Annotated in this window: 48 protein-coding genes and 1 pseudogene (2 of these 49 cut by a window edge); 21 read left to right on the top strand and 28 right to left on the bottom strand. The window is 69.0% G+C overall.

Going from position 1 to position 57,671, the window contains the following annotated elements:
* A protein-coding gene (locus tag WMF14_RS40895) for a formylglycine-generating enzyme family protein (RefSeq protein WP_437795521.1) crosses the window boundary here: on the top strand, positions 1-210 show its 3' portion. Its footprint begins 639 nt before the window's first position; the window shows 210 of its 849 coding nt (coding positions 640-849); its start codon lies beyond the left edge, outside the window; its stop codon occupies positions 208-210.
* A 620-nt stretch (positions 211-830) separates the two neighbouring features.
* Positions 831-6,233, top strand: coding sequence for a hypothetical protein (locus WMF14_RS40890; RefSeq protein WP_437795518.1), 5,403 nt, complete (start codon positions 831-833; stop codon positions 6,231-6,233).
* Positions 6,234-6,544: 311 nt separating this feature from the next.
* Here the strand turns inward: WMF14_RS40890 and WMF14_RS40885 are convergent, their stop codons facing one another.
* The 10 genes from WMF14_RS40885 to WMF14_RS40840 form a co-directional block, all read right to left on the bottom strand.
* Positions 6,545-8,167, bottom strand: a complete 1,623-nt coding sequence (locus WMF14_RS40885) for a tyrosine-type recombinase/integrase (protein ID WP_437795515.1) — start codon at positions 8,165-8,167, stop codon at positions 6,545-6,547.
* Between the two features lie 200 nt (positions 8,168-8,367).
* A complete protein-coding gene (locus WMF14_RS40880; RefSeq protein ID WP_437795512.1) occupies positions 8,368-8,889 on the bottom strand; it encodes a hypothetical protein in 522 nt (173 codons plus the stop codon).
* A 617-nt stretch (positions 8,890-9,506) separates the two neighbouring features.
* Positions 9,507-10,145, bottom strand: coding sequence for a hypothetical protein (locus tag WMF14_RS40875; RefSeq protein WP_437795509.1), 639 nt, complete (start codon positions 10,143-10,145; stop codon positions 9,507-9,509).
* A 23-nt stretch (positions 10,146-10,168) separates the two neighbouring features.
* Entirely contained in the window at positions 10,169-11,239 is a 1,071-nt protein-coding gene (locus WMF14_RS40870) for a hypothetical protein (RefSeq protein ID WP_437795507.1), read from the bottom strand.
* A 30-nt stretch (positions 11,240-11,269) separates the two neighbouring features.
* A complete protein-coding gene (locus WMF14_RS40865; protein WP_437795504.1) occupies positions 11,270-11,971 on the bottom strand; it encodes a hypothetical protein in 702 nt (233 codons plus the stop codon).
* 353 nt (positions 11,972-12,324) lie between these two features.
* The gene (locus tag WMF14_RS40860) at positions 12,325-14,529 is read right to left on the bottom strand and encodes a hypothetical protein (RefSeq protein WP_437795501.1); all 2,205 of its coding nucleotides are present in this window, start codon (positions 14,527-14,529) and stop codon (positions 12,325-12,327) included.
* Positions 14,526-15,965 carry a hypothetical protein gene (locus WMF14_RS40855; protein WP_437795498.1) on the bottom strand — a complete coding sequence of 480 codons (1,440 nt, stop codon included), beginning with the start codon at positions 15,963-15,965 and terminating at the stop codon, positions 14,526-14,528. The genes WMF14_RS40860 and WMF14_RS40855 overlap by 4 nt, the downstream gene beginning before the upstream one ends.
* 429 nt (positions 15,966-16,394) lie before the next feature.
* Positions 16,395-17,936: a hypothetical protein gene (locus WMF14_RS40850; RefSeq protein WP_437795495.1), complete on the bottom strand. Its 1,542-nt coding sequence runs from the start codon at positions 17,934-17,936 to the stop codon at positions 16,395-16,397.
* Between the two features lie 38 nt (positions 17,937-17,974).
* Positions 17,975-19,600 carry a hypothetical protein gene (locus WMF14_RS40845; protein WP_437804393.1) on the bottom strand — a complete coding sequence of 542 codons (1,626 nt, stop codon included), beginning with the start codon at positions 19,598-19,600 and terminating at the stop codon, positions 17,975-17,977.
* Between the two features lie 20 nt (positions 19,601-19,620).
* A complete protein-coding gene (locus WMF14_RS40840) occupies positions 19,621-20,622 on the bottom strand; it encodes a hypothetical protein (protein WP_437804391.1) in 1,002 nt (333 codons plus the stop codon).
* A 346-nt stretch (positions 20,623-20,968) separates the two neighbouring features.
* Here WMF14_RS40840 and WMF14_RS40835 point away from each other — a divergent pair, with 346 nt between their 5' ends.
* The 3 genes from WMF14_RS40835 to WMF14_RS40825 all read left to right on the top strand — a co-directional run bounded on the left by WMF14_RS40835 (position 20,969) and on the right by WMF14_RS40825 (position 23,894).
* On the top strand, positions 20,969-22,099 hold the full coding sequence (locus WMF14_RS40835) for an RNA polymerase sigma factor (RefSeq protein WP_437795492.1): 1,131 nt from the start codon (positions 20,969-20,971) through the stop codon (positions 22,097-22,099).
* 120 nt (positions 22,100-22,219) lie between these two features.
* Positions 22,220-23,116 carry a helix-turn-helix transcriptional regulator gene (locus WMF14_RS40830; RefSeq protein ID WP_437795489.1) on the top strand — a complete coding sequence of 299 codons (897 nt, stop codon included), beginning with the start codon at positions 22,220-22,222 and terminating at the stop codon, positions 23,114-23,116.
* A gap of 193 nt (positions 23,117-23,309) precedes the next feature.
* Positions 23,310-23,894, top strand: a complete 585-nt coding sequence (locus WMF14_RS40825) for a sigma-70 family RNA polymerase sigma factor (RefSeq protein WP_437795486.1) — start codon at positions 23,310-23,312, stop codon at positions 23,892-23,894.
* A 234-nt stretch (positions 23,895-24,128) separates the two neighbouring features.
* Here the strand turns inward: WMF14_RS40825 and WMF14_RS40820 are convergent, their stop codons facing one another.
* On the bottom strand, positions 24,129-24,884 hold the full coding sequence (locus tag WMF14_RS40820) for a sigma 54-interacting transcriptional regulator (protein WP_437804389.1): 756 nt from the start codon (positions 24,882-24,884) through the stop codon (positions 24,129-24,131).
* A gap of 402 nt (positions 24,885-25,286) precedes the next feature.
* On the opposite strand from WMF14_RS40820, the gene WMF14_RS40815 reads away from it, so the two are divergent.
* The 7 genes from WMF14_RS40815 to WMF14_RS40785 all read left to right on the top strand — a co-directional run bounded on the left by WMF14_RS40815 (position 25,287) and on the right by WMF14_RS40785 (position 34,117).
* Positions 25,287-26,078, top strand: coding sequence for a hypothetical protein (locus tag WMF14_RS40815; protein ID WP_437795483.1), 792 nt, complete (start codon positions 25,287-25,289; stop codon positions 26,076-26,078).
* The gene (locus WMF14_RS40810; RefSeq protein ID WP_437795480.1) at positions 26,075-26,728 is read left to right on the top strand and encodes a hypothetical protein; all 654 of its coding nucleotides are present in this window, start codon (positions 26,075-26,077) and stop codon (positions 26,726-26,728) included. The genes WMF14_RS40815 and WMF14_RS40810 overlap by 4 nt, the downstream gene beginning before the upstream one ends.
* A complete protein-coding gene (locus WMF14_RS40805) occupies positions 26,725-30,120 on the top strand; it encodes a UvrD-helicase domain-containing protein (RefSeq protein ID WP_437795478.1) in 3,396 nt (1,131 codons plus the stop codon). Before WMF14_RS40810 ends, WMF14_RS40805 begins: the two co-directional genes overlap by 4 nt.
* A 695-nt stretch (positions 30,121-30,815) precedes the next feature.
* Positions 30,816-31,169, top strand: coding sequence for a DUF3892 domain-containing protein (locus WMF14_RS40800; protein ID WP_437795475.1), 354 nt, complete (start codon positions 30,816-30,818; stop codon positions 31,167-31,169).
* Positions 31,170-31,188: 19 nt separating this feature from the next.
* Positions 31,189-31,419: a DUF2188 domain-containing protein gene (locus WMF14_RS40795; protein WP_437795472.1), complete on the top strand. Its 231-nt coding sequence runs from the start codon at positions 31,189-31,191 to the stop codon at positions 31,417-31,419.
* A 664-nt stretch (positions 31,420-32,083) separates the two neighbouring features.
* A complete protein-coding gene (locus WMF14_RS40790; RefSeq protein WP_437795469.1) occupies positions 32,084-32,662 on the top strand; it encodes a Pycsar system effector family protein in 579 nt (192 codons plus the stop codon).
* A 141-nt stretch (positions 32,663-32,803) separates the two neighbouring features.
* Complete coding sequence (locus tag WMF14_RS40785) at positions 32,804-34,117, top strand: nucleotide-binding domain-containing protein (protein WP_437795467.1); 1,314 nt, start codon at positions 32,804-32,806, stop codon at positions 34,115-34,117.
* A 1,271-nt stretch (positions 34,118-35,388) separates the two neighbouring features.
* Here WMF14_RS40785 and WMF14_RS40780 read toward each other — a convergent pair.
* The gene (locus WMF14_RS40780; protein WP_437795464.1) at positions 35,389-35,730 is read right to left on the bottom strand and encodes a hypothetical protein; all 342 of its coding nucleotides are present in this window, start codon (positions 35,728-35,730) and stop codon (positions 35,389-35,391) included.
* A 261-nt stretch (positions 35,731-35,991) separates the two neighbouring features.
* Here WMF14_RS40780 and WMF14_RS40775 point away from each other — a divergent pair, with 261 nt between their 5' ends.
* The gene (locus tag WMF14_RS40775; protein WP_437795461.1) at positions 35,992-37,326 is read left to right on the top strand and encodes a DUF4041 domain-containing protein; all 1,335 of its coding nucleotides are present in this window, start codon (positions 35,992-35,994) and stop codon (positions 37,324-37,326) included.
* Positions 37,327-37,578: 252 nt separating this feature from the next.
* Here WMF14_RS40775 and WMF14_RS40770 read toward each other — a convergent pair whose 3' ends face one another.
* A complete protein-coding gene (locus tag WMF14_RS40770) occupies positions 37,579-37,728 on the bottom strand; it encodes a hypothetical protein (RefSeq protein ID WP_437795458.1) in 150 nt (49 codons plus the stop codon).
* Positions 37,729-38,114: 386 nt separating this feature from the next.
* On the opposite strand from WMF14_RS40770, the gene WMF14_RS40765 reads away from it, so the two are divergent.
* Positions 38,115-38,471 (top strand): ArsR/SmtB family transcription factor, encoded by a 357-nt coding sequence (locus WMF14_RS40765; RefSeq protein WP_272102523.1) that lies wholly within the window; start codon positions 38,115-38,117, stop codon positions 38,469-38,471.
* Positions 38,458-38,982 carry an SRPBCC family protein gene (locus WMF14_RS40760; RefSeq protein ID WP_437795455.1) on the top strand — a complete coding sequence of 175 codons (525 nt, stop codon included), beginning with the start codon at positions 38,458-38,460 and terminating at the stop codon, positions 38,980-38,982. Before WMF14_RS40765 ends, WMF14_RS40760 begins: the two co-directional genes overlap by 14 nt.
* A gap of 362 nt (positions 38,983-39,344) precedes the next feature.
* Here the strand turns inward: WMF14_RS40760 and WMF14_RS40755 are convergent, their stop codons facing one another.
* The 4 genes from WMF14_RS40755 to WMF14_RS40740 form a co-directional block, all read right to left on the bottom strand.
* The gene (locus tag WMF14_RS40755; RefSeq protein WP_437795452.1) at positions 39,345-39,482 is read right to left on the bottom strand and encodes a hypothetical protein; all 138 of its coding nucleotides are present in this window, start codon (positions 39,480-39,482) and stop codon (positions 39,345-39,347) included.
* A 256-nt stretch (positions 39,483-39,738) separates the two neighbouring features.
* A complete protein-coding gene (locus WMF14_RS40750; RefSeq protein ID WP_437795449.1) occupies positions 39,739-41,241 on the bottom strand; it encodes an FAD-dependent monooxygenase in 1,503 nt (500 codons plus the stop codon).
* Positions 41,242-41,433: 192 nt separating this feature from the next.
* Positions 41,434-43,344 (bottom strand): aldo/keto reductase, encoded by a 1,911-nt coding sequence (locus tag WMF14_RS40745; protein WP_437795447.1) that lies wholly within the window; start codon positions 43,342-43,344, stop codon positions 41,434-41,436.
* A gap of 265 nt (positions 43,345-43,609) precedes the next feature.
* Positions 43,610-45,316 carry an FAD-dependent monooxygenase gene (locus tag WMF14_RS40740; protein WP_437795445.1) on the bottom strand — a complete coding sequence of 569 codons (1,707 nt, stop codon included), beginning with the start codon at positions 45,314-45,316 and terminating at the stop codon, positions 43,610-43,612.
* Between the two features lie 63 nt (positions 45,317-45,379).
* On the opposite strand from WMF14_RS40740, the gene WMF14_RS40735 reads away from it, so the two are divergent.
* A complete protein-coding gene (locus tag WMF14_RS40735) occupies positions 45,380-46,087 on the top strand; it encodes a TetR/AcrR family transcriptional regulator (protein WP_437795443.1) in 708 nt (235 codons plus the stop codon).
* A 271-nt stretch (positions 46,088-46,358) separates the two neighbouring features.
* Here the strand turns inward: WMF14_RS40735 and WMF14_RS40730 are convergent, their stop codons facing one another.
* The 4 genes from WMF14_RS40730 to WMF14_RS40715 all read right to left on the bottom strand — a co-directional run bounded on the left by WMF14_RS40730 (position 46,359) and on the right by WMF14_RS40715 (position 48,612).
* Positions 46,359-46,754, bottom strand: a complete 396-nt coding sequence (locus tag WMF14_RS40730; protein WP_437795440.1) for a hypothetical protein — start codon at positions 46,752-46,754, stop codon at positions 46,359-46,361.
* A 222-nt stretch (positions 46,755-46,976) separates the two neighbouring features.
* Complete coding sequence (locus WMF14_RS40725) at positions 46,977-47,363, bottom strand: VOC family protein (RefSeq protein ID WP_272102530.1); 387 nt, start codon at positions 47,361-47,363, stop codon at positions 46,977-46,979.
* A 104-nt stretch (positions 47,364-47,467) separates the two neighbouring features.
* Positions 47,468-48,079, bottom strand: coding sequence for a GyrI-like domain-containing protein (locus tag WMF14_RS40720; protein ID WP_437795436.1), 612 nt, complete (start codon positions 48,077-48,079; stop codon positions 47,468-47,470).
* A gap of 116 nt (positions 48,080-48,195) precedes the next feature.
* Positions 48,196-48,612 carry a hypothetical protein gene (locus WMF14_RS40715; protein WP_437795433.1) on the bottom strand — a complete coding sequence of 139 codons (417 nt, stop codon included), beginning with the start codon at positions 48,610-48,612 and terminating at the stop codon, positions 48,196-48,198.
* A 412-nt stretch (positions 48,613-49,024) separates the two neighbouring features.
* Here WMF14_RS40715 and WMF14_RS40710 point away from each other — a divergent pair, with 412 nt between their 5' ends.
* Both WMF14_RS40710 and WMF14_RS40705 read left to right on the top strand, forming a co-directional pair.
* Entirely contained in the window at positions 49,025-49,360 is a 336-nt protein-coding gene (locus WMF14_RS40710; RefSeq protein WP_437795430.1) for a cupin domain-containing protein, read from the top strand.
* A gap of 30 nt (positions 49,361-49,390) precedes the next feature.
* Positions 49,391-49,534, top strand: a complete 144-nt coding sequence (locus WMF14_RS40705; RefSeq protein ID WP_437795428.1) for a hypothetical protein — start codon at positions 49,391-49,393, stop codon at positions 49,532-49,534.
* A gap of 23 nt (positions 49,535-49,557) precedes the next feature.
* Here WMF14_RS40705 and WMF14_RS40700 read toward each other — a convergent pair whose 3' ends face one another.
* From WMF14_RS40700 to WMF14_RS40690, 3 genes are all read right to left on the bottom strand, one after another.
* On the bottom strand, positions 49,558-49,971 hold the full coding sequence (locus WMF14_RS40700; RefSeq protein ID WP_437795425.1) for an expansin EXLX1 family cellulose-binding protein: 414 nt from the start codon (positions 49,969-49,971) through the stop codon (positions 49,558-49,560).
* A 64-nt stretch (positions 49,972-50,035) separates the two neighbouring features.
* A complete protein-coding gene (locus WMF14_RS40695; RefSeq protein ID WP_437795423.1) occupies positions 50,036-50,503 on the bottom strand; it encodes a hypothetical protein in 468 nt (155 codons plus the stop codon).
* A gap of 447 nt (positions 50,504-50,950) precedes the next feature.
* On the bottom strand, positions 50,951-51,427 hold the full coding sequence (locus WMF14_RS40690) for a DUF4260 family protein (RefSeq protein WP_437795420.1): 477 nt from the start codon (positions 51,425-51,427) through the stop codon (positions 50,951-50,953).
* A gap of 178 nt (positions 51,428-51,605) precedes the next feature.
* Here WMF14_RS40690 and WMF14_RS40685 point away from each other — a divergent pair, with 178 nt between their 5' ends.
* Positions 51,606-52,589 carry a LysR family transcriptional regulator gene (locus tag WMF14_RS40685; protein ID WP_437795418.1) on the top strand — a complete coding sequence of 328 codons (984 nt, stop codon included), beginning with the start codon at positions 51,606-51,608 and terminating at the stop codon, positions 52,587-52,589.
* Positions 52,590-53,587: 998 nt separating this feature from the next.
* Complete coding sequence (locus tag WMF14_RS40680) at positions 53,588-53,989, top strand: DUF6968 family protein (RefSeq protein WP_437325358.1); 402 nt, start codon at positions 53,588-53,590, stop codon at positions 53,987-53,989.
* A 297-nt stretch (positions 53,990-54,286) separates the two neighbouring features.
* Here the strand turns inward: WMF14_RS40680 and WMF14_RS40675 are convergent, their stop codons facing one another.
* The 3 genes from WMF14_RS40675 to WMF14_RS40665 form a co-directional block, all read right to left on the bottom strand.
* Positions 54,287-54,760, bottom strand: coding sequence for a hypothetical protein (locus WMF14_RS40675; protein ID WP_437795415.1), 474 nt, complete (start codon positions 54,758-54,760; stop codon positions 54,287-54,289).
* A 162-nt stretch (positions 54,761-54,922) separates the two neighbouring features.
* Entirely contained in the window at positions 54,923-55,261 is a 339-nt protein-coding gene (gene yidD / locus WMF14_RS40670) for a membrane protein insertion efficiency factor YidD (RefSeq protein WP_437795412.1), read from the bottom strand.
* A complete protein-coding gene (locus WMF14_RS40665; protein WP_437325355.1) occupies positions 55,237-55,509 on the bottom strand; it encodes a heavy metal-binding domain-containing protein in 273 nt (90 codons plus the stop codon). Before WMF14_RS40665 ends, yidD begins: the two co-directional genes overlap by 25 nt.
* A gap of 421 nt (positions 55,510-55,930) precedes the next feature.
* Between WMF14_RS40665 and WMF14_RS40660 the strand changes: the two are divergent.
* Positions 55,931-56,126, top strand: a pseudogene (locus WMF14_RS40660) (aldo/keto reductase); the annotation flags it as partial.
* 650 nt (positions 56,127-56,776) lie between these two features.
* Here WMF14_RS40660 and WMF14_RS40655 read toward each other — a convergent pair.
* Positions 56,777-57,671 carry the 3' portion of a TauD/TfdA dioxygenase family protein gene (locus WMF14_RS40655; RefSeq protein WP_437795408.1) on the bottom strand. 56 nt of this gene lie beyond the right edge of the window, so the window shows 895 of its 951 coding nt (coding positions 57-951); its start codon lies beyond the right edge, outside the window — the gene reads right to left on this strand; the stop codon is at positions 56,777-56,779.

Genomic DNA, 57,671 nt, shown 5'->3' with positions numbered 1-57,671 from the left:
AGCCTGTTCGAGTGGGTCCTCGACTACCATGCCGATCTGACGGAGACGTGCAACAACTGCGCGGCGCTGACCGACGGAGGCTACGGGAGGGGCTCCCGCGGAGGGGCGTTCTCTCATACCGAGGAGACGCTCAGCCCGACATACCGTATTGGCGAGCTGCCGGAGAGGACGCTGTCTTTCTACGGGTTCCGCTGCGCGCGCGGTGAGTAGAGGTGCGACGACGCTACGCGGTCGAGCGCACGGGCCTGCCGCCGGTGCCCACACGCGCGAGAGCGGCAGAGCGCGGTCGCCGAGAACGTGTTGGCCGATGTCTCAGAGAGGCGGCCCATCGAGATTATCCCCTCCGCGCAGCGCCTGCCGCCGCACCGTTGATGCCGATGGTCGAGGAATATTCGGAGTTTTCTCCTTGAGCTGTTTCTCGATTTTTGTGCTGCACATTGTTTCACACGTCGAAATGGGTGTTCCGTTCCTCGATCCGCCGAGAGATCTTCTCCCTGAACGGATGCGTGTCATCGAATGCGGGGGAGGGAGATCTCTTCCGGTGGCTGGATGACGCAGAGGCCTGTGGTGTCGTCGACTCGATTGCTTTCAGGAACCATTTCCGGTGCTCCGGGGCTGTCGGACCGGTCGACCGGGAGCGTTTCCGGTGTTCCGGAGACGGTCGGACCGGTCGCCCGGGAGTGTCTCCGGGGCCCCGCGGGCGGTCGGACCGGTTCCCGGGAACGCAGGCCCCCCTCGCCGATCGCGCGCTTGCGCTCGAACCCGGAAATCGGGTAGCCCGGTAGCTCACGGCGCGGGGCGTAAGTGGGCATGGTGCAAGGGTAATCGTCGTGGATCTCGACGCCTTCCCCGGGGCCGCCGCCCGCCATGCGCTGCTCGCCGCTGCGCTCGTGCTCGCCCTCGGAGTCGCCCACGGCGTTCTGGGCGCACGCGAAGCGGCCGCCGCAGAGCCGCTCGCCTGGGTGGCGCCTGCCAGCGTCCGCGTCGTGGCGTGGAGTAACGGACCGCAGCAGGGCGCCCCCGCTCCGGACGAGGACCGCGCCGCGCCCGCCGCGGTCGACCCCACCGGGCCTGTCGCGCTCGCCGCGGGGCAGGTGCTCCTCGTGCCCGTGGATCCAGGCGACCGGCTGGAGCTGCGCGGCGACGTCGCAGGGATCGGCCTCGGCTCCGGCGTCGGGAGCGCGCCCGACGTGATCACCTGGATGCCGCTGCCTCCCCTCAGGGCCGGCGCGCGCGACGTCGCGGTGCCGACGTGGTCGAGCGCGCGCTTCGTCGTCGTGCGCGCGGCCGCCGCACGCGGCGCCGGGAGCACGCCGGTCGCCGTGCGGGTCGCCGCACGGGAGCGCGCGCCGCTGGCCTGGTATCGCCTCGACGAGGACGTTGCCGCATGGCTCGGCGGCCGCGCGCCCGCGCCGGCCACCGCGCCGGGCGAGGCGGGCGCGCTGCTCCGCTGGGTCGACGCCGCACGCGCGGCGCTCGCCGCCCCGGCCGCGGCGGGCGCGCCCTCCGCGCGCCTCGACCCGGCCGCGGCCGCATGGCTCACCGCGCGCTATCTCGAGGAGTCGCTTCTCCTCCGGCCGCTCGTTGAGCCGTACTTCGCGGCGCGCGACGTCGAGCCGCGCGGAGGCCGCGAACGCCCCGATCTCCCGGCCGTCGAGCGCGCCACGCCGTGGCGCTCGCTCGGCGCCGGGGCGCGGATCGAGCTCCGCGCGCCCGGCGCGGACGTGCTGCGCATCGCCCTCCGGGCGCGCGCCTACGGGACCACGCGCGTCGTGGTGCGCGCCGGCGGCGCCGTCGTCCGGGAGCTCGTCGTTCGGACCGGGTCGCGGCTCGCGGACGCCGTGCGCTGGAGCGAGCCGCGGTGGATCCGGGTGCCGCTGCCGGTCGATGCGCGCGCGGCTACGGTCGACGTCGTCGAGGGGGAGGTCGCCGTCGCCGCCAGCGGCTACCAGCAACGCGCCGGCGTAGCCGAGCTCCTCGCGCCGCAGCGCGACCGCGCCGCCCTGCTCGATCGCGCGGCGCGGCGCGATCAGGCCGGCGACGGCGATCGCGCGCCGGTCCACGCGGAGGCGCCGCGGCTCCTCGCCGCCGCAGACCGCGCCGCCGCGCCGGACGCCGCGAAGGCCGCGCTCGACCTCGCCGCGCGGCCGGCCGTGCCGCCGCCGCTCCGGGCGCTCGTCCTCGCGGAGTCGGTGCGGTGGGCGCCCTCCTCCGGCGCGGCGTTCGCGCGCGCGGCGCAAGCCTACACGGCGGCGCAGGCCTCTGCCGCGGCGCGAGGCGATGCGGCGGCGCAGGGCCGCGCGGCGGCGGGCGCCACGTCGCTTCAGCGCGCCATCCTCGCGCGGCTCGCCGCGGCGCACGCGGAACCGGGCGCCGCGGATGCGCCCTGGTCCGGGCCCGCTGGGCCCGGGGTAGGGGCGCCGCGCGATCGCGGCGGAGGCCGCGCGCACCCGGACGACATCGCGGCCGTGTCCGCGCTGGGCGCGGCGATGTCGCCGCCGCGCGACGGCCGCCGGCCAGCGGGGGCGCCGCTCGCGGAGCGCTATGCGCTCGGCCATGGCGACGTCGAGAGCGCGGCGCCGCTCGCGCGCACCGCGTGGGCGCGCGAGGCCCCGTGGGACGCGCTCGACATCCCCGATGGCGTGGCCGCGTGGAGCTCGATCGCGCAGCCGCGAGACGCGCTGCCGCCCGCGGGAGGCGGCACGTCGGCACGCGCTGCCAGGGACGGCTTCTGCGAGGTGGACGCGCAGTCCGGGCTTCGCTGGACGGTCCTCGACGCCGAGCGGGCGCAGATCGACGTCGAGGCGCCGCCGGGGGCCCATGCGCGGGTGCTCCTGCGGAGCGCCTCGAACCAGGTGGTCCCCGAGTCGTCGGTGCTCATCGACGGCACGCCGGCCGCGGTGCATGGCGGCGCCGGGCTCACGTCGGTCGTCGCCGTGGCGCCCGGGGCGCGCACCTTCCAGCGGCCCGCGGGCGCTCCGCCGGCGCTCGCGCGCATCCCGCGCAGCGGGCGCGCTCCGTGCGCGTCGCTGCGCGAGATCGTGCAGTGGGCCTGGGTCGACGGCGCAGCGACCTTCGCGCTCCCCGACCCGGAGCGCGCCACGGTGGCCCGCGTCGTCATCGCGCCGCCCGCCGTGATGGGCGAGGCGGCGCTGGCGTCCGGAGCGCATGGCGCCGCTGCGTCGGCGCCCGGAGCGCAGGGCGCCGCAGCACCGGCGCCTGGAGCCGGTGCGTCGGTGCCCGGAGCGCATGGCGCCGCAGCGATGGCGCCTGGAGCGCAAGGCCCATCGCCCCCGGCGGACGGCCCCGCGCGCGTGCTCCGCGTGCGCGCAGGCGCCGCCGTCCACGAGGCCTGGGTGCGCGCCGGCGCCACGGGCTCGATCGAGGTCCCGGTCCCCGCCGGCGCGCGCGAGCTGCGCGTCGAGACCGACGCGCCGGCGCTCCTCCGCGCCTCAGTGCGCCTGCACCCCGCCGGGCCCGGCGCGCCGCGCGCCGTCACGCCGGTGCGCCCGCCGGACGGCGCGCCCGTCGACGGCACGCTCGAGCAGATCCGGGGCGCCACGCGCGCCCTCCGCGCCGCGCCCTCGCCTGCCCACGCAGCGCTCCACGCGCAGCGGGCCGCGGCGCTCGACGCCCTCGGCTTCCCGGCGCTCGCCGCGCTCGACCGCCCCGCCGAGGAGGATCCCTGGGGCGCGGCGCACCTGCCCGGCGCGTCGACCGCGGGCGCGCCGCCGAGCACGGTCTTCTCCCTGCCGCCGGGCAGCCCGGTGGCGGTCCCGCTCGGCCTGCCCGCGCGCGTGCCGCCGCTCCCGCTGCCCGACGACCGGGCGCCCCTCGCGGCCGCGCGCGGCGCGCGCGCCAACGGCGATCCGCGGCGCGGCGTCGCGCTGCTCGCGGGCCCGGCAGGCGACAGCTCGGGCGCGGACGCGCTGCTGCTCGGCCTCCTCGCCGAGCGCTCCAGCGAGGTGCAGCTGGCCGCCGACGCCTTCACCCGGATCGGGCTCGCCCACCGGTCCGCCGCGGCGCTCTCCCGGGCCGCGAACCTGGCGACCGACGTGGCTTCCGCCGCCCCGGCGCCCGATCGACGGCTCACGCTGCGCGCCCTCGTGCTCGCCGAGCTCGCCGTGCAGGAGGCCGCCCGCGAGGCCTCCGCAGGTCAGCAGAGCGCCGCGCCTGCGGCCTCGGGGAACGCCGCGCAGGGCCTGGCCGTCGCTCCTCCCGCCGGCGCCACGCCGGGCGCGCCGTCGCCGCCTGTCCAGCTCCCGCCGGCCGCCCTCGCGCGGCTGGCCCCGGTGACCGGCTGGGCCGTGCCGCCGCGCGCCGACGCCACGGCCGGCACGGCGACGCTCGAGATCCGGGCCAGGGCCGATCGCGATCTGCCGCTCCGCGTGCGGGTGCGGCGCGCGCTCGTCGACGCGCCGGAGGCGTCGCTCCTCATCACCGACGGCGCGCGCGCCGAGTTCCGGCTCGACCGCGCCGCGCCGGGCGCGATCGTTCTCGACGGCGTCTGCCGGGCGCTCGATCGCGAGGAGACCCCCTGCGCGTTCTCGATCGCGCTCGACGGCGAGCCTGTCGCGTGCTCCGCGGCGCCCGCGCCGACGGCGGACCGCTGCGTCGTGCAGGTGCCGCGGGGCAGCCACCGCATCGAGGCGCGGCCTCCGGCGGACCGGAGCGTCCTCGGCTGGATCCGCGCGACCGCGGCCGGCGCGGCGCAGCCCTTCTCGGGCCGCGTCCTGTCGACCTGGAACGACATCGACCCCGCGCGCCCGCTGGAGCTCGCGTTCGTCGGCCCGACCGTTGTGCGCATCCGCGCCCGCGCCGCCTACGAGTGCGCGTCGCCCCGCGCGCGCGCCGCGCCCGCGGACGGCGGGGATCCGGCCTGCCATCCCGAGGTCGCCGCGGCCACGCCCTCCGGCCAGCTGCGCTTCTCGGTGGCGCCGCTCGACGGTGCCGGCGGCGAGGCCGGCGGCGGCGCGGTGGAGGAGGGCTCCCTCGCGCTCGACGCCTCCGAGGACCGCGCCGCGCGCCGCCTGGGCGTCACGCGCGAGCCGTTCTTCTGGCTCGGCGGCGAGGTCGAGTCGCGCGTCGCCGTCCTCCCCGAGGGCCCGCACGTGCTGCGCGTCGCCTCGCCCGGCGGCAGGGCGCTGCTCCGCGTCGAGCTCGCCGTCGCCCGCGGCGCGCCCCGCCCCCGCGTGCCGCCGCCCGCTCCGCCGCCCACGCCCGCGCCGCTCGCGCCCGCGGACGAGCTGCTCCGCCCGGCGCCCCCGGTGGGGGAGGACCCGGACCCGGGGCCGCTCTCCGTCGGCGGCTACGCGCGCCTCGTCGACAGTGAGCTCACCGAGGAGGACTTCCGTCTTCCGGTCCGCTTCCTCGAGCTCGGCCTCGACGTGCACCGCGAGCTGATCGAGCGGCGCGCCTGGATCGCGGCCGCGGGGTTCGGCCGCCTGCGCGACGGGCCGGAGAGCTTCGGCGCGGAGGCGCGCTTCGACCTGAGCTCGAGCGGCTGGGTTCCCGGCGGTTCGCTGAGCGGCCGCGTGGTGTTCCAGCCGGACGCCAGCGACGCCATGGGCGCCAGGGCGAGCGCGACCGCGTTCTGGTCCATCCCGCTCGGCGAGCTCACGCTCTCGCCGTGGGCGGGCTTCACGTGGCTCGCGGTCGACGAGTCGCTGCGGGGCTTCACCGGCGCCGACAAGGACGTCTACACGTCCTACGGCGCCAAGCACGACACGCAGGCCTCGCTCGGGGCGCGCCTGCGGTACCGGCCGTTCGTCGACGCGCTCGTCACGGCGGGCACGTCGCTGCGCCTGAGCCCGGTGCCGTCGGCGCTCGACCGCATCGACGCGACGCTCGACCTCGACCTGCTCCCCGGCCGGGGGCTGTGGCCGTGGATCCAGCTCGGCTGGCTCGCGAGCTACCGGCCGGTGAACGAGGCGCGCGACGAGGCCTTCCTGCGCGACGCGTTCACCGCGGGGCTCACGTTCTGGAGCTGGCTCGCGCGCGGGCACCGCGTCTCGCTCGGCGCGGAAGGGACGTTCCTGTTCGACGTCCCGAGCCCAGCCGAGACCTCGCCGCGCGTCTCGGGGTTGGCCTTCCTCCGCTACGACTACACAGCCCGCCGCGGTCTCCGCGACTTCCCGCCGGCGTCGACGCCATTCCGCGAGCGGCAGGAGGAGGGGAGCGGGCGCATCGAGCGGGAGCGGCCGGCCGTCGAGCCCTCGTGGGAAGAGCCGTGAAGTTGGCTGCCCGGTTGGCTCCGGCGCGCGCCGCGGAGGAGCCGAGCCAGCAAGCGCCGAGCGCGAGAGCCTGGGCGTGTCCGCACGGGCACCAGCGCAAGGCGCGCCTGGGGCGCCGCCCTCACCACAGGCCGATGTCTGTCTGGAGGATACCGCCGATGCCGTTTCCGTCGCCCGGGGCGCGCGCCCTCTCGCCGGACGACGCGTGCGCCGCGCCGGTGTTCCCATCGGACTCGGACTCTTGATCGGAACACGACTCCGCATCGACCCAGCTCGCAAGGTCAACGGGCTCCCAGCGCTGGTTCCGCCTGTCAGGAATCCCGCCAGGATTCCTGAGACGACGCGGCGGAGGCGGACGAAATATCAATAATTTCAGCATGTTCTGTCTGATTCGCGGTCGGGTCGCTCGCCGGCGTGGCCCAACGCGGGCCCAACGGGCCGCCTGCAGCCACCGGGGCGCCCGCTGCGGGCTGGCCAGAGTGTTCAACGACCGCGCCCGGCGCTCGGTGGTGCAGCGCGCGGACAAGGGACGCGCCGTTGCTCGGCGACGGCGAGCCCGCCTCCGGTCCCGCAGACATGGGATCACTTCCTCCTAAACGGCCGCCCCCGCCGTTCAGCTCGGGGATCGCTTCGTCCAGAGGAGCGAAGTCCCCCAAGCCGAGCTCAGCGACCTTGCGCGCCGCGCGCTTGTAGTGGTGAATCTGACGGCTCGACTTATGCCCGGTCCGATCAGAGATCCACGTCTCCGTGCGGCCGTTCGCGAGCTTGATTGTAATGAAAGTCGCACGGGTATCATGCAAGCGTATATTCAGCCGCGACTGCGTGGTCTCGAACAACTCGGGTCGATCGATGCCAGCACGGCGCAGGTGATTTCGAAAGTTGTGTGCCCCACTGCGCCCCGGCAGCGGCCCGCTCGGCCCAATGAAGACACGCTCCTTCGGGGGACATACAGCGAAATAGGTCCGAAGCGCGCGCACGACGTCGGGTGAGAGTGCCCAGGCGCGTGGGTCATCTGTCTTGTTCTCGTCGAGCACCACGGCGCCGCGCTCGAGATCGAGGTCGGACGGCTCCAGCCTTCCGGCCTCGTCTGCACGCATTCCCTCGCGAATCAGGAAGCCATAATAGATCCGATAGGACAGCGGAATATCCACCGCCGCCATGAGGCGCCTATCCTCGTCGGGATAGAGGGAGCCTTTGGCCTTGTTGTCCTCCGCCTTGGGGATCCATCCACGCGGCAGCGGATTGCTGGCGATGATGCGCGCCGGATAGGTCGCGAGCGCGAGTATCCGATGAATGACCTTTGCGACTCCTTGGCGCGAGGAGTCCTCAAGATGTCCCGGCAGCATGGAGATCGCGCGATCCGCATGATCGAGCGTCAAACGAGAGAGAGGAACGGGCCCGAGTACCCCTAGAACATGATTGAGCTTATGCCGGTATTGCTCCGGATGGCGAAGCGCTTTCACATGCAGTGGGTATTGCTCGGCGAGCCTTCCAGAAACAACCAACTCGGCGAACTCAGCGAAGGTTGTTTCCCCGGACGCGCGAGCACGGGCTTCGCCCCTGCAGAGCTGCTCGATGGCAAGCCGGACGTCGCGGAGCGCGCTGCCCTCGCGCGCAGCAGCCCGTTCCAGCAGCGGCAAGCCGAGGACGATCTGGCCGGCTGCGAGCAGGCGCCCGGCGAGCTCGGACAGCACCTCCAAGCGCGCGTTGGCTTCCTGCTCGGTACGGCACGTCGGCAAGCTGAACGTGGGTCGACCGGCCTCGCCGAGGCTGAGGCGCGCGGTCCACGTCTTGCCGCGCAGCCGGACGGACCCGGAGCCGTTGGCGCGCTTGTCTCCTGCGGGCCTGCCGGGTGCGCGAGTCGCCAGCTTCGGGTGCTCCGTCGTGCTCGCCGAGCCCGGCGAGTCTGCGGCGGCCGCCGCTGCTTCCGCCACCGGAGTGGCACGTCCGGCGGAGCGGCTCGAACGCAAACGCCGATCGGTCGACGCCGGTGCAGGGAGGGATGTGGTGGGGGACGACGCCGAGCGCTTGGCGCGCGCCCGTCGGTGGGGTACGTCAGTCATGGGTCGGTCTCCGGTGATGCGGGGGTCGATCAAGGGCCCGTCCGGCGTTCGCTGCGCCGAGCGGGCCCGCTCTACTTTGGCGGCAGCCTAGCACGGCTTGTCCCTGCGCGAGGAACGCTCGCCCGGTCGGTGTTCGGGCATGGGACAGATTCAAGGCCGACAGAGGCCAGCACCGCGGCAACCCGTGTGCGCTCATCCACCTCTGCGTCACAGCGCGATGCTGGGTCACCAGCCAGCGCCTGGAGGTAGGCGACGAACACTTCGCGCCGGACGAGGCGCAGCTTGCCAAGCCTCGTGACCGGCAGCGGGAAGCCCGGTCCGCGGATCGTGTCGAGGTAGACGCGTGCCGGGATCCCGGTGACCGACTCGACGTTCTTCTGCGAGAGCATCTCCGGCTGCGGCGCTGTGAGTGTGAGCCCCTCCAGCGGGATCGCGAGCGTCGCCGTTGCTGTGACGGGATGGGCAAGCCCCCTCGGGGGGCACGATCCTCGGGCAGGCACGTCCGGGAATGTCCTCTCCACCACGCGTGTGCCGTGTTCCACCTGACGAAGCGCAAGGGGTGCCGATACACGGGCGAGAGCCGCTCGTGTCATGATGTACCTCCATCCGTGTTGGGTTCGTTCGCAACCGTGACCGACGCCGCCGGAAGGGGCACGAAACGGTAGTTCTGCGCTACCGGTAGTTCGCCGCGAACTACCGGTCTACGCGTCCGGAAAGAACATCGAGCCGTATCGCGAGGTTAGGTGTTCTGGGAAGCGTCGCTGAGGGGCCGAAAAACGGGAAAAATGAAGGGCTCGATTTGGTAGTTCTGCGCGCCCCCTCAGCGACGCGCGCGGAGGTGACACCGAGGAGGGGCCCAAGGTAGGCACACCGCGTAGAACGCGACCCATGCGCATCGGGCGAACGGGTTCGACCGGTCCGCCTTCGCCTCCGAAGCTCCACGCCCCCGTGCCGGCTACCGTGTCAATGATGCCGTCGGGCGCCACACGACGGACGCTGTGATGTGGCCAGCGTGGCGGGGCCGCCGTCCCCGCTGTACCCGGCTGCGCCGGTACCGGCCACGGTCGCGATCGTCCCGTCGGGTGTACCCCGCCACACGCGATTGCCGCCCTGCTCGGCAATGCGCAGGCGGCCATCAGGCCCGAGCGCGAGCCCGCGCGGCACGTCGAGCTTGGCGGCGACCGCAGGCCCGCCGTCGCCGCGATCCCCCTCATTGCCTGTGCCGGCCACGGGGCTCAATCACGCCGTCTGTGCCCACACGGTGCACCCGGTGGTGGAACGTATCGGCGACGTAAATGCCGCCGTCCGTCGCCGCGGCTACGGCCGAGGGAGCATAGAGCGGCACCGCCGTTGCCCGCTCGCCATCCCTCAGCACACAGTTTGCGCAACCGTCGCCCGCCACGGTGGTCAATACGTTGCCGAGCGCACCGGCGCGGCGACGCCGCCCGTCGTCGAGGTGAAGTACCCGCCCGATGGGCTCGTAGGCGTGGTGCTCGCTCAGCATCCAGCCGCGAGGCCCCTGGGAGCGAGCGCTGAGCATACCGAGCGCCCCGCGCCAGACCTTCCACAGTGTGACATCGTCGCGTGTCCTGGTGCCGACGATCGGGGTGCTCGAGAACGCCGCGAACGCCTTCCTGCGCTCCGCGGGCTCCATGTAGACACCCCGGTAGACGTAGCCGACCCGCACCGTCACCGGCTGCGCGCCTTCGAGGGGGGGCCCGGAGGCGTCCTTGCCGTCCCACGAGAACGTCGTCTCGCTGTTCGGCTCGCAGGGGCAGGCGAATCGCTCCTTGAAGCGCCGGCCGGCGATCTCGACGATTAGGTCGATGCGCTCGAGCGAGGCGGGCACGCCGCGGCGGCTGAGCGGGATCGTTAGGGCATCAGGCCGAGCGCGAAGAGGGCATCCGACCAGAGCGGCCAGAGCGTGCGGTACGGGTGGGTCGCCAGCACCACGCCGCCGCTCGGGAGGCGCCGGACGTAGAACCGGGCGTGGTCGACAAGGAACTCGAAGTGGTCGAGGGTGATCTCGACCTCCGACAGGGCCGAGCTGCTGCCTGTCTCCGCGCCCCCTCCATCGCTCTCCCTGCGCTGCCGCGTCCGCTCGTAGATCTCGCGCGCGCGCGGCTCCGCGGCGCGCCACGCTCCGTCTGGTGTCTCCGCCGCGGCTTCGAGCGCTTCGAGCAGGGCGGAGGGTGGTGTTGCCATCGCCTTGAGGACGGTTTCGCGGGAGAGCGAGCTCGAATGCGCACCCGCATGTCGTAGCGCGACGCACGCGCCGGGCGGCGCGGCTTCCACCCGCGCGCGGAGCGCATCCAGCGACAGGCCCGCGGTGCGCGACACCCTGTCCTTGTCGTGGAGGCAGATCCACGAGAGGGCGAGATCGCGCGCGAGGTCACGAGCGTCTGCGTTGTACGTCGCGCAAAGGGCGACCGGCGCGAGCCAGGTGCGCGCCGTCGTGCAGCCACCGGTCGGGACGCGCCCGCTCGCGTCCGGCGCGCAGAGGCGGAGCAGGACGTCCTCGATGTCTTCCAGCGCCATGTGCCACGCGAGCACGGCCTCGGCCTGCACGGAGCGCGGGCCGCGGTCCAAAGCGAGGTCCATCCGCGTGAGGGGAAAGTCCTCGATGTGGCGGGGGTGCACGTGGATGGGCCCCTTCGGCTTGAGACGCTCGCTCTTGTCGGTGAAGCAGCGAAGGATGCAATGGACGAAGTGCTCCTGGCTCAACGATGCGACGAAGTAGGTCTCCGCGTCGGTGCGTCCGAAGTGGGCTCGGAGCATCGCGACCACTTCATCCACGGAGATCGTATTGCATTCCGTGTCGTGGTCCATGATCGCGCGCATGCTGTACTGTGGCTCCTTGATGAGGGCCGACAGCGCCGCGCCGAACGCATCGACCCTCTGTGCCTCGTCACACCAGGCGAAGAAGAACGGACCTTCTCTCATCGATCGATCATCCTCGTGAGGTAGCCTGCGTCAGGACATGAGGCCGAGCACGAAGAGTGCGTCGGCCCAGAGCGGCCAGAGCGTGCGGTAGGGGTGGGTGGCCAGCACCACGCCGCCGCTCGGGAGGCGGCGGACGTGGAAGGGGGCGTGCTCTTCCAGGAAGCGGGTGTGCCCGCGCGTCGTGACGTCCACCCAGAAGGCGGGGGGGACCTCCCCCGCGTCTTCGTCGTCGAGCTGGCGGCGTAGCTCCACGAGCTCGCGCGCTTTGGCCTCGGCCTCGCGCCACGCGTCATCTGGCACCGCCGCGGCCTCGAGCGCTTCGAGCAGGGTGGCCGGCGGCGTCGCGAGCGCCTTGAGGACGGTCTCGCGCGAGAGCGAGCCCGTGAGCTCGCTCGTGCTGTTCATGGGCACACGCGCGCCGCGCGGCGCGGCGTCGACGCGCGCGCGGAGCGCCGAAAGCGACATGCCTGCGATGCGCGGGACGCTCTCCTTGTGGTGGAGGCTCACCCATGACAGCGCGAGGTCGCGCGCGAGCTCCGCGGCGTTCGCGTTGTAGGTCGCGCACATCGCGACCGGGGCGAGCCAGTCCTCCTTGTCCGTGCAGGCGCCGGTCGGCACGCGCCCGCTCGCGTCCGGCGCGCAGAGGCGGAGCAGGAGGTCCTCCACGTCGCCCTGGACCACGTGGTAGGCGGCTGCGGCCTCGGCCTCCACGGAGCGGGGGCCCCTGCTCACCGCGAGCTCGTAGGGGTAAAAATCCCACTTGCGTGAGCCCGCAGTCAAGCGGAGCGGGCCCCAAGGATGGAGACGTTCGCTTTCGTCGGTGTAGCACTTGAGACCGAACGGGATGGCGCACTCGGAACCGTTCAGCTTCACGCCAGAGCTTAGGTGAGCGTTGTTCGTTTCTCCGAAGTGAGCGCGGATCATCGCGAGCACTTCCTCCACGGAGCGTGTCTCGCACCCTTGCTGGTGGCTCATCATCAGGCTGAGGAGAGCCCCCGGGTTGACGAGGGCCGAGAGGGCCGCGGCGAACCCGTCGAGCCGTTCTGCTTCGTCACACCACGCATAGAACCAAGGTTGTGATTGGCTCATAGCCGGATCACCATGATGAACTTGTTGGAGTCTATTAAGGTTACGTTCTTTCCAGTCTTCCAGTTGAACAGGTAGCCGTCCCGAACCGTGATATTCGGGTCATCAAACGTCGCCCCCTGCTCCATGATGAGCTCGTATCGGGCCACGTCTCCATCGAGCCTTTTATCCTTCAGCGCCTTCATGGCGTTCGTGAGCTGCTTGCGCACCGTGTCGACCTCGATCTTCCCGCCCTTGGCCTCGCTCACCGTCAGCTTGTGCCCGATGGATATGGACAGGAAGTCGGGCGCCTTCCCCTCATACCCACCAGTGGTTGATTCCCTCGGAATGTCGAGCACCGTGCGTACACCATCGTCGCCGACCCCGACGAGCGACCTGCCGTCGTCCACCAGGAACTTCGCCGCCTTCTTCTCGAAGATGTCCACATCGAACTTGGTGATCGCCCCGCGGAGGTTCTTGTACCCCCGGACGCGTTTCGTTTTCACGATCTTGGCGAACACCTCCTCGATCTCGGCGATCTCCCCGGCCACCCGGATCGCCGCCGGCCGCAGCCCGCTGCTGATCTTGACCGCGCGCCACATCGGCCCGACCGCGCCGAGTCCGAATCCCATCCCCGAGAAGATCCGCTCCTCGTCGCTGAGCTCCTCGCCCGACGGCAGGCACCACGCCTTCCCCGTCACCGCCTCGCACAGATCGAGCGCCGGCCCGACCACCGGCACGAAGCCGACCCCGATGCGCGTCGTCGCGTGCACCAGCGTCTGCATCACCTCCGCGTACGCCTCGAACCCCTCAGCGACCGTCGACATCGCCCCCGCGAACGCGCTGATCGTCTGGTAGAGCTGCGTCTGCTCCAGATCGAACCCGTCCCCTGTCCACAGGTTGAGGTTGTCCTTCATCTGGTCCGCGAGCGCGCCGAACCGCGGCTTCAGCACCGTGTCCACCTGCACCCGCAGATCCGGCGGGATCGGCGTCTCGATGAACCAGTCCGACGCATCCATGAACTGCCGCACGAACCCGGTGATCCGGTTCTGCGCCTTCAGGAACGCGTTGGTCTCCGCGAGCGACACGCCCATCCGGTCGCGCAGCGCGATCTCCAGCGCCGCGCTGTTGGCCCGCCACGCCCGCACGTTCGCCACGAAGTCCGCCCGGAGGACCACCACCCGGCCGCTGACGTCCGCCTCCAGCGCCGCGAGCACCGCGTCCGCGTACGCCGCGTAGGGATCCCGCCCCTCCTCGAACGCCCCGTCGAGCCCCGCGACGTCCGGCACCTCGACCCACGGCACCTCGCTCTCCCCGAGCGCGTACGCTTGCGGGTCGTCCGGGTCCCACCCCTCGGCGCGTGCGTCTTCCGTCGCCAGGTCCGCCACCTCGTCGGCCTGCGCGCCGAACTCGTCCATCAGCCGCGCGACCTCGTCCTCGAGATCACTGACGCTCTTCTTCAGGTCGTCGACGAGCTGCTCCATCGCCGCGCGCGTCTCCGACGCGACCGCGTCCTCATACCGGTCCAGGATCGCCTCGAGGTCGGTCCGCGAGATCTCGTCCAGCGGCCGGCCGACAAGATCCTTGAGCTCGGTGTCGAGCTGCTGGAGCAGGTCCATCTTCTCGGCCAGCAGGCCCACGGCCCGTGCGTTCGCCACGAGCGCCGCGCGCTCCTTGGCGATCTCGGCCAGCAGGATCTCGATGTCGCGCGCCAGCGCCGGGTTGATCTCCGCAAGGCTCAGGTCGAGGGTCGTGGCGCCGGAGAACGCCACCCCGCGGTGCCGGACGTCGAAGAGCGGCTTGTTCAGCCCGAGCGGTTCCGAGACGAGGTGCACCACCTCGCGCGCGTCAACGCACGTGTTGTCGCCGCCCTTCCTGCTGACGTGGAAATGGAAGTCGTTCATGCCCATCACGAGCAGCACCGAATCGAACGCCGCCTCCATCCGGTTGCTCTCCGAGCCGTCGGCGTTGAACACGAACTCGCCCGGGACCTCGTAGGTGGGGAGCGGCGTCTGGTTCACGTGGAAGTAAGGCGCTCCAGGGTCGTCGAGCTCGGGCGTCAAGCACCTCGTGTTGAACGAGGTGGTGACCCAGTCGAGGCTGTACGGCGTACCGGCCCACGCGAACGACGGCGCCAGCACCGCCAGCGCCGTGACCAGCGCAACGAGCCTCTGGAACACCGCGGCGCTCCGGCGGCGCAGCGCAACGTCCTTGGAGCCTCTCATGTCCCCTCCGCGCCGCGCACGGCGGCGTCATATGCGATCGCGGCGCCCTTGACGTCCCCCGCGTCGAGCCTCGCCTGAGCCGCGTCGAGCTCCGCCGCGGCCATGCCCTTCTCCCGCAGCGCCGCGAGACCCGCCGCGATCTTCTGCGGCACCCCCGTCCTGAGCTCGGCCTCCGCGGCGTCAAACCTTCCTCGAAGCTCCGCGCACCCGGCCTCGCGCCAGGACGACCCCGCCGCCTCGCAGAGCGGCCGCAGCTGCGCCAGCGCCAGGAGCTCCCCGCACCGCTCGGCCAAGAGCGGCAGCCCGAGCTTCTCGCTCACCGGCGGCGCCGCCGACAGCGCCGCGACCTGCGCGCGCGCACGCTGCTCGAAGGCGTCCGACGCCTTGCGCGTCCGCGCCCCTGCGACGGCCTCGCGCGCACCCTCGTCCATCTGCAGCACGCGGAGCGCCTGCCGGCGCAGCGCGATGCCGCCGAGCAGCGCCGACGCGGTCGCGTCGCTCCGGGCGACGCGACCCTTCACGTAACCCAGCATCGCGTTCAGCGAGCGCAGCGCGCCCGACGTCATGTCCGGCAGCACCGCGCCGTGCGTCGCGAGCAGCTCCCTGTGCGGCGCCATCGCCTCATCGAAGGAGGCCGCGAAGACCTGGAGCGTCGCCGACCAACTCAGGATCTCCGCGGTGAGCTCGCCGGGCGAGCGGCTCGCCTCGCGCGCCGCCGCGAGCACTGCCTGCTCCACGCTGTCGAGACCGTCGATGTCCGACCGCGACGCCTGCTTCGAGAGCGTCGCGTACGCCGCCGTCTCCGCCGCCTCGGTCGCGCGGTACGCGGCGAAGCGCGCCGCGACGCCCGCGTACTTCGATCGCAGCGGCGCGACGTCGCTCCGAGCCTGGTCGAAGACCGCCTGCACGGCCGCCATGGCCTGCCTGTCGGCCGCGAGCGCGGCGGCGAGCGGCTCCCGCTCGGCGCTGGCCTTGTCGATCATTGCTTTATTGAAGTTGCCCGCGGCGTCGACCGGCGCCTCCGCGAGCAGCACCCTCTGGCGGTCCCTCGCCTCGTCGAGCAGCCGCGCGAGCTTGCCCGCGAGCGTCGCCCGCAGGGACTCGGCGTTCCTCGCGTCCTCGCGCACGTACGCGATCGCCTCGTCGATGTGGCCGAACCAGACGCCGAGCGAGGTTTCGCTCGCGACGATCTCCTCCGGCGTCTTGTTGTTCGGCCAGGTGGCCCACACCTCGATGGGCAGAGCGCCGTCCTTCTCGGCCTGGGCCCACGCGGCGCCCGGCCCCTGATTCTCGCCCACGCAGTGCTCCTCGCCGCCCACCGCCGCCGCGCAGAAGCTCCCGAACGTGTCGTCCCCGAACTTCCACAAGCACCCGGCCCCTGCCGCGCCGAGCGCCAGGGCGGCCACAGCGACCGCAAGGATCGTCCTCCATCGCATCGGCCTGGATCTTTCGCCCATGCTCATTGCCTCCACCCCGCGATTTTTCTCGCTCGCGCACGCTCGCCCGCACATTCTCCAGAAGCAAGCGTCCCCACCAAAGCGCTAGGACATTGCTCGGCCCTGGGATCGCGCCCCGAGCGCCAGGTTGTCCGTCCTCAATGCGCGGACAGTCACGGAACCGGAGAGGTGTGCTTGGGGGGGCGTGGCGCCACGGCCTGCGGACCGGCCGCGGGATCGAGGCGGAGGCCGCTGAGCTCGTGACCCTTCGCCGGCGAGCTCCGCGAGCGAGGTCTCGGCGTCGTGCTCCTGGGGCGCCGCGCGGCTGTCCACGTCGCCACCAGCAGGCCCGCGGGCGCCCTCGTGGAGCTCCGAGCGTGCCACCGTCGGCGCCCTGTCACTACAGGGGTCGCCTGAAGTGTCGTGATCTTATTCAGGGAAACGCAGCGTCTCGACCCGGGTGCCGTCCTCCCCCCGGATCTCTTCGCCAGACCAGTCCCAGCTCACGCCGCCCTTTCCCGGCGGTCCCAGCTCGTAGGTCACGCCCTCCAGCGTAAGCTGGTCCTCGTCGAGGTAGGCGATGCCGATCGAGTCGCCGCCACGCCCGGGGCCGCCGTAGCCGCCCTCACCCCCTCGGCCGCCGTTCCCACCCTGACAGGACCACGTGCCGTCCCCCACGGCGCCGCCCGATGCGCCTCGACCGCCTTTGCCCCCTTGCTCGGGTGGCCCGCCGTCGCCGCCCGGCCCCGCGGCCAGCGTCTCGATCATGGTGTCGCGCACCGTCAGGTTGGCGTGGAGGGCCACGATCCCGATCGTCGGATGGCCGTTCTCACCCCCCCGACCGCCTCGCCCGCCGCAGCCACCGGCGCCGCCGGAGCCACCGCCGGCGCCTCCTTTCGAGGCCACGCCGCACGCGGCGAGGCCGCCTCGACGGCCACCACCCCCGCCGCCGCCTTGACCCGGCATGCCCCTATCGCCGTCGCCTGCCCAGTCGGCCTCCCATCCTGTCTCGGTGATGCGCCCGATCCCCTGACCCGCGGCGCCGACGGCACCCCACATGCCGCTTTTCCCCGTGAAGCCGCTGCTGCAACCACCGTCTGCCCGGTTGCCAAGTCCTCCTTGCCCATCGTGGCCGGGGTCCGGCTTGACGACGGGCTCGCCGTCCTCCCCATCTCCAGCGCCTTCGGCGAGCCCGTCGCCTCCCTTGCCACCGGCGCTCGGGATTCCGCCGTCGCACGGATTCAGCACCGCCGGGCCGCCGGGGACGGTGTCTGCCGAGCACGCATCGCCGCCGTACAGACCATCCGGTCCGGCCGCTGACTGATTTAGCCCGCCCCATTTCTCGCCATCGTGGCCTGCGTATCCGTAGTATGTGCGGATCTCGCTCCGGACGAGCTCCACGGCAGTGTTGGAGTGAACAAGCATCGTGATCGGGCCCCACGCTCTCAAAGCCATGTCGACGATCGTCGATACCCCGTCCGCGGCACCCCTATCGCCATCGCTCGCCGGTACAACGGTCAGGACGATATCTGGCTTATCCGAAATCTGAATCAGGGAGCGCGTGTCAGCCTGGCGCCTCCAGCTCACGCAGCCGAACCCGCCGATGAGATCCACGCCGGAAGGGAGCGTCACAGGCCCGAAGAACCCGTCGGCGCACGCGAAGACGCGCCCCCGGCCCGTACGCGCGAGCTCCACGCCGCGCTGCAACGTGCGCACCGGCTTGTCTTTCGTGCCGGGGTTCGCATCGTCGCCGCTGCCCCAGACGCCGCCCACGAACACGCCGCATCCATCCTCCCACACATCGGCGGCGAGACGCTCGAGGCAGACCGACTCCGGCGGCGGCTCGCCTTGACACGGCGAGGTGCCGTCGCACGCCGCTCCGCCAGGCTCATTGGGGCCCGGCGCGGTGCCGCAGCCGGCCACCGCGAGCAGCAGCGCGGGGGACAGATGGATCGCTCTTGTAATTCGCATCGTTCTGCCTCGATGTCGTGTCGTAGCGAAGGGGACAATCAGTGGGGCGGCACGGGATTGGGCACGTCGAATTGACGGTAAGGCATGGAGTCGCCCGCCTGCCCCTGCCCCACCGCATCATCAGGTGCTGCATTGCCTGCGAGACCGCCATCGCCAGGTCTTCCAAGCTGTATAGTGGCGTCCGGCCCGATGCCCACGTAGGCGCTGTGAGCAGCGACGCCGTAGGAGGATCCTCCGAGGCCGCCGCCGGCGTCGCCCCCGCGACCGCCGTCGCCACCAAAGCCGCCGGAGCACGCGCGCCACATCTGACTGCCGGGAGCGCCCAGTCCACCGTCGCCGCCTGGTGAACCCCCGCCGCCTGGTTGGCCCGTGCCGCCGACCCCGCCGTTGCCGCCGTTGCCCGTCATCACGCGAGTCGCCTCGAGCGTCACCGCGCTCCCCTGCAGCGCAACAACGCCGATGCTCGACCCGCCATAACCACCGCCTTTGCCGCCAAGGCCACCGCAGCCGCCGCCGCCGCCTGAACCGCCAGCCGCACCGCCCTGCGGGCGGCCAGCTGGACACGCCACCATCGGGCCGCGCGACCTGCTGCCGCCCCCGCCGCCACCTCCTTGACCGACCCCGCTCTTCTTCCCATCATCACCGCGGATTCCCATCCAGCCGTCTTCGGTGAGGTAGCCTGCGCCAACAGCACCGTCCGCGCGACCGGCGTCAAGGCCACCCATCCCGTTTGCGCCATCACTGCAACGGGCGCTCCCCGCGCCAGGGCCTCCAAGGCCGTTGCCTTCTGGATTCTCCGCGGGCATCGGCTGTCCCGGAGCGCCATCGCCCCCCGACTCGAGCCCACCGTCGCCCCCATAGCCTCCAGTGGACTCGATGCCATCGTCGCACACGGTCACGACTTCCAGCGCGCCCGTCGGGGAGTCCGCGGTGCAGGCGTCCACGCCGTGGTTCCCTACCACGCCGACGTTCGCGCGGAAGCTCGGCGCGTCCTTCCCCGGCTCCCCGTCCTTGCCGTTGCCCGCGACGATCACGCTCTCCTGCACGAGCGCCCTGGCCCCCGAGCTCATGATCATCGCGATCGACGACTTGCCATCGTCCGCGGACGCATCCGCCGCCTCGACACGCACGCCGAAGACCGTTGACGTCGCGTGCTCTTTGTCATCCGCGATCACCCTCAGCGGGGTCCCCACCGGCGGAGCGATGATCGTCGGGTGATTCGGCCCGCCGAACGACCCGTCATACGACCAATCGCCGCCGTCACACAGGCGCCCGCCCCAGAGATCGACCCCCGAGGGAAGCGTGATCTTCTCCTCGAACGACCCGCCGCACGCGTACACGCGCCGGGTCGCTGCCTCACCGTGGCCTCGCCCGTACGCGGCGAGCCCGATCGCGTGCTGAAGGGTCTTCACCGGAGCGTCCTTCGTTCCGGCGCTGTTGTCGTCGCCCTGCTCGCTGACGAACACCCCGCACTCGTCGAGCGCCATTGTCGTCGCTGGGTCGCCATCACAGAAGGTCGGCTCAGGCGCAGGGGCGCACTCCATCACTTCCCAGCAATCGTCACGGTACGAAGTGCAAGCTAGCAGCGTGCTGCTCGCTCCCCACGCAACGACCACGACAGCAACGGCGGCGGCCAACGCTCTTCGGTCTTCTCGTGGCCGCATCCCCTCGGTACCCGGCATGGTCACCACACCCCCTCGATGCTCACGCCCGTCTCGTGCCCGGTCACGACGGGCGATATCTGGACCCGATCCTGCGCTGGCGTGCGTCCCAGGAAGGAGAAGTCCGTGAAGAAGGACGCGGCGGTGGCCGCGCCGATCACACCGCCCGTGATGACCAGGGCCATGCCCACCCGGTCGGACAGGTTGCGCGCGTCGCGCAGGCGCCGCAGCTCGCCGCATGGCGAGCGATCTGGCGCTTGCCAGCACATGGACGAGCTCGATCTCGGGTCGCTCTGGAGCTGGTCACGCCGCGCGCTCATATCCTGATCGAGCTTGCTGGCGCTGATCATGAGGATGGCGCCTGCCGATACGGTGCCCGTCGCGAGCGAGATTCCCACGACACGCAGCGTGCCCGGCCACGAGGCCCATGAGCTGGGGGCCTGCGCGCGCGGCGCGGGCAAAGCGCGCACGGGAGTCGCCGTCGCGGTCGCGGTCCCCTTGGCGCTGCTCGCCTCCTTGGTGCCGCTCGCCGCCGCACACAGCAACGGCATCGTGAACTCGTGCTCCGCGCCCGCCACGGCGCGCAAGGAATGAAGCGCATCCTTACAGCCCGGTGCACGGCCCCGCACCATGTGTTGGCCCGGCTCCAAGAACAGCGTGTAGGTCCGCGCGGTCCGGCCGATGCGCTTGCCGTCGATGAGCACCTCGGCGTCGGGCGGATCGACGCCGAGCACGAGCCGCGCGACGTGCGGCGCTGCGTTGCGCTGGCCTGCCTCGAATCGCTGTTGGAGCGCTTCTGGCAACACTTCGCGCTGTTCTAGGCTCCTGGCCAGGTGCTCGGCCGCGTCGCGGTACTTGTGCAGCGCGAGCTCGCAAAGGCCGAGCTCGCCGGCGAGCTCCGCGCGCTCTACCTCGGTGCTGGTCGCCGCGTCTGCGGCCTCCAAAGCTGCCTTGTATTCAGCGGTTGCCTCGGTCCACTGCCCGGCCTTGCGCGCTCTCCGACCACGGCGAACATGCTCCTTCACCGCCGACCCGTCGCTCGGTCCCGCCTTCGGATGGGTATCGTCCGCACTGGACGAGTTCGGGAACCCTGTTGCGGCCCCGAACGCAAGAAGAATCGAGAGCGAATGCGCAATGCAACGCATGCCGCGACGGTACCGACGCCCGCTGCTTGGCGTCAACCGGCAGAAACCGCCACGTCTCGGCGGCCTGGGTGAGAATTGACGGTCGGATGAGGGAATGCGTTCAACCATCCGTCAGGCATGGCCAAGCGTAGTCTAAGCGACTACACGGCCGCACATTGTCCGACCGAAGTTGCTCCTCGATTCATTTTTCTGAACCTTTGGGGCCACCTCACGTGTGCTGCTTACCGTGGCCAAGCCAGCGACCGACTCCACCGGCTTCGAGCTCTTCCGGCGCCTGGCCAGGCGCCACGGTGTACCGGCGCGAAACGCCGAGGATATCGCCCAGGAAGCGCTGCTGCGGGGGCTCGACGCCGACCAACGGATCGAGCCGGGCGGCGACCCGGGGCCGTACCGCGTCACGATCGCCGTCAACCAAGCGCGCAATCACGTCCGTGACGCGCGCTGCCGCGGCGAGGTGCTCACGTCGTTCGATGAGGGTGAGATCCGAGATGAGCTCCCGACGCCGGAAGAGCTGCTCCGCAGACGGCAGCGGGAGGAGTTCACCCGGCAGCTGATCGACCAACTCGATCCCAAGTACCGGGATCTCGTGATCAAGCACGACCTCGAGGAGGTCCCGCTCGCCGAGATCGCCGCCGAGCAGGGGCTCCCGCTGGACACGGTTAAGACGCGACACCGGCGGGCGCACAAGGAGCTCGAGGTGCAGGGGGGACGGTGGCAGGCGCAGGAGCGCTCTCAGGGAAGGGACGGGAGCATCTGCGTGCCGCTTGCACTGGGGTTCGGCCGTCGCGCGTCGTGGGTGGCCTCGCTGCGCCGGCTGGGCCTGAGGCTCGTCGTTCAGGCCGCGCTCGTCGTGGTGACCGGTGCGCTCGTCTCCGCCGTGCCGCCTTTGCCCGACCTGGAACCGTGGATCAGGGCGGCGGCGGTCCGCGCCCCTGCCACCGCGCCCGCGGAGCAGGACGCCGTGGCGCCCCCCGCGCGAGATGGCGCCCAGAGCGCCGCGGGGCCTGCCGGTGGAGACGGGATGCCCGGCGCGGCGGCGCCCGCCGCGGCGACCGCGCACGAGATCTCTTCGCGGACGGAACACGGAAGCGCGCGTGGCGAAGCGATGGCGACCGGCACGCCCGCTCCCTCGAACGCGAAGACGAGAAGTCACCGGGCCGCGCCTCCGGCGAGCGCTGTTCGACCGACCGCCGACGAGGTCGAGAGGAGCCTGGTCAACCAGGCGCGGAGGGCCATCGAGGCCAACGACGTCATGGCCGACGTCGAGGCTCGGCGGCTGCTCGAGGCCCACGCGCGGCAGTTCCCGCGAGGGCGGCTCGCCGCGGAGCGCGAAGCGCTGCTCAGGCAGCTTCGCTGAATCGTCGGCTACCCATCAACAGCTAGGCAGACGGGGATAGCGGTGCTGCTTTCGCGCAGCGCAAGGCCGAGATCCGCGTTGTGTCGGACAAGAACGCTCACGTCCAGGAGGCGAAAGTTCATGGAAGACATGCTGGGTGCGATGTGGCTCGTGTCGCCGCTCGGGCTCGCGATGATCGCGTGCGTCGCGATCGGCTTCGCGGTCACCGCGCGCGAAGCGCTGGGACGAGAGCGCGGGCTTCGCGAGGCGCGCGAGCACGCGCACGATGACGAGGAGGCGGCCCTCACCGATGCGAAGGAGCAGGCCGTGGGGGAGCGCGACCGATATCGGCGCCTTCTGGACTGTCACGTCGACGCGGCGCTCGCAGAGCTGACAGACGCCCGAGCGCGCCCCGCTCCCCGGCCGGGGAGGGTCCTGGAGTCGTTCTGCGCGACGATGCCTTCGTGGAGGAGAAAGCTGGGCGAGAGCACGGGGTTGGAACCAAGGGAGGTGGAGCGGTTGCTGAGGAGCGACCTCCCCATGACGCCCGGCCTTGCCCGGCAGCTGGAGTCCTTCACCGGCGCGCCGGCGTGGTACTGGGAGCGCCTGTGGCGGCTGCACGACGATTACCGGACGGACGCAGAGGAGACCGTGGTGATCCAGGTGCGCGAGCCCGGCACCAGGCGCGAGAGCTCGGCGCATCCGGCGTCGTCGCCGGCCCCGAGTTCGGCGCCGCCGACTGCGCCGACGGTACCTCCCCGCGCACTCGACGTTCCTCCGCCCGTGGTGCCGTCTCCCGAGCTTGTCGCCAGGAGCCCGCGGGCGAAGCTCCCGCCGCCTCCACAGCCGCGGCTTCGGTCGCCGCGCCCTGTCCGTGCCGTCGCGGGGGAAGAGCTCGCCCGTCGTGCTGCCACCCTGACGAGCTTCCCGCTACAGCGTGACGAAGCGGGGACGAGTTCCGCCAACGCGTCCGACTGGGAGGACGCAGAGCGCTCTCCGCTGAACACGACCCTTCCGGGAGTAGGGAGCCATGGATGAGCGCCGCCGCGCTTCGCAGCTACACGCCATCAGGAGCCTGCTGGCGAGCATGCTGGCGCTACGGGAACTGAGCAGCTACGGCTGACGTCTTCCTTTGGTAGTGGACGGGGAAGAGCGCGAACCGGTGCCGCACGAGTGCGGACACGCAGCATCATCAGATTACGGGCGTTTGCCCGAGGGGGAGGGTAAAACCATGAGTCATCCGTCGAATGAAGACGAGCGAGCCGCCGCGCACGCGCGCCTGTTTTGCCCGGCCGTGGTCCGCGCCGTGCTGCGCTGGCTGCGGAGGCTGGGGGTCCCACTGTGCCATTGTGCCGACGTCGCAGGCCAAATCTGGCTCAACGCCTGGGAGAGCTGGCCCAGGTTCGATCCGAAGCGGGGCAGGCCTGAACGCTGGTTGAACGCGATCACCGTACATGTTGTCTCGCACTATCGCGAGCGTATGCAGCACCGCAGGGAGGAGCTCGTCGAGCTTATCGATGTAGCCGATCCAGCACCGGATGCCGCTGTTGCGATGGATTACGACAGCATCAGATCGGGCACCATCAACGCGGTGAAAGAACTCGATCCGCAGCTGCGATTTGTTCTCGTGGCACACGATCTGGATGGGATCCCGATGGCCCAGGTGGCAGAAGACGCGGGGCTACCTCTCTCTACGCTCTACAAGCGACGCACAAGGGCCCTCGGTGCACTGCGCGACATCATGGGGCTTCGGGTAACCATGGAGGACTTCGCCGGGAGAGTGGGGCCGCAAGGAGCATCAACGAAGGCATCCTAACGTATAGCTGTACCCTACTGACGACCGGGCCGAACCGCCGACAAGGGAGGGGGCGGTGTGGTGCGTAACGGCGTGGCTCAGGGGGCTGGCAAGCGAGGCGACGACGCCGGCCCGAGGCGACGGGTCGTTCGGCGCGAGCTCTCCGATCCCGGGGCTCGCAGGTTGGGTCCGCGCTGGGGCCATCCCGTCCGAGGAGGCGCAATCGGCGGTGGTTACGTGCTCCCCCAATTGCGATCAAAGGGACGGTTCGGCATCGCGCATTGGTTCCCCAAGTTCTCCCGCGCAGGGCGGGAAAGCGCCTATCCGCGCTGCGAGTTCTGCATCCCTGGGGTCGACGGAGCGGTCGGAACTGGTGCGAGTTCGCGACGGAGCGCTCGCGTCGGGCGCGGAACGCGGCACGGAGCACGGGGTCGAGGCAGTGGCGGGCGCTGCGTCGAGCGGGTGCGGGGTGCGCCGGGCGTGCGCTTGAGAGCGCGGAGGGCGCAGCGGCGCTCTCGGGGGAACTCGAGCCCCGACCGCGAGCCCAAGAGCCCTGGGCGGCGCGTGCGCGGGCGCGTGGCGGCCCTGGCGCGCTCTGCTTCGACCCGGTGCGATTCGGAGGCGAGCGCACTCCTCACGCCGGCACCTGGACGGGCTCGCCGGGCCCCGACTAGCGCGCTGCGAGGTCGGCGCCCCTGGGGTCGGCTGAGCGCTGGGCACGGGTTTGGGCGAAACGCTCGCCGGTGTCGGCTCCCAACCAGAGAGGTTCCCGTAGGGCGCGTGCCGCGACCCCGCCGTTGGAAGGACGACCCCCCGATCCTGCTGGGCGACGTGGGTCAGCGGGTCGGCGAGGGGAACCTGCCGGAGGAGCCTGTTCCGGATGAGCTTCTGCGGGAAGGCTCCGCTGTTGACGCACACCATCTGCTGCGGGCGCCACGGCCCCTGCTCGTGGATCGCCCATGCGACGGCCCCCTTGCCCGTTCTCATTTCCCCCTGAAGGAGTAGCGGGATCGGGGACAGCGCGACCTTCGCCGAAGTGTCGAAGACGACGCATATCGTGTGGCTCGCAATGATGGGCTCGCCGTCGGCCTCGCAGGACCCAAGCTCGCCGTTCCAGCTCAGGACAACGAGCGGCTCGGCCTGCACCGGGCGCTCTAGCGGAGCCTGACGCGCCGCGCTAGAACGAGGGCGCGGCGGGTTTTCGAGCACCTAGGGCTACCGGCGGCTCAGGGAACGGCGCGCACGCTCCCACAGGCGGCCGACTCGTTCTGGGGTGTGGGCACGCGGCTGGCGGGTAACGCCTGGGAATTTCTGGATAGATCTTCTGCGGCCTCCGTCGATTTTGCTTCCGACTCGCTCGCGCTCCCCCGATTATCAGCCGGGAGTGCGGACGAACTAGGAGGGCTTCCCGCCTTGACGAAACTTCAGCAACCAGATGTGGGGGACGCCCCTGCCGTGCGGCCGCTCACCCGGTGCAACGCCGAGGGACGGTTGTACCAGCGCTCCCCAGCGGTCCAGCGCGAGATCGAGACCGTGCTGGGCCTTGAGTCCGAAGAGTTGCTCGCTTCGACCGACGGCCTAAGCGATGAGACGCTGGTGTACCTGATCCGCGAACGACGGCGCGTGCGGGACTGGTCGGTCGCGACGAAGCTGTCGAACGTGCTCGTTGAGCGCTGCAGGGGAGTGCTCCTCAGCACCCTGGGCTCGTTGCCGCAGGACGTGCGCGACGAGGCGATTCGCACGGTGCTCGAGCAGCTCTCGGCGCGCATCTTCGCGCTCGACGACGACCGTGGCGATTTCTACCAGGTCCGCTTCGGCCTCGCGCTCAAGCGCCTTGGTACGTCTGCGTTCAGGCAGTGCGTCCTCACGATCGAGCGGCATCGGCGCGCGGAGCACGACGCCGAGACGGAGCACGACGCCGAGCCTGAGTGGGCGAATTCACGGAACGCGTCGTTCGACCCACGTCAGTGGCCCGAGGATGCCGTGCACTTTTTCAAGGATGCGCAGAACGGGCTACAGGCGATCGGGAATGACGACCATCGCATGGCGTTCGCTCTTCATGCGATGCGCGATATGCCGATCGAGAGCGACGACCCTGAGACGGCGACCATCAGTCGATTCTTCGGGGTGTCGCCGCGCACCATCAGGAACTGGCTGGACCAGGCCGAGGCGGATCTCGCTCGGTGGCGGAGAGGAAAGTCATGAGCAAGGCCAATGAGCGACCGGCGCTCGAGGACGTGCTCGACACGTATCTCGTGGCTGTGGAGGAACCCGACCTGGACTCGGCTCGGGAGTGGGGTCGGCGTTTTCCCGAGCACGCCGAGGCCATCCGTGACTTTGTCACGAGCTGGAGGCTCGCGGCGAGGCTCCCCGCCAACCCGAGCGCAGCTCCGATCGACACCGCGACGTTCGTACAACGAGGTATGACGGTTGTCGCAGGCGTGCTCCGCGGCGAGCAGGAGAAGGACTTGGCCGCCGTCACCCGGCCACCGATCGAAAGTCTACTCGTCGAGGCGAAAGCGCGGGGCATCTCGACAGCCGACCTCGCGGCCAAGCTCGGCTTGAGCGTCACGCTGCTCGCAAAGCTGAATCGACGACTACTCGACCACGCGTCGATCCCGCGCGAGTTGATCCAAGCCATCGCGGTGACTCTCGCGCGCTCGGCGGACGCGGTCGCGCTTTACTTCGCGCAGCCGCCAACGTTCGCGGCGGGTGCATTCCATCGGGCGGCGGGGAAGCCAGCCATTGCTGACCGGGAGGACTTCTTCGGCGCAGTCCGCTCAGACCTGGCTCTCACCGACGAACACCGCGCCCGCTGGCTCTCGTTGTCGCCCGGCGGGAAGCCGTTGCCGTGACTGGAGGCTGGGGGGAGATCCGCCGACGGGCTCGCGAGTGGCACGCCAAGGCGCTCACCGCGGCGGAGGGCAACCCATCGGCGGCGGCCCTCATCGCCGCGGCCTCCGCGCTGATGGACGTCCCGTGCTTCGGCGTCCCAAGCTCGGATCCGCTTCTCGACGGCGGAGATGCCGCGCTCGATACCGAGACTGGGGCGATCTGGTTCCGCAACGACATCGACCCTGGCCTCGCACTCTATTACCAGGCCCACGAGTTCGCGCACCTTTGGCTCGATGACCGCCAGGGCGCGTGCGATGCGAGCGATCTTGCCGCAGATGCTGGTGCGAGCGCTCCGGCCGTCGGCGTGCATCGCGTCGAGGGCTACGGGCCGCGCGAGCGGCGCGAGCGACGCGCGAACGTCTTCGCGGGTGAGTTTCTGCTCCCGGCGCCGTTCCTTCGGCGATGGTTCAAGGGGGGCGAGGACGCCCGCGTGATCGCGCGGCGAATGGGCCTGCCAGAGGGGCTGGTGCTTCATCACCTGGCGAGGGCATTGCTGATTCCGGAGGGCTTAGGTCCAACGACACAGGAGGAGACCGAGGCGCGCCCCAACCTGGACCCAAGTCAAAAGCGCGCCGCCTGTGCAGAGCGTGGACCGCTGTTGGTCGACGCCGGTCCCGGCACCGGGAAAACCCGCACTCTCACCGCGCGCATCGAGCACCTCCTCGCGTCGGGCTGCGCCGCTACCTCGATCCTTGCCCTGACTTTCTCGAACCGTGCCGCGGAGGAAATGCGCCAGCGCGTCGCGCGAACCGCGCCGGCGGTGGCCCCGGACATCTGGATGGGGACGTTCCACGCCTTCGGCCTTGAGCTGCTACGCAAGTATGGGCAGCACGTTGGCCTATCACCACACTTTGCGGTGCTGGATCCGACCGACGCCCTCGCGCTGCTCGAGGGGGCCCTCCCGGAGCTGAAACTCGATTATTACCAGAACCTCTACGAACCGACGATCCAGCTGCGAGACATCCTCAGTGCGATCTCGCGGGCCAAGGACGAGCACGTCGGGCCTCAAGCGTATGGTGAGCTCACCCGCGGGATGGATGCGCGAGCTACGACCGACGAAGAACATGTACAGGCGGCGAAGGCGATGGAGGTGGCGCACGTCTACGCGGTCTATGAGGAGCATCTCAGGAGTCGAGGTGCTGTGGACTATGGCGATCTGATTGGCCGGAGCATCGACCTCCTGCGGGAACATACCCACGTCGCGCGCGACGTGCGCGCCCGGTACGAGCACGTGCTCGTCGACGAGTACCAGGACATTAACCGCGCTAGCAGCCTCCTACTGCGCGAGCTTGCCCATGACGGCCGCGGACTTTGGGTCGTCGGCGACTCCCGTCAGGCGATCTACCGCTTCCGCGGGGCGGCCCCCGCAAACATGGCGCTCTTCGCGCGCGATCTCCCAGGTGCGACAACGCTCGCGCTTGAGACAAACTACCGCTCGCAGCCGGCCGTCGTCGCCGCCATATCCGAACTGGCCCCCCGCATGCGTACTTCTCGCAAGCAAGCGGCGTTCAGCACGTGGCATTGCAAGCGCGAGGATGCGCGCGGCGCGGTTCGCATGGAGATCGCGACGAACCTCGACGCGGAGTGCGTGGGGATAGCCGCGGAGATCCGACACCAGCATGCATCGGGGGTCCGGTACCGCGACCAGGCCGTATTGTGTCGGTCGCACACGCAACTCGCACGCGTTGCCGCCCGCCTCGAGACGGCTGGCGTGCCGGTCTTTTATCTGGGCAATGTCTTCGAGCGGCCGGAGGTTCGCGACCTGCTCTGCGTCATCGCGCTCGCATGCGAGCCCTCGGGCGCCGCGCTTCACCGCGTCGGCCGGTTCCCCGAGTACGATGTCACACCGAGCGACGTCCAGGCGCTCCTCGCGTTCGCGCGCAACGAGAAGTGCCGGTTTCCGGAGGCGCTACGGCTCGCGGCTCAGGCCGTCGGGCTTTCGGAGGAAGGACGAAGGAAGCTGACGCTCGTGGCGAGCCAACTCGACGGCATCCACTTTGGCACTACGCCATGGAGCCTGCTCTCCGAGTACCTGTTCGTGCGGAGCCGGTATCTCGCATCCGCGCTGGATGGTGGCTCGCTTACGGGGCAGCAGCGGGGGCTCGCGATTTACCAGTTGCTGCAGTTCGCCTATGAGGCAAGGCGCAGGAAGCGGCTTCCAACGGAGGACCCCAAGCGCGCGTTCCTTGAGCACGTGCGGCGGCTCGAGGCGTTAGGCGACGAGAAGGCGCTGCGCGAGATCCCCGAGGATGCCGCTCATCTCGATGCTGTGCGGCTCTTAACTGTGCACGCAAGCAAGGGCCTCGAATTCCGCGCGGTGTACTTACCATACCTCGGACAGGGACAGTTCCCCGCACGACGCAGGTCACCCGCCTGCCCACCACCAGACGGGATGTTGGAACACGGCATCGTCGACGTGCACGACGAGGAGGAGGAATGCCTGTTCTTCGTCGGCCTATCTCGTGCGCGAGATACCTTGTGCCTCTCTCGCGCGGAGCGCTACGGCGAAGTGAAGAGCAACGCATCGTCACTGCTGGGGCTCATCACTCCGCATCTGTCGCGGCCAGCATCGAGCGCGCCCACATGGACCCTCGCCGCAGTCACGGCGGAGCAGCCCGCCCCACCGGCACCTCCACCCGGCGAACGCATCGTCCACCGCGCCGAAGACCTCGAAGTCTACATCGCATGTCCGCGCGAGTACTTCTATCGTCACGTCCTCTTGCTCGAAGGGCGCACGAAGTCGGCATACATGCGGTTCCACCAGAGCGTGTTCGATGTGCTCCACTGGCTGCGGCATCGAGGCGAGACGGACGCGCCAACGGATCTCTCCAGCGCGCTGGTGCGTCTGTCCGAAGTCTGGCAGGAGCGCGGTCTAGATGCGCACGTTCACGCGGCCTTCTACCGCGAGCAGGCAGAGCGAATGGTCGCGCAGATGCTGGCAACGGTGTTGAGCGGCGGGATCGCCGCTCCGCCGCGTTCGCAGCAGGTCGAGCTCCAACATGGACGGATCGTGTTCATCCCCGATCACATTGGGCGACTCGCGAGTGGGGAGGAGGAGGTTGTGCGCTTCCGCACCGGCCGCGTGAGCAAACGCGAGGGCGAGAAGCCGGTCTATGCGCTGCTGCGGGTGGGCGAAGGCGCCGGTGGCCCACCATCACGCCGGCGGGTTCGGATCGTCTCCCTGTCTACCGGCGAGTCGATCGAGGCGACAACGGGCGCAGCGGCGAGCACCAAGGCGCTCGCCGCGTACGATGACGCGATGCGCGACATCGCGGCAGGCCACTTCCCGGCGACCGCCGACGAGCGCCGGTGCCCGAACTGCGCCTACTACTTCATCTGTCCCGCGCCGTAGCCCGCGGGGCGAATCGAGACGCCAGCGACGATTTCGTTTCCGACTCTGGCACGTCGGCTCGATTGGTCCTGCGAGACGACGGGACACCGAGAAGGAAGGGGGCGACGAGCCTCTTCTAGAGGCGTCCCGCGCCGATGCAGCGCATCCACTGCGGGGAGAAATTTCCGCAACGGACGCAGCGGCGAGCTCCAAGGCGCTCGCCGCGTACGATGAGGCGATGCGCGACATCGCGGCAGGCCACTTCCCGGCGACCGCCGACGAGCGCCGGTGCCCGAACTGCGCCTGCTACTCGATCTGCCCCGCGCCGTAGCCCGCTGGGCGAATCGAGACGCCAGCGTCGATTTCGTTTCCGACTCTGGCACGTCGGCTCGATTGGTCCTGCGAGACGACGGGACACCGACAAGGAAGGGGGCGACGAGCCTCTTCTGGAGGCGTCCCGCGCCGATGCAGCGCATCCACTGCGAGGAAAAATTTCTGTAACGGGCGCAGCGGCGAGTTCCAAGGCGCTCGCCGCGTACGATGAGGCGATGCGCGACATCGCGGCAGGCCACTTCCCGGCGACCGCCGACGAGCGCCGGTGCCCGAACTGCGCCTACTACTCGATCTGCCCCGCGCCGTAGCCCGCTGGGCGAATCGAGACGCCAGCGTCGATTTCGTTTCCGACTCTGGTACGCCGACTCGATTGGTCCTGTGAGATGACGGGACACCGACAAGAAAGGGTGCGACGAGCCTCTTCTGGAGGCGTCCCGCGCCGATGCAACACGTCCACTTCGACGAGAAATTTGATGGCTGCGCGAAGGTTTGTTGCGACCGGGAAGAGCAGAGATGGCGAAATTACGAAACTCTTCAACGCAGGAGAGCTGTGGTTGCCCCGGTCGAAGGCGGACGTTATCGCCGACATCGAGAACAAGGTCCACATGTACTACGTGCTCTGGCCGGGAGACGGGCGGACCGCAGTCCGCGTGGAGAACGGTTCGCCGGGCAAGTACCTGCGGACCGATCGCGACAGCACGACGCGTAGCAATCTCCTCGACCTGCCGGACTGTTGACGTAATCGGAGGCATTAATATGGCGAAGAAGAATGTTCATACGACGCCTAATCCGCAGGGAGAGGGCTGGGTCAACCAGGTCGGTGGTGAGGTTGTCAGCCGACATCATCGGAAGGAGACCGCTGTGCAGCGCGGTAAGGAAATCGCTCAGGACAATCATTCCGAGCACGTCATCCACCGGAAGGACGGCACGATCGGCGAGAAGAACAGCTACGGCAACGACCCGAACCCGCCCAAGGACAAGAGGTAGGCAGATGCAGCCGCAACGCCCTGGCATCGTGCCGCCCCGACCCGCGATCCCCGTGAAAACTCCGCAGCGGCCGCCGCCCGAGATTCCCCACCGGCATATGCCCCCCGAGGTTCCTCTCCGGCCCACCCGCGGATGCCCGTTGCCTCCGGCCTCGTGATGGAACTCGCCTACTATGACTGCGGACTGTCCACCCTGACCTGGCGGACCGGGGCATGATGGCGGCTGGGCGACACCGGGGAGGCGTGATGCCTCGCTGCAGGCATCCCTCGTGGCAGGCAGGGTTTCCGGGCACCTACGCACAGCCGCAACGGAACGACCCAGGATTCGCTCGCCGGGAGCGTAGCCGACCGGGCACTTTCCCTGCCGGAGGCACGGGAGGTAGTGGCAACGGAAGGCATACCCCTCCTGAGGTGGGATGGGATCTCCGCTGGCCTCGCAGAGGGTGGTGGCCATGGCGGTATCTGACGGGGCGATGAGGCACGCGAGCGCTATCGCGGCACGCCCGCGCGAAAGATCGTCGAGGGCTCGCTCGCGCCTGGTCTGGCGTGGAGCCCGCACACGCCTGCGCTGGTCACCTCGACAAGGCGGGGTAGCCGTCGGCTAAGGTATCTTCCCACAGGGCGCTTGAGCTGTCAGAGAAACTATGAGTGAAAATACCATACACGTGGCGGATTTTTCCAGCAAAACCAACGCCTATCTCACTGAATATATCAAGTTTGCAGACGCAAAGGCCGGGGCAATCCTGGTATTCATGACCCTCGTAGGAGCCGTGGTATCCGCAACTTCGGAACGCATGCTTTCAACCGCGTACACAGCTGCCTGGGGCGCATTTGTGCTGGGCGCGATTGCCGCAGGGGCCATCCTAGTTTCTGTAACGATGACGCTGTGGTACACAGTTGCAGCATTGTTGCCTAGAACGAGCAACGCGAATCAATCGCTTCATTCGTTTCCTGATATCGTCAAGATGCAACCTGAATATTATGCGAGCTCAGTACTCGCGCTCACGCCGGAATCCATTGCGAGAAACTACTCCTTTCACAACCACGCTCTCGCCAAAATCGCGATGGCCAAGTATGAATCCGTTGAGCGAGCGATGCGCGCGTTGCGCGTCGCCCTTCTGGCCGCGTTCGTAGTGGCACTTCTTTTTGCAGTGGCGAACGCAAAATCAGCCTCCGCCAAGGCGGCGGTCGACACAAGCAAGATGCAATTCGGCATTAGCATGAAGCCGCCGCCAAACCCATGACGACATGGCGATAGCTTGAGATCAAATGCGGAACCACAAAGCTTGATCAACAAATGTTTTGAATACATCCCGCGCGATGCGCTCCGAATACACCAGGTGAGTGACGGAGCTAACTCGACGAATCTCTGGCATGGGTGAGGAATGACTATCCTGAAGGCCGTCAACAAGGCTTACGACCGCTACTACGGCGAAAACGATAGCCACGTGGTCCTCAAGACTGCGCGTGCGAGAAATAGCTTCGGGTCGGCGCCCGGAGTGGTTCTCGACGAATCTAAAGATGGCTTCGGTGTGCTCGCGCGCCATTATGAGATTCAAGAGGCGCTGCGCCCCCTGTTCGGCAAGGGCTCCCCCGTTGAGCCAAGCATCGGGGATCACCCTGACTTCGAGCATCTCAGGGCGCCCCGCACGACCGAATATTCGCCAATCACGACGCTGTTCATGGACATGGAGGGGTCTACACGACTAGGCCTGATCTACGATCCAGAGAAGGTGTTTCGAATCAAGAACGCAGTGATCCGGGCCGCCATCGACATCATCAAGTCTTTTGATGGTCACGTGCATCGGATCATGGGCGATGCGGTAATGGCGTACTTTGGTAGCAGGGGGCAGTCTGTTGAGAATGGTGCCATCGACGCCCTTAACTGCGCAGCTACATTGCGCGCGCTCTTCGTCCACCTTGTGGATTCTCAGTTGCCAGAGATGGCGAACGATCAACTCGGTATTCGCGTCGGTGTGGACTACGGTCCTAAAGAGAAGGTGCTGTGGGGCCCATATGGCTATCCGGGCATGGAAGAGGTTACGGCAACCTCGTTCCACGTGGACGTCGCCTCGAAGCTACAGCACGCCGCGGGGCGAAACCAGATTATGATTGGGCACTCGCTGCGGAGCCTGCTGGATGTGCCCGATCTCCTGCTGGAGAAGAAGACCGTCGTCAAGAACGGTGAAACGCGAGAGGAGCCCTACGTTCTGCCGAACTACCTCGGCGCAGATGGCATGCCTGTCAATTATCGGAAGTACCTGCTAAAATGGGAGGCCTATCTTGCGACTACAAAGCTTGCGAGCGCAGCGCCGACCTTGGTGGGTCTGAGCGGGGAGCAGCTTCGAGTCAACATAGGTGTCGTTGACGTGCATTCGGACGCATCTATCTCTCATACGTACCAGCCGTCCGCCCGCATGCTGCCGAAAAGAAGGCAATTGATGTTCGATGTCCAAATTCCATGCCAACTCCGCCTCCCGATCGCTATCGACTTTCGTGTAGAAAACCATGGTACCGAGGCTGGTAGGGTGGAAAACAACGGCGATCACTCGGACCGACAAGAGAAGACGAGGAACGGCGACCTCAGGTGTGTCCATTGGGAGAGCACGCTCTATCGGGGACTCCACTACTTGAACATCATGGTCAGCTCTCAGGGCAAGCGGGTCCTCGCGAGTCGCTTGGGAATCTGGGTCGAATAGGTGGCTTCGAGGTGTGGACCACCAGCGAAGCTAGGCACCGAGATGCCCCCACGGGGCGCGCAGACGGCGACGAGTTCGCCTTGACTGTGCTCACGGTAGGCCACCTGAACCCGCTCGCCACATTATGGATGCCACCGATAGTGCACCTCGCGACGCAGGTCGACATGGGCAGAGTGATCGGGTCTTCGCACTCGGTCGAAATGACTGGATTTTGTGGGCAGCGACGACGGGGCGGAGTGGAACGCCACCGTCGTGTCGCTGATCGCCTCCCGCGTCTTACACCAGCTCGACCCCTGGGCCTACCCGCGCGACGTGCTGAGCCTGCTGCCGAGCTGGCCGCGCGATCGGGTCTCGAGATCGCTCCGAAGTCCTGGACGCAGACCCTCGAGAACACCGATGCCCTGCCGCGGCTCGCTGCCAGCCCGTGGACGGCGCGGGACACGCCGGCCGCGTGGGCGCTTCGAAGCCTCCTCTGCACCACGGGTAGCGTTCGGCGACGCCGCGCTGGGCGTAGGCGCCGCTCGCCGGCGTTGCCGCGGCGGCGCGGCCTCTGCGCCATCGATCGCCGCAGACCCGCACGACTTGCCAGGGCGCCGTCTCCGCACGCCAGCGTCACTGGCCTCACGCTTGTTGACGCTCAGGCTGATTGATGGCGTCGCGTGCCCGCTGGCTGATGGCCATCACCGGTCTGCGCGGGCGAGGTCGAGGAGGGCGATGGCCATCACCGGTCTGCGCGGGTACCCCCCACAGACAGAGCGATGAACATCTCCGGCGCGCGGGGCCATCAACACGTGATGGCCATCGCGTCGGATGAGCCGCAGGCGCCGACAGCACGATGGCGGCCGGCGCCCGCCACGGTCGCGGTAGGACGGCCCTTCGTCGCCATGCTGGCCGACTCGGGCCGCGGGGGGTTCACGCTGGCGCCGGCGTAGGGCGTCGTGCGTGCTGGCGCCACATGGGATGGCCCTGATGTCGTGAGGAGTGTTGAGGGATGCTCCCGCGATCGACAAAGATGAGCCGCCATCAGATTCGTGCCCGGACGCGCGACACGACGGTCGCGTACTCTGGAAGCGCGGCGTGCTGCCGTCCGCAGGAGGAGCATCGTGGAGCTCGCTCTCATCGTCCTTTTCGTGGTCTCACTCGCGATCGCGGCGTTCTTCGCGTTCAAGGAACACAAGACCGGCGTCTCGCTCCGGCAAGCGGAGGGCTCGCTCCGGCAAGCGGAGGGCTCGCTCCGGCAAACGGCGGACTCGCTCCGGCAAATGGAGAGCTCACGCCAGCAGGTAAGCAGCGAGCTCAAGCGGGCGCTCGATACGAACGGAGGTCTTTGCCAGCACGTCGCGAGCCTGCAGGAGCAACTTCAGCGTCTGAGCCGCTATCAGACGATCGTCGACGCCGAAGCCGCCGCCGCCGGAGTGCGAGCGCAAGCCGAGACGTGGGCAGCGCAGCTCAGGGCGCACGCGGAGGCCGCTGCGGCGGAGCTCGCCAGCGGCGCTCGACGGGAGGCCGATCGCCTTCTCGCCGACGCGCGCACCACGGAGGCCCAAGCGCTCGCCGCGGCCAACGCGTTGAAGGCGCAGACCGAGACGTGGGCAGCGCAGCTCAGGGCGCACGCGGAGGCCGCTGCGGCGGAGCTCGCCAGCGGCGCTCGACGGGAGGCCGATCGCCTCCTCGCCGACGCGCGCACTACGGAGGCCCAAGCGCTCGCCGCGGCCAACGCGTTGAAGGCGCAAATCGAGACGTGGGCAGCGCAGCGCAGGGCGCGCGCGGAGGCCGCTGCGGCGGAGCTCGCCAGCGGCGCTCGACGGGAGGCTGAGCACCTCCTCACCGACGCGCGCGCGACGCACGCGCAGGCGCACGCTGCGGCCGACGCCTTGAAGGCGCAGGTCGCGGCAGAGGCGCAGGCCGCCCAGGCGGCGGCGCGCACCTCGGTTCAAGCGACGCTGGGCCAGGCTTCTGCCGACGCGGCGCGTATCGTGGACAACGCGAACCGGCGCGCCGAGGAGATCGCCGGCGCTGCGCTCACCGCACAACGGGAAGCGAAGCGCCTCGAGCAGACCGCGCAGGCGATGAAGAACGTGATGGAGGGCTACGGCGATCGCTACGTCATGCCGACGGCGGGTCTCCTGGACGAGCTCGCCGAGGAGTTCGGTTTCGCCGAGGCAGGACAGCGCCTCAAGGCGGCGCGCGGCAAGTGCCGCGACATGATCAGTCGCGGCGCGGCGGCGACGTGCGAGTACGTGGAGGCGAACCGGCGCACGACGGCCATCGCCTTCGTGCTCGATGCGTTCAACGGCAAGGTCGACACGATTCTCGCCGATGTTCGGCACGACAACTTCGGGACCTTGCAGCAGAAGATCCGAGATGCGTTCATGCTGGTGAACCAGAACGGGCGCGCCTTCCGCGAGGCGCGGATCCTGCCCGAGTACCTCGACACGCGGCTCGAAGAGCTTCGATGGGCCGTGATCGCGCAGGAGCTAAAGCTGAAGGAGCGCGAGGAGCAGCGGCAGATCAAGGAGCGAATCCGGGAGGAAGAGCGAGCCCAGCGCGAGTTTGAGAGGGCGAAGAAGGAGGCCGAGAAGGAGGAGGAAACGCTCAGGAAGGCGATGGAAAAGGCACGTCGTGACGTGGAGAAGGCGAACGGCGAAGAGCGCGCCAAGTACGAGCAGAAGCTCCTCGAACTCTCCGAGCGGCTCCGCGCGGCGGAGGAGAAAAACCAGCGCGCCGTCTCGATGGCGCAGCAGACGAAGGCCGGGCACGTCTACATCATCTCGAACGTCGGTTCGTTCGGAGAGCACGTCTACAAGATCGGGATGACGCGGCGGCTCGAGCCCCTGGACCGAGTCCGTGAGCTGGGCGATGCGAGCGTGCCGTTCGAGTTCGACGTGCATGCGATGATCTCTAGCCAGGATGCTCCAGCCCTCGAACGGGCGATCCATCAGCGTTTTGTCCGCAACCAGGTGAACAAGGTGAACCCCCGCAAGGAGTTCTTCCGTGTGCCGCTCCACGACATCCGCCAGGAGATCGGGCAGATGTCGCTGGAGGTAACGTGGACGCTAGCGGCAGAAGCGCGGGAGTTCCGAGAGACGCAGGCGATTGAGCGTGCGATGGCGAATAAAACCTTCGACGAAGCCGCCTGGCTTGAGGCGCAAGCGAAGGCGGAAGCCTCGCCGGCGTTCGAGCGCGATCTCGCAGAGGCCACCGCCTGACACCGACGCGTGTCAGGGCCAGCGGCGTCGTCAGGCATCATCGCGGCGAGAGGTTGATCGCCCGCGCATGCCTTCGCGCTTGCCCCCCGGCACAGGCCTACTGCTTACCGACAGCGCGTTGCCGGAGACCTCCGGGGCGCTTCGACACGCAACCACTGCGCGCGAGCGATCTCAGCAGAGCCCTGGCGAGCGGCAAGGCTCCGACAGCGAGTCGACGCGACCGGGCGGGCTCGACGTTCGGCCCAGGCCTGCTCACCCCTCCGGTGCCACCGGCAGCCCGAGCAGCCGACCGATCGCCTCGTGAACGACCCGGGCCCCCACCTCATCCCCGAGGGTGACGGCGCGGCTCAGGGTGCTGACGAGCGAGGCGACCACCGCCGCCCGAGGCGACGGATCGGTCACGGCGAGCTCCCCAAGCCCGGGGCTTGGCCCTTGGGCCCGGGTTGGGCCCATGCCCCCCGGGGGGGTACGATCCGTCGCCACGCCCTCCCCAAATCCCCAGGGAAGCGACGGATCGCAACGGTTCGCCCCTGCGGAATTGTCCCGCCAGGATTCCGGTGCGGTGTCGAACCGTCGCGATACGTTGCTTTCAGCGGGATTTCGGGGGGGCGTGACGACGGATCGCACCCCCTCGGAGGGCATGGACCCAACCCGGGCCCAACCGCCGAGCCGCATTCCGCTGTCACTGCAAATGGTCGCAAATTTCTGAGCCAAAGTCGGCTCGCGACGGAGCACGCGCTCGATCTCCTCTTGCACGACGCCGACTCGCGCGTTAGATACTGAACCACATGGTTCAGTATTCGAGTGTCCGCCTCGATGCTTCCTTCGCCGCGCTTTCGGACGCGACCCGGCGCGGCGTTCTGGAGCAGCTCGGACGAGCCGACGCTTCGATCACGGACCTCGCCGAGAAGTTTCACATGACCCTCACGGGCATGAAGAAGCACGTCGGCGTCCTCGAGCGGGCCGGGCTCGTCACCACCGAGAAGGTCGGCCGCGTGCGTACCTGCAAGCTCGGTCCGCGCCAGCTCGACGAAGAGACGGCGTGGATCGAGAGGTACCGCCAGCTCTGGGCCGCACGCTTCGACGAGCTGGACAAGGTCATCGAGGAGCTGAAACGAAAGGAGAACGTCGATGGACGCAAATAAAGAGAGTGAGCCCCAGTTGACGAGCAATCGCACGACGGTGGAACCGAAGTCCGATCGCGAGATCGTCGTCACACGGACCTTCGATGCTCCGGCGCGCATCGTGTTCCAGGCGTGGACCACGCCGGAGCTGTTCAGGCGGTGGTGGATACCGAAGTCGATGCCGGTGCCTCTACTTTCCTACGAAGCGGACATTCGCGCCGGCGGCAGCTACCGCCTGGTCTTTGGTCACGATGCCGCGCAGCCGATGGCGTTCTTCGGCACGTACCTCGAAGTGACACCGCATTCGCGCATCGTGTGGACGAACGACGAAGCGGGCGACGATGGCGCGGTCACGACCGTGACCCTCGAGGAAAAAGGCGGCAAGACGCTGCAGGTGCTGCACGAGCTCTATCGATCGAAGCAAGCGCGCGACGCCGCCCTGGCCTCGGGCGCGTACAGCGGGATGGGCGAGACGTTCGAGCAGCTCGATGAGCTTCTCGTCACGCTTGGTACGACGGCGCGATCGTCCTGAAGCCATCGCGCGGGAGGGGCGCCGGGGAGCGCGACGAGCGCGGTCCTCCTCGGCGCTGCGCAGTGCGTCTTCTCCGGTCTTCGACACCCGGAGCGAGCCCTCTCGGACTTGATGGCAAGTTCTCTGAGGGGGCTTGGTCTTTGGTCCTTCAGTCCCTCAGCAAACCTGCTCGGAACCGAACGACTCTCCCTCCATCTCGAAGTCGCGGCTCACCCTACTTCCTATGTATCGCAGAGTCACCACTGCTCCGCGCCGGAGGCCCTCATGACCCGCACCGCGCTCGCCGCAGTCCTCGTCGCCCTCACCGGATGCAACACCTCCTCGACCACGCTCGATCCGCCCCCGTACGGGAACCCCGCGGGCTACCGCGTGCACGTGCTCCAGGGCGACAGCCTGTCCGCGGGCGACGTCACCTTGAACGACCTCGTGGTCGACACGAGCAGCGTGGAGGCGATCGACGCCTCGGTGGCGGCCATGGTCGCCGACACCGGAGAGACCACACGGCGAAGATCGCAGCGGCCCGCGCCGCCGCGATCGCGGCCGGGCTCGGCCCCTCGAAGGTATTCGTCGGCGAGTTCGGCCCGTCCTGGAGCGACACGCCGGCAGACGGCAACGTCTCGGATCGGCTCGCCGCCGCCCTGTTCAGCGCCGAGGCGCAGGAGACCGGAAAGGCCGCGGGCGCCGACGCGATGCTCTGGTTCGGCCTCTCGGATCCGACCGCCTGGTCCGACCCCAAGAACCCCTGGGTCCCCTCGCTCATCGCCGTGACCGGCGAGCGGCGGACGCGAACCAGCGCTCAAGCGCGTCCACTAACCCCTCGACGTCTCCCACGTCGCCGGCCCAGGCAATGCACCCGTCGGGCCGGATCAGCATCGACGGGCCTGCGTCGGCCGGTAAGCAGCGCACCCGCGTGAACCCGGCGGCGAGACCGGCCGCGTGCCCGTCAGGAGACGCGTCGAGCACTATGCCTTCGCCTTCCGCCATCTCCGCGAACAGCGATGTTCGAGCGTCGGCGCGGCCGACCGGGCGATCGCCGGTGAGGCGTCCGACCAGGTCTCGCTCCGCGCCGAGGTCGTAGCGCGTGGCCAGACCGCTCGTCAGTCCGTCGAGATGGCCATTCACGGCGTCGATCTCCATCAGCTTCGCGAAGATCTGCCGCATTGCGCTCGACTGCGGGTCGGACCGCGTGAGCGCGACCTGGGCGAGCGTGTTGGCCAGCACGGCCTCGGCCACGGGCCGCCGCTCGGACGTGTAGCTGTCGAGCAGGCTGTCCGGCTTGTCGCCGCGAACGACGGCGGCGAGCTTCCAGCCGAGGTTGGCCGCGTCGACCAGCCCAAGGCTCAGCCCCTGGCCGCCCAAAGGCGAATGGATGTGCGCCGCATCACCCGCGAGCAGGACGCGATCCCGGCGGTACGTGTCGACCAGACGTGCGCTGTCCGTGAAGCGATTCGCCTGCTCCATCGCCGTCACGCGGACATCCGCGCCGCTGATTCGGCGCAGCACGCCTTCGATCTCCTCGCGCGTGACGGGCGCATTGCGATCAGCCAGCGGACCGCTGAAGTCGTGCATCGCAAGCCATCGAGGCCGAGGTCCGTTCATGACGACGCCCTCCGGCGTGCGGGTCGACCCGCGCGGAAGGCGCTCGGGGTGGTCGAGGTCGAGCACGGCCTGGTACATGAATTGGCTCGGCGGCGTACCGGGGAAGGCAAAACCGGCCATCTTGCGGATCGAACTGCGCCCTCCGTCACATCCGACAAGCCAGGCGCAGCGCGCATGCTCCGGCCCGTCCGGGGAAGCCCAGTGGAGCGCGACGCCATCGTCATGCTGGTCCAAGCCCGTGACCTCGCACCCGCGCCGTACCTCGATGTCGAGCGCGGCCGCCCGCGCGCCCAGGATCGCCTCCACGCCCTGCTGGTTCACCCAGAGCATGCGCCGTTCGGGCTCGCCCACTGCTTCTGATCGGAGAGGGAGAAGGGCGAAATGCCCCCTGGACCTGTGTGCCTGCGCCCGCCTCTCTACGCCCACCGGTCCCATGGCCGCGAAGTGGCGATCCTCCGCCCCGGCGAGCGCTGGGCCCATGCTCCGGCGCTGGAGCGCCTCCACGCCGAGCGGTCCGACTGCAGTCCCCTTCAGGGCGACGCTTGGCGCAGTGAGCCGCTCGAGCACCATCACACCGGCGCCGCCCAGCTTGAGCTCGATCGCGAGCAGGAGCCCGACCGGCCCGGCGCCTACAACCACGACATCGACTTGCTTGTCCATCGGCCATGAATCCATCGAGTACTACGTACAAACACCGATCAGCTATCGGGACACAGAAGGCACTGAAAATATGTGAATCTGCCCAGATCTCAGTCGATTGGTCAGCCGAAGCCGCCGAGGGCGGCTCGTTGCCCGGGCCAGGACGGCGCCCGGCGCGTCCACGCGGGGGCCCACGCTCTTCATCGCCGGCGCTCACTCGCCAGGGAAGAGCTCCTCGGCGGTCATGTACTTCGCCCCGAGCGCTTGCGCGAACTCCCGGTCGCTTTCCATATCACCGACCATAACCAGGTGCTCGCGCGCGAGCTTGTGGCGCTGGATCAGCGATATCCCGAGCCCCGGCAGGGGCTTGCGACAGAAGCAGCCGACCGGAAACGCCGGGTGCGGACAGTACACGACCTCGGCCACGGGCAGGCCGAGGAGCTCGATCGTCCGCGAGAACGCGGCCAGGACAGCCTCTTCGGTCACCGATCCTTTCGAGATGCCGCTCTGGTTTGACACGAAGAAGAGCGTGTATCCGTCGTTGACCCAGCGCTCCAGGGCCGCGCGCCGACCGGGCAGGAGCTCGACGTCGTCGGGGTCGCGCGGGTAGATTTCGCCGCTCTTTGTCGTTCGCAGCGTACCGTCTACGTCGAGGAGCAGGCCCTTGCCCGTGAAGAGCGGATCAACGCGTCGGGCAAACGGGATCTCCTCGACCACCGAGAAGCCCTCATCCACGTGCGGCGCCTCGAAATTCGCAGCCCACCGCGAGAGCGCCTGCGGTGGCGGCAGGTTGGGATCCTCTTTGCCGAGCGCTTTCATGTCCTCCGGCCCGAGCAGCTTGCCGTAGCGATCGAGGACACGGAGGACGACGTTCGCGTAGGCCTCGTTGATGGGCGTGGCCAGGTACCGGCACCGGACCGGCACGCGGTGCGCGTGCGCCATCCGGAGCACCGCGTAGCGCGACGCGCGCGTGCCGTACGTATTGTCGAGGACCACCCGAGTTTGCCCCGAGGAGAGCAGCTCTCCGAGCTTCTTGACCACGCCGTCGAGCGTGCCGCCGAGCTCATCGCGGTTCAGGCGCGCGTACCCTTTGGCCGTGTAGCGGGCGACCTCCGACGATTTGCCTGCCCCTTGAATTCCCATGACCACGACCACCTCGGGCGCATCGCCGGGGCCTTCTCCGGGCTCGAGCTTGCGCAGGCCGGCGGGGATCACGGGGGGCGCGACCGAGGCCAGCACATCGGCCGTGGGCGCAAAGCTGGTCTTCGAGAGGTCGGCTCGATCGCGCGCGTCAAAGGGGACCCGGAGCGCGCGCAAGCAGGACTGGACGCTCTCCCGCTTGGTCGCCCCGAACAGGGGAAGGACTGGGGGGCCGAGATCGAGCAGGGCCGCGAGGGCCGCCTCCTGGGACGTGATGGTGTGCCGCGCGGCGATGGGCTTGATCGCGCGGTTCTTGAGGAGGCTATCGACCTTGGCGTGACCGCCGAGCGGCCGGTGGGCGAGGAACGGGATGCCCATTTGCTTGGCGAGCTCGAGGAGGCCTCGGGCTGCGCTGCCACGATCGAGAACGCTCAGCTCCTCCTGGATGGCCCGCACCGGAAAGTGCCGCAGGGCCTGGTGGACCTCTGCGATGGATGTGTTGCTGAGGCCGAGGTGCTCGATGAGGCCCTCTTTCTGGAGCTCGGCCAGAGCGGCGAGGCTGTCTTCGAGGGGCGTCTTGGGGTCGGTCACGTGGAGGAGGAGCATGAAAATCCGCGAGACGCCGAGCGCCTTCAGGCTGCCCTCGACCGTGCGGCGCAGGTGGTCCCGGCTGCCGTTCGGGACCCATCGCCCTTTGGGTCGGGTGAGGCCCGCCTTGGTGATGACGCGCACGTCGTCGCGCGGGCCGGACCATGCGTCGAGCGCCTTGCGGACGAGGCGCTCTCCATAGTGGGCCTCGCGGTCGGTGAGGCAGTAAGAATCGGCGGTGTCGAGGAGGCGTATGCCTTGATCGAGGGCAACGTGGATGACGGCGGTCGCGTCCTCTTCGGAGGGGCGCCCCTCCGTGGCCAGCCGGAGCAGGCCGAGGCCGAGGGGAACGTCGAGGGGGCCTAGGACACCGTAGGGCGAGGGGGCGGGAGTCACGGAGATGATGACGTAGCCAGGTCAGCGGCTCGATGCAAGCGCTGGCGCTGATGTTGTGAGGTCGCCGTCGATGTTCGATAGGGCCTGTTTTCCTACGTCGGACGACGGCGGCTGCCCCTCGGACGAGGACGTCGCCAGGTCATCCCGCCTTTGGGATCGCGCGCTCGGCATTCCGGAGCTTCTCGCCTCCGGATCGTCATGTCGCCCTGAAACTCCGGGGAAAGCGACGGATCGCGACGGTTCGCCCCCGCGGAATCGTAGCAGCTCATCCATGCATCCAGGGGCCCGCGCTCACGCCACGGCCTGCGGCCCGTAGAGCAGGTGCGACGAGGATCCGCGCGAGCGCGTCGGCGAGGACGTCCTCCGGCGCCGCCCTCGCCGTCCGCGCGCGGAAGGCGATGAAGCCGTCAGGCCGAACGAGGACGGCGCCGTCGCGCCCTATCCCGTATGCGCCGCCGAGCGCGCCGCTCGGATCCTCCACGTCGCCGCCGACGCGGTGCGAGGAGAGCGGGATCCCCGCCCGGCGCGCGAGCGTGCGCGCCGCCTCGCACCACGCGTCGCCGCCCTCGGCCGCCAGCAGCACGAAGCCGCGCCCGAAGAGATCGAGCGTCGAGATGCGCGCGCCCTGCCGCGAGAGCCACACGTGCGGCGCGCGCGTGCCCGGGCGCCCCCGGAGATCTGTCGCGCCCGGGCCGGGAGGCGCGCCCGGCTCGAGGATCACAGCCTCCGAGGCGTAGCCGTACCCGACCACGAAGTACGGGAAGGCGCGCCGCATGGTCCAGAGCATCGCGAGCCCGGACCTGCCGGTCATGAGCCCGCGCTCGTCGTTCATGTCCCCCGCGATGTCGGCGACGGCGCGCGCGACGGGCCGCCGCTCGACGTCGTACGTGTCGAGCAGCCCTTCGCCCGCGCGCCCCGCGAGCACGGCCGCGAGCTTCCACGCGAGGTTGTGCGCGTCCTGGATGCCCGTGTTCGCGCCGAAGCCGCCCCACGGCGGCATCACGTGGGCCGCGTCGCCCGCGAGGAAGACGCGCCCGTGGCGGAACCCGTCGGCGACGCGCACGGCGGACTGCCAGGGCATCACGCCCTTGAGCTCCACCGCGAGATCCGGGATGCCCGTGGCGCGGCGGATGATCTCCTCGCAGCGCTCGCGCCCGAAGTCTTCGGCGCGCTCGCCCTTCTCGGGATCGAACGGGACGTGGAGGACCCAGAGATCGGTGTTGTTGACCGACGCGAAGAGCCCACGGAGATCGCCGTCCTCGACGAGGCACATGCTGAACTCCCGCCCGCGGACGAGCTCGGTGAGATCGGCGCGAAAGTAGAGGTTGAGCTGGTGGGTGAGGACGCCGCGGCCGCTCTGGCCGACGCCGAGGGAGGTCCGCACCGGGCTCCGCGCGCCGTCGGCCGCGATCAGGTAGTCGGCGCGAGCTCGCCGCCGCGCCCCGCTCCCTCGATCCAGGAGGGTCGCCGTCACGCCCTCGGCGTCCTGCGCGAGCTCGACGAGCTCCGTCGAGAAGCGCGCGTCGACGCCGCGCGCCCTGGCCGCCTCGAGGAGCACGGGCTCCAGGTGGTCCTGCGTGACCCGGCAGGGCGAGGTCGGGCTCTTGGGCGATCCCTCGCCGCGCATCATCCGCTCGCGGAGCCAGCGGATGACGAGCCCGTTCGAGCGGCGCGACGCCATCACCTCGGAGAGCGTCCGCCCCTTGTAGACGCCCATGCTCGGCGCGATCGCCTCTCCGGCCTTTCGCGCCGCGGCCTCGAGCCCGAGCCCGCGGAGGAGCTCCATCGTCCGCCCGCTCACGCCGCGCGCGCGGGGGTGGATGCTCGTCCCGGCGTGGCGCTCGACGAGCAGGGACGGCACGCCGTGCTGCGCGAGGAAGAGCGACGCGGACAGGCCGACGACGCCGCCGCCCACGATGAGCACCTTCACCCGCTCCACCTCGTCACCGTCGATTTGCGTCATTTGCGTCATGAGCTTCGCCTCCGGCTGGTACATACTGAGAGTAGATCCAAATTTGTAGTGAGTGCAAATTTTATGTCACAGCAATCTTCAAGAGACCGCAAGATCCCGGCGACCAAGCGCGCCCCGGCGCAGACGCGCGCCGAGCCGGAGGCGCCCCCGCCGCCGGCCGGCCTCCGCGAGCGGAAGAAGCAGGCGACGCGGCTCGCGATCTCGGACGTCGCCACGCGCCTCTTCATCGAGCGCGGCTTCGATCGCGTGACCGTCGCCGAGGTCGCGGAGGCCGCGGGCGTCTCGGTGAACACGATCTTCAACTACTTCGCGACGAAGGAGGATCTCTTCTTCGATCGCGGCGAGGAGGTCGGAGGAGAGCCCGCGCGCATGGTCCGAGCGCGCCGCCCGGGCGAGCCCGTGCTCGCGGCGCTGGAGCGGGGCCTGCGCGAGAAGGGGGCGACGTCGGTCTACGAGGGGGCGAGGGTCCTGCCGTTCCTCGCCACGATCGAGGCGAGCCCTGCGCTCAAGGCGCGCGAGCGCGCGCTCTTCGATCGCAGCGAGGAGCTCCTCGCGGACGCGCTGCGCGAGGCGGTGGGCGCGCGCGGCGACGACCCCGCTCCCCGGATCATCGCGGCGCTCATCACGGCGCTCGAGTGGACGATCATCCGAGAGCACCGCGCGCGGCTGCTCCGCGGCGAGCCCGACGAGAAGATCCGCGCCGCGCTCGGCCGCATGGCCAAGCGCGGCTTCGCCCTGCTCCGCGACGGCGTGGGCTCCTTTGGCGCGTAGCAAGCGTGAGTCGGCGCGCGCAGGCCCGCCGCACGCCGGTGAAGAGCCGTGAGCTCCCCAGGCCCTGTCAAGCCGGTAGTAATTCTTCCCGACGCTCTACCCGCCACGCCAGCGGCCCACGACACCCGGCGCACTGGACCCCCTTCTGTCTCACGGCAGCGTGAGCGAATGGCCATGTCGGCCATCGACGATGCAAGGTGGGCCCCACGAGGGGACGTGGGAAAGGTCTTGAAGGCCGTCGAGCAGAAGGCCCGCGGGATCACCCGCTGGGCTACATGTCCGAGAATTCGATCTTTTCGAGCTCGAGGAGCAGCGCGAGGTTCGCGGGATCGGTGCGGGACGGCGCGAAGCCGATCCACCGGAGGCCGCTGGCCCTCGCCCTCTCCCATGTCGCGCGGCATGCCGCGAACCAGTCACGAACGAACTCGTCCTGGTTATCTCGGAACCCTTCCGGCCGGTACATCATGGATCGATAGGACAGGAGCATCATCATCTTCTCGAACGTGGACAGCTCGACGTCGCGCGGCTTCTCATCCGACCAGACCAGCATCCCCTTGGTCAGCTCGTAGCCCACCCTCGCGTCCGGATCCTCCGTGAGCGCCTCGATCTTCGCCCGGTCGGCGGGCGGGAACAGATCGTTCGAGTCGGTGCCGAACAAGTCGTTCATTCGACGAGCGTATACGGGTGTCCATGCCGCGTCCAGGAGCCGCGCGTGGTCCGCTGAGCGGCATCGACGGCGCTCATCCCTCTGCGAGCGCGAGGGGCCGCTGGGCGATGACGTCCACGAGGTAGTCGCGCAGGGCCGTCACTTTGCGCGGCACGTGCTGAGACCTCCTTCAGAAGGCGAGCGCCGCGGCGCGAGAGGGCTGCTGAGGCCGATTGCCCCGGGTCATTGGCCGGCAGGCGGCTGCCAGAGCTCCACCTTGTTTCCTTCTGGATCGATGACCCAGGCAAACTTCCCGTACTCGGAATCGTCAATCTTCTCGAGGACGTTGCAGCCTTCTTCGCGCAAGACCTTGACGAGGGCGTGGAGATCCTCGACCCGGTAATTGACCATGAACGTCGCAGCGCCGGGCGCAAACTGGTCGCTTTGCGCCGGAGCAATGGACCAGACGGTCGTTCCAGCGACCGGCTTGCCTTCACCGTCGGTCCAGGTGAAGGCCGTGCCACCCCATTCTTGGACATCGATCCCGAGGTGCCGCTTGTACCAAGCCTGCAGCGCCGGAGCGTCTTTGGCCTTGAAGAAGATGCCGCCAATTCCAGTGACTCGCTTCATAGAACCTCCGAGGACGGGTGGTGGTGAGGGAGACTGTGTTTCTGCGACCTGACGCCTGAGTCGAGCCGCGCCGCGACGCGGCGTCGGCTCGAACGATCTGTTGGCTATCGCACCATGGGTTGGCGGATGATGGTCTTCCACTTGGCCGGATCGGCGCGACGTATGTCGCTCAGATACACCTCGTGGTGCTTTCCTGCAAGCGCCGATCGCGCACCAATGAAATCATGAACTCGCTGAATGGTCGGCCCTTCTTCAGTGAAGGGGCCAATGTGAAGTACCTGAGCGCATGATCCTTCAGTGAAGCTCTCCAGCCTGAGCGCGTCCACCGCGGGGAGCGCCTTCTTTCGCCTCACTTCTGCCATGGCCGCGTGGATCATCGCCTCCTCCACGAAATGAGGCTGCATGATCATCATCGTCCATTTCCACCTCGACCTGTCGTTGGAGGTGAAGACGGACATGTCATCCGACCACCAGAGGCCTTCGAGAGGCATGACCGCATAGTCGATTCCTTGCGCGCCCTTCTTCATCATGAACTTCGTCGTGTAGGCAACGGAGAACAGCGCCTCCACTGCCTCGGCATACTGCTGTGAAGTGTTGGGGTCGCCCTCGCCGTCGATCATGAGGAACTGAAATGTCGGCACTTCGACGTGAACCACCTCCTTCGCGGATGCCTGGTAGAGATGTTTGAGCTCCCTCTTGAGATCAACTTTCGACACGAATGCACCTGATGATTGCGAACGCACAAGCCCACCTGCCCGGCGGGCGGGAGCGCCACGAATCTGGAAGAGCCTACAGGCCCGCCAGGTGAGGTGCAGCGCATGGTTCGGCCCTGTCAGCTCTTCTCCGCGAACCAGCCCTTGTAGTCGAAGAACGGGTGCCCACGAACCCGGTGCCCGCCCCGTAGCTCGTCCAGCGACCACAGGTGCGGGGTGTAGTCGTCCATCGCCGCCCCGCTGAACCGGGACAGCAGCCCGGCCACGAACCCGGCCACCTGCTCGTCGCCGGGGTGCCGCCCGGACACGTCGGCGATCACACAGGCCGCCGGCTCGCCGCCGAGCCTCTGCACGATGTCGGCCCAGTCCTCCGGCTCGTGCTCAAGAGGGCCCTGCCGGTACAGGTTGATGTACAGGCAGGCGTCACCCGCCACGAACACGACCCACGGCTCCCGCTGCTCCGGGTAGGCGGCGTCGAGGTACGCCGTGACCGCAGACTCTGTAGTGTCCCTCAGGAAAACGACGACCGACCGCATCGCGCCCCTACCGCCTCCGCTCGCCGAAGATACCGGCGCTTCGGCGGCGAACGCAAGCTCGTCCGCGGCAAGCGCCATGGGGCCCCGAGGACAACACAGCCATGCCCTCCTGTGCACTACCGCCGCCGTACGATTCCTGCAAGCGCGCTCGGCGAGGGCCAACGCGAGGAGGCTCGCCTGTCGGATTGACTGCCGCCCCACGTGTCGCGCCGACTGGTCGCCAACATCCACCTATCGGGAGGCGCCGGACGTAAAAAGACGAGATTGGAAGGGCTTGCTGTGCTCACGGGATCGGTAATAACGACGGACGATGCGAACGGCCTCCTTTTTCCTCGTTACACACTGTCTGCTCGCGAGCGCCTGCACGCAAAGGACGCCGCGGAGCGCGGGGCACGACGCGCGAGGACCCGCCGTGGAGATCATCGCGAAAGGCGAGGCGTCGTGGGATGGCGCGGCGCTGCCGGCCTACCCGACGACGACACCGGAAATCACCGTCGCACGTATCACGATCCCTCCGCGCGGCGCGCTCCCAGTCCACAAGCACCCGATCATCAACGCGGCCTATCTGGTCTCCGGCGCCGTCACGATCGTGGCGGAGTCGGGCCGAGAGCGCCGGCTGCGCGCGGGGGACGCGATTATCGAGCTCGTCGACGCCTGGCATACCGGGCGGAACGACGGTGACGAGCCGGCGGTGTTCGTGGTCGTTTACGCCGGCTCACCGGGAATTCCGCTCTCCGTCAAGAAGTAGTGGACCGCGCGCTGTCGCAGGCGTGACGGCATGTCGCTCACGTTCGTCCCCTTTGGTTCGGAGGCGCTGCCCAAGCTCGCGATGAACGCGCTGACCCTCCCCATGCTGCAGCGGGTATGCATTGCCGATGCGCTACGGCCCGACCGCGAGGCTCCCCGGGGGCTGGCCTGGTAGCGAGCGGCCGCCGTCCACGGGCTTCAGCGCCCGGCGCAGTCGACGAAATCCCAGGTGATGGGGACGCGACCCTGGTCTGGATCGGCGATCTCCCGGAACGGGCCCTGCCCGAGATCGACGCTGCCGCTCGCGCACGAGGGGCAGAGATCGATGACGCGGACCACCACCGACCCATCCGGCCCGTGGACCTCGATGCACCTACCGCAGGCCGCCCCCTCCGCGAACTGGTCTGGATTCAGGGCGGCGACATAGGCGTCGGCGCCCGGCACCTCGAAGCCGCAGGCGCCGACTCCGACGCTCGGATCGTAGAACGTACCGTCGCCCGAGAAGGACTGTGCCAGCGCCGGAGCGGCGATCGCGGACGACGCCAGGATCGCCGGGAGGAAGCGCAGCCGCCTGGATGGACGACGCGAGGTGAACGATGTTCGCTTTGACATGAGGGCTACCTGAAGCTCGGGTCGCCCTGGGTCAATCTGACGGCCGCGCCCCGATCGTACGGGCCTACCTGTTGCAGCGGCCGCTGTTCTTGTCGAAGAACGGCGTCGTCGACACCGGGCGTCCCTGCGGCGGGTCGATCTCCACCTCCAGGGGGCCGTCGGGCGTCCAGGCTTCTTCGCACGCGATAACCTGTTCGTCGAACCGCCCGTCGCTCTCCATCCAGATGTCGATTTGATCGCTTTCGCAGGAAGCGCAGGTATCTTCCACGATCAGGTACTTCCTTAGGGCAGGAAGGTACATCCGGGTACCGGGCTGGAACCTGCCTTGGCGGACCGCCACGGTGATCGGATCGTCGCTCGTCCCCGTCCCGCCCGCGCCTTGATGGATGACGGGGTCCGAGATGGCGTTGCCCGGCGGATCGTTGTCGGGCCAGCCGTAGAACGTCACCTCGAACCTGCTCGCCGCGCCCGCCGATCCACTCCAGAAGGTTGCGATGCCAGCGGCGTAACAGACAAACATGGACAGCTTCATAAGGCCTCTTTCCTCCCCCCGGTCGGGGCCGGTCCGTGCGCCCGCACGATGCCTGTTTCGCACAGGCCAGCTCCGCGAAGGCACAGGGCGGGCCCGCCCCGCAGGCTGGCGGGCGGATGCTTGAACCCAATGGACGTCCTGTGTCCGGCGTACGCAGCACGTCGGGCACAGGACGTCCCAGACGAGTTCGGCCCGTCATCAGGAGAGGACGGCGTCGCCGTGGAGACGCTCCGGTTTCCTGAATAGCTGGATTGGAGCTCGCGCAGCGAGCCGCGCCGGTGGAAGCCGGCGCGTCCACAGGCCCGGGTGCAGCGGCGGCCAGGCGGATCGGTCGAGCACCGCAGGTTCCCGTACCACCCGGGGCCGTCCCGTCAGCGGGGCGCTCGGGCGGGAAGCGTCGGCATCTCCTCGAACACCTCGTCGTCAGGCAAGGAGAGGACCTCGAAATTATCGTTGCTTGAAAGAGCGCTTCGCGCCCACGCGGCCGAGGTGCGTGTCGCCGAACGCCGTCCCGTACTTGAGCCCATAGCCCAGCATCCGATCGAAGCCGATGTGCCCGACCCAGATCGCCGCGCCGAGCAGCAGCGCCGGCGAGCCAAGCGCGACCGACGCGGCCGCGAGCAGCGCCGGAGCCAGATGGCTGTGCCCCGCGTTGTAGGCCGCCGCGCCCACCCGCGGGCCCGCAAGGTAGCCGAGCAGCGACAGGTCGGGCAGGAGGAACAGCGCCGCGAACCATCCCCAGCTCCCGCCCAGGTGCGCGTAGGCGAGCAGCGCTGCTCCGAGCACGAGCGCGCCCTCGAGGCGCAGGAGCGCGCGCGGGATGCCCCTGGCCCCGCCCGCCGGGACCTCGCAGGTGGGCTGCGGCGCGGGGCCAAGGGTAGAGGGAGCAAGGTCGAGCGCAGGGAGCATCGCGGCGGTGGTCATGGTCGTTCTCCTCGTCGTGCGTACCGGCGCGGGGTATCCGTCCTGTAGACCCCATCCTCGCGTGGAGCGCGCCGTCGCCGTGAATTCGCGGGCGCGGGTGCCGGCGACGTGGAGAGCATGGTCGCTGCGGGGGCTCATGAACATTGTACAAATGCGTCCATCCGCTCATCATTTTTTGATGAGCCCAGCCGAGCCCTCGTGGGACCTCTACGGTGCCTTCCTTGCCGTCATGCGCACCGGCAGCCTCTCCGCCGCCGCGCGTGCCCTCGACGTCGCGCAGCCCACCGTGCGCCGCCAGATCGAGCAGCTCGAGTCGCAGCTCGGCGTCGTGCTCTTCACCCGCGCGCCGAACGGCCTGGTGCCGACCGACCTCGCGCTCGCCACGCTGCCCTACGCCGAGTCCATCGCCGCGAGCGCGCGCGCCCTCGTGCGCGCCGTGTCGAGCCCCACCGATGCCGACCGCGGCACCGTGCGCGTCACGTGCAGCGAGGTCGTCGGCGTCGAGGTGCTTCCCCGGATGCTCGCCCCGCTCCTCGTTGCTCACCCGCGCCTTCAGATCGAGCTCGTCGCCACGAATCGCACCGAGGATCTCCTGCGCCGCGACGCCGATGTCGCCGTGCGCATGGCGGAGCCGACGCAGGCCGGCCTGGTGAGGCGCTGCGCCGGGCGCGTCGAGCTCGGCCTCTTCGCCACCAAGGCGTACCTCGCCGCGCACGCTGCCCCGACGTCGCTCGCGGGGCTCGTGCAGGGCCACGCCCTCATCGGCGCCGACGGCTCCCGCGCCATCATCGACGCGCTCGCCGCCGCCGGGCTCCTCACCACGCCGCGCGACTATGCGTTCCGCAGCGACAGCGACATCGCGAAGCTCGCCGCGGTGCGCGCCGGCCTCGGCATCGGGGTGTGCCAACTCCCGCTCAGCCGGCGGCCGGTGCCGCTCGTGCGCGTGCTGCCCGCGCTCGCCTTCCACCTGGACGCCTGGGTCGTCATGCACGAGGATCTGCGCGCCGTGCGCCGCGTCCGCCTCGTCTTCGAGCACCTCGTCGCGCAGCTTGGTGTCTACGCGACCCAGGCACGCGAAACACGGCCGGTGGCGGCGAAGGCCCGGCGCCCGGGCACGCGGCGAAGGCCCAGCTCGGGCGGAGCGGCGAGGACCCGTCCATGACGACCGAGGTGGGGTCTCCCACCTGGCCCACGTTGACACTGGGGCGCTCGGCGGATCGTCACGGCCCCGTCACGAGACCCGAGATGTGGATCTGTACGAGCGGACCATTCGCCTCGTCGTATACCACCACACTCGACATGTTTCCTCGGGCCCTACCTTGGCCGCCGCGGGCCGCAGATCCGCCGGCGGGATCTTCGCGATCATCCTGAGCGAGGCGAGATAGCCGCACCACACCATGGCTGCCGCGAAGGTGACCGCATCGCGCATCGCTGCCAGGTACGCCGCGGTCGGCGGCAGGCGCGGGTCCGGGTGGTATCCGTTCGGTAGAGCCCATCCTGACGCTGAGCAGGCCAGGGACATAGGCTTTCCGTGCGGTGAAAGTTGAGTTCGCCGGTCGCGGTGAGCAGGTCGTACTTCTTCGCCGTCTGGCGAAGAGAATTCGCCCGGAGGATCTACTCCTCGATGAGACGCTTCGCCGGATGAGAGCAATGACACAAGCCGTCTAACGCCAAAAAGTATGACCTCGGACGTTTACTCGACAAGCATTGCAGCCTATCCAAGTGTCGATTCAAATACAAATCGTATGGGGAGCGACCCGGCCAGGTCGTCCTTGACGTGGCCAGGGGCCGGGCTCCACGTGCTCCTCGGGGGAAGCACATGAGACGGCTGCTGTGCGTGCTGGGTCTTCTCGGAGCCACACGTCTGGCGACGACGATGGGATGTGGAGCATCGCCAGAGGTGGACGAACCTGAAGCGGCCAGCGGCGAGGTCGAACTGCCTGACTCCCTGGACGAGTGCAACCGGGCATGTCGGAACGGACAGCAGGCAATGGAGCAATTTTGCTCCCAGCTACCACCGGATCCTCGCTTGAGGGCCGGTTGCTGGGCGGCAGCGAAGGGTGGATTGGTCGCGTGCCTCGGCTGGTGTTACTGGCACTACGGTACGTGAAGAGGACGTCCGCTTGACACCCCGCAGGAAGGGGCCGCAAGGTGCGTCCTATGCAGGACGACACCCCGCTCGAACCCATCGCAGAACGACGCCTCTCGGTCGTAGGCGAGCCCGGCCGGATGGTGACCGTGACCATCGGCAAGCCGGTGCAGAAGGCGTCCGGTGACTGGGCCTGTCCGGTAGATATTCAGGGAATTCCAGATCCCGTCCGAGACTCGGCCTACGGTGTGGATGCGGTCCAGGCGTTACAGCTCGCGTTCGAGACGGCTCGTCAGTCCCTCAAGAAGGCTGGGCTTCCTGTCACGTGGTGCGATGGAGAGCCCGGAGCGACGGGTTTCCCCATGGCCGTGCCGTACATCTTTGGCCGCGCTTTCGAGGACAGGATGGAGCGTGTGATCGAGGATGAGATCGAGAAGGCCGTGGAGGCGAAGAAGAAGGGGGCGCCCGGCTGACCCGCCTCCCGGGGCACCATGCTCCGAGAGGGGGCTGGACCGCGGGGGTCGATCACCGCTTGTGGTCTGAGGACGGGGCTACACCTGGCGCGGGGAGCTGCCGCCGTTCGGCAGCCGTCGGGAGATCTCCGCGATACCGAGGAAGAAAGCAACAACGGCGTCATTTGTGGTCAGGGTGTATTCTCGTCCATCGACACCTCCGGCGCGGGTTTCTACGCAGCACGGGGAATCGACGACAGCACACAGGTAGGGCGTCACGTTCACACTGGGACGCCGCTCCGCCCGTGCAACGCCAGGTTAACGAGCTTCGTCACCTCGCTCCAGGTCCTCCGGCTCGATCGAGGCGCCGACGAGATCAGCCGACCGGCGGACCTCGGCTTCGGAGACGAATCCCGCGTGATAGAGCCGAACCAGAAACTGCCGGACCGCTTTTCGAACGGCCTCACATGCGGCGGCGAGATCTTCTGATGGGACACGATGCGGACGGTCCGGGGCCTGCGGACCGAATTCACATGCGCCGCGGCAGACTGGGCAGTATCTCGTGATCTTTGTGTCGTGCTGCTGCACCCACGAGACCTGAGCGTCGCGGAGTTGTCGAAATCGTTGCTGATACTCGTCAATGGTTCGGACCGCCGCCGCCGCTTCGGCGATCCAGAATGCAAGATTTGCATGATGTCCCGCCAGCTGGTGAACGTGCTGGGTCGCGAACCTGCCGAACTGCTGTGCGATGAGCTCGGCGCGCGCGATGGAGTATGGCTTCGGGGGCGGCATAGGAGGCCGTCTGGCTCAAGGTGGGCGGCGTACGTCTCGCTAACGAGACGGTCGATCAGCGGTAGCGCGAAGCGCCGTCCATTGCAGCGGTTTGTTGGGAAGCGACATGTAGGCGCCAAGCCGCTCGAGCATGCCCGACTTGCATGCTAAGAGCAGATAACGTCATGTGACGCGAGGTAAGCGCGCGGTGACGTGAGCCGCCAGCTCGTGTTGCGGGAAAGACCTACCGGACTTCGCAATCAGCTTAATGCTGCCGTCCGCTTCCAATCGAATGGAGTATTCGCCGCAGCAATCTTCGAGATGGCGCTTCGTGGCGGCGAGACCGGCAGCATAACCCAGTTCACGAAAGAAAGCCATGGAACGGGTCGAGCACGTTGGACTGAATAGACAGTGTCGTCCAGTCCACCTGGATAAAAAGATCTTGTAACCGCGGATCGCAACCACCGCGAGAAGGCCCAGCAGTCGGTCGATTGTACTCAGAACGTTACCGCTGTTCCCCATGCGAACACCTCGAATGCCTGTTTCGGTCCGGTGCATCCCTGAGCGCTCGCCACCCGATTCTGAAATCCAATGAACAGGACACCGTGGGCACCGATTGCGGTGGCGCTCTCCTCAAGACGCTGGAGAGCGGCGTGATATGCGCCTTGCGTGTTGAGCGTCCCGCCGCAACCATCGACCACGCTGGCGAACCCAAACACCATTTTTAATACATGGTATGATTGCGTCACCCCGCCGGAACACATCAACATGCTATCATCTCCTTCCGGAAGCGGTGCCATTCGAGTCCATAGCATCGCCCCGCCCATTGCGTTTAGGACCGAAAACGTATGAAAGCACACCTATGCCTGGCATGTCCAGAGCAAACTCGGGCCACAGATCGTCATAGGCTAGTTCGTGGGGAGGGAGCCCGACCCAGGTTGGGGGCCGCGCGCAGGTCCCTGCAAGCAAGCTGTCGATATGTGCGAGCGCTGGGCGCCACAGGTCCGCCGGAGGGATCTTCGCGATCATCCTGGGCGAGGCGAGATAGCCGCACCACACCATGGCTGCCGCGAAGGTGACCGCATCGGGCATCGCTGCCAGGTACGCGGTGGTCGACGGCGGGCGCGGGTCGAGCAAGCCCGCCAGGTTCAGGGCTCCTGTGACAATGTGCGCCTGCCTCGCCACCGCCACATCGACCTACTCTATCAGCACCGCGCGGACCCCGCCGTGCCCACCGAGGACCTCGGCGGCGCCATGGCACGATCTCGTGCGCGAGGAGGGCCGCTTCCTCGGCCTGTCGGAGGTCGGCGAGCAGCCGATCCGCCGCGCGCACGCCGTGCACCCGAACGCGGTGCTCCAGATCGGGTATCGAGAATCGTCGATATGGGCATAATTTCATCGGAGCCGATCGCGATGCTCGTCCAGTCGAACACCGCGGTCGAGCCTCCTCCGAGGCTGGCTTCGCCCCGCCGCCGGGTGGGGGCATCAAGGCGCGGACTTGCCCGGGCCGAGCCGTGCACCCGAGGGATGTAGGGCGGGAATGGTGCTCGGCGGAGACCGTGGCCGGCGGGGCTGCCGTGGTGAACCCGTGCGAGGGCGGGCTCCCGAGCGTCGGCGGCAAGGGCGGTGACGGATTGCCCGGCGGCGCGGAGGACGGACGCGACGACGAGCCGACCCCGACGCCGAACCCCAGCAACTACGATCGGCGAGGACGCGCGGAGATGGCCGAGGTGGGCTGCACGGACGGCGACTACGGGATCTATGGCGCGCGAGGCACCGTCGGAGCACCCGGCCAGGGCATCGGGCGCATCAGCGAGGCCGGCTGGGAAGGGGGTTGGGCCGGCGATGGCGGCTGGGGCACGCCGGGCCAAGGCCGGCGGCCGCAGGGGCGGGCTCGGCGTGTGCGGCGCGGCGTCCAAAGGGGGCGCCGGGGGGAGGCTCGGGCGGGGCCGCGGGCTGCGGCGGACGAGGCGGCAAGGGGGCGAGACCACCCGACCTGCCGGGGCGCCGGCGCGGAGATGGCGTGGGGGCGTGGCGTCAACCGAGCACGCCGAACAGCTCGCCTTCGAGCGGCCGCGAGCGGAACCCGTCGGGCCCCTGGGGCAGCTCGCCTGCGACGGTGATGCGGCGAACGACGCGCGGCAGGTCGAAGTGGGCGTAGTCGATGGGGCCGGCGTGGGCGGTGGCCTGGTTGTCCCAAACGGCGATCGCGTTGGGCGTCCAGCGGAAGCGCACCGCGTACTCGGGGCGCGTCACCTCGTCGGCCAGCATGTCGAGCAGCGCCTGGCTCTCGCGCTCTCGCAGGCCCACGATGTGGCTCGTCGTCCCCGGGTTGACGAACAGCGATTTGCGGCCGGTCCGCGGGTGCACGCGCACGAGCGGGTGAAGCGCGGCGAACGGGCCTACGGCCTTGCGGCCCGGCCTGGGCTCTCCGCTATCGTAGCTGCTCGTGCGGTGGACGGCCTGGAGCCCGTCGACGAGCGCCTTGATCGTGGGCGACAGGCCGTCGTAGGCGCACTCGAGGTTGCTCCAGAGCGTGTCGCCGCCGTACGGCGGGATCTCCACGCCGCGCAGGATGGAGTACCTGTTCGGATTGGCGACGAAGGTGATGTCGATGTGCCAGCCCTTGTAGTCGCGCGGCGGCTTGGCGGTGGGGATGGAGAGGTCCGACCGGTGGTTCTCCTTGTACTCGGCGGCCTTTCGTTCCCAGATCTCCGGGTGCTCAGGGAGCCCCAGCGCGATCGGGTGGGCCGGCGTCAGCGGGCCGAAGGAGCGGCCGAAGTTGAGCAGCTGTTCGTTGGAGATGTCCTGCTCGCGGAAGAAGATCACCTTCCATTGGAGCAGGGTTTGCTCGATTGCCTGCACGGTGGCAGGGGCCAGCGGCTTGCGCAGGTCGACGCCGTGGATCTCCGCCCCGATCACGGGCGTCAGC

It is taken from the genome of Sorangium sp. So ce693 (assembly GCF_051521375.1).
GTDB classification, from domain to species: domain Bacteria; phylum Myxococcota_A; class Polyangia; order Polyangiales; family Polyangiaceae; genus Sorangium; species Sorangium atrum.
Note: the sequence above shows the minus strand (reverse complement) of the source record. Positions and strands in the feature narration are given on the sequence as shown.

Coding starts and splice junctions, on each gene's coding strand:
- WMF14_RS40810 (WP_437795480.1), top strand. CDS start 26,075: ATGAGCAAGGCCAATGAGCGACCGGCGCTCGAGGACGTGCTCGACACG.
- WMF14_RS40830 (WP_437795489.1), top strand. CDS start 22,220: ATGGAAGACATGCTGGGTGCGATGTGGCTCGTGTCGCCGCTCGGGCTC.
- WMF14_RS40740 (WP_437795445.1), bottom strand. CDS start 45,316: ATGACGCAAATGACGCAAATCGACGGTGACGAGGTGGAGCGGGTGAAG.
- WMF14_RS40700 (WP_437795425.1), bottom strand. CDS start 49,971: ATGTCAAAGCGAACATCGTTCACCTCGCGTCGTCCATCCAGGCGGCTG.
- yidD (WP_437795412.1), bottom strand. CDS start 55,261: ATGGGGAACAGCGGTAACGTTCTGAGTACAATCGACCGACTGCTGGGC.
- WMF14_RS40795 (WP_437795472.1), top strand. CDS start 31,189: ATGGCGAAGAAGAATGTTCATACGACGCCTAATCCGCAGGGAGAGGGC.
- WMF14_RS40850 (WP_437795495.1), bottom strand. CDS start 17,936: ATGCGAATTACAAGAGCGATCCATCTGTCCCCCGCGCTGCTGCTCGCG.
- WMF14_RS40880 (WP_437795512.1), bottom strand. CDS start 8,889: ATGACACGAGCGGCTCTCGCCCGTGTATCGGCACCCCTTGCGCTTCGT.
- WMF14_RS40825 (WP_437795486.1), top strand. CDS start 23,310: ATGAGTCATCCGTCGAATGAAGACGAGCGAGCCGCCGCGCACGCGCGC.
- WMF14_RS40845 (WP_437804393.1), bottom strand. CDS start 19,600: ATGCGGCCACGAGAAGACCGAAGAGCGTTGGCCGCCGCCGTTGCTGTC.
- WMF14_RS40860 (WP_437795501.1), bottom strand. CDS start 14,529: ATGAGAGGCTCCAAGGACGTTGCGCTGCGCCGCCGGAGCGCCGCGGTG.
- WMF14_RS40705 (WP_437795428.1), top strand. CDS start 49,391: ATGTCGCTCACGTTCGTCCCCTTTGGTTCGGAGGCGCTGCCCAAGCTC.
- WMF14_RS40685 (WP_437795418.1), top strand. CDS start 51,606: ATGAGCCCAGCCGAGCCCTCGTGGGACCTCTACGGTGCCTTCCTTGCC.
- WMF14_RS40870 (WP_437795507.1), bottom strand. CDS start 11,239: ATGAGAGAAGGTCCGTTCTTCTTCGCCTGGTGTGACGAGGCACAGAGG.
- WMF14_RS40675 (WP_437795415.1), bottom strand. CDS start 54,760: ATGCCGCCCCCGAAGCCATACTCCATCGCGCGCGCCGAGCTCATCGCA.
- WMF14_RS40695 (WP_437795423.1), bottom strand. CDS start 50,503: ATGAAGCTGTCCATGTTTGTCTGTTACGCCGCTGGCATCGCAACCTTC.
- WMF14_RS40715 (WP_437795433.1), bottom strand. CDS start 48,612: ATGCGGTCGGTCGTCGTTTTCCTGAGGGACACTACAGAGTCTGCGGTC.
- WMF14_RS40730 (WP_437795440.1), bottom strand. CDS start 46,754: ATGAACGACTTGTTCGGCACCGACTCGAACGATCTGTTCCCGCCCGCC.
- WMF14_RS40765 (WP_272102523.1), top strand. CDS start 38,115: ATGGTTCAGTATTCGAGTGTCCGCCTCGATGCTTCCTTCGCCGCGCTT.
- WMF14_RS40725 (WP_272102530.1), bottom strand. CDS start 47,363: ATGAAGCGAGTCACTGGAATTGGCGGCATCTTCTTCAAGGCCAAAGAC.
- WMF14_RS40785 (WP_437795467.1), top strand. CDS start 32,804: ATGACTATCCTGAAGGCCGTCAACAAGGCTTACGACCGCTACTACGGC.
- WMF14_RS40665 (WP_437325355.1), bottom strand. CDS start 55,509: ATGTTGATGTGTTCCGGCGGGGTGACGCAATCATACCATGTATTAAAA.
- WMF14_RS40855 (WP_437795498.1), bottom strand. CDS start 15,965: ATGCGATGGAGGACGATCCTTGCGGTCGCTGTGGCCGCCCTGGCGCTC.
- WMF14_RS40690 (WP_437795420.1), bottom strand. CDS start 51,427: ATGACCACCGCCGCGATGCTCCCTGCGCTCGACCTTGCTCCCTCTACC.
- WMF14_RS40680 (WP_437325358.1), top strand. CDS start 53,588: ATGCAGGACGACACCCCGCTCGAACCCATCGCAGAACGACGCCTCTCG.
- WMF14_RS40760 (WP_437795455.1), top strand. CDS start 38,458: ATGGACGCAAATAAAGAGAGTGAGCCCCAGTTGACGAGCAATCGCACG.
- WMF14_RS40735 (WP_437795443.1), top strand. CDS start 45,380: ATGTCACAGCAATCTTCAAGAGACCGCAAGATCCCGGCGACCAAGCGC.
- WMF14_RS40800 (WP_437795475.1), top strand. CDS start 30,816: ATGACGGGACACCGACAAGAAAGGGTGCGACGAGCCTCTTCTGGAGGC.
- WMF14_RS40750 (WP_437795449.1), bottom strand. CDS start 41,241: ATGGACAAGCAAGTCGATGTCGTGGTTGTAGGCGCCGGGCCGGTCGGG.